Origin of the sequence: Marinobacter alexandrii, assembly GCF_005871205.1 — a bacterium.
Taxonomy (GTDB): Bacteria; Pseudomonadota; Gammaproteobacteria; order Pseudomonadales; family Oleiphilaceae; genus Marinobacter; species Marinobacter alexandrii.
In genome coordinates this window covers 56,175-113,845 of record NZ_SWKM01000016.1, presented here as the reverse complement: position 1 = coordinate 113,845, position 57,671 = coordinate 56,175, and the positions used below count along the sequence as shown (strand labels likewise).

General features: G+C 56.5%; 47 protein-coding genes and 1 riboswitch (2 of these 48 cut by a window edge). Of the genes, 19 read left to right on the top strand and 28 right to left on the bottom strand.

Annotated elements, in window-relative coordinates:
- The 10 genes from FCS96_RS18980 to FCS96_RS18935 all read right to left on the bottom strand — a co-directional run.
- A protein-coding gene (locus FCS96_RS18980) for an FAD-dependent oxidoreductase (protein WP_138441975.1) crosses the window boundary here: on the bottom strand, window positions 1-367 show its beginning. 1,052 nt of this gene lie to the left of the window's left edge; the window shows 367 of its 1,419 coding nt (coding positions 1-367); its start codon is at window positions 365-367; the stop codon falls past the left edge of the window.
- Between the two features lie 77 nt (window positions 368-444).
- Window positions 445-4,893 (bottom strand): glutamate synthase large subunit, encoded by a 4,449-nt coding sequence (gene gltB, locus FCS96_RS18975; protein WP_138441922.1) that lies wholly within the window; start codon window positions 4,891-4,893, stop codon window positions 445-447.
- Between the two features lie 212 nt (window positions 4,894-5,105).
- The gene (locus FCS96_RS18970; protein ID WP_171040864.1) at window positions 5,106-6,536 is read right to left on the bottom strand and encodes an SPOR domain-containing protein; all 1,431 of its coding nucleotides are present in this window, start codon (window positions 6,534-6,536) and stop codon (window positions 5,106-5,108) included.
- A 43-nt stretch (window positions 6,537-6,579) separates the two neighbouring features.
- A complete protein-coding gene (gene aroB, locus FCS96_RS18965) occupies window positions 6,580-7,674 on the bottom strand; it encodes a 3-dehydroquinate synthase (RefSeq protein ID WP_138441921.1) in 1,095 nt (364 codons plus the stop codon).
- Window positions 7,667-8,233, bottom strand: coding sequence for a shikimate kinase AroK (gene aroK / locus FCS96_RS18960; protein WP_138441920.1), 567 nt, complete (start codon window positions 8,231-8,233; stop codon window positions 7,667-7,669). Before aroK ends, aroB begins: the two co-directional genes overlap by 8 nt.
- Window positions 8,234-8,371: 138 nt before the next feature.
- Entirely contained in the window at window positions 8,372-10,435 is a 2,064-nt protein-coding gene (pilQ, locus tag FCS96_RS18955; RefSeq protein WP_138441919.1) for a type IV pilus secretin PilQ, read from the bottom strand.
- A 64-nt stretch (window positions 10,436-10,499) separates the two neighbouring features.
- Entirely contained in the window at window positions 10,500-11,048 is a 549-nt protein-coding gene (locus FCS96_RS18950) for a pilus assembly protein PilP (RefSeq protein ID WP_138441918.1), read from the bottom strand.
- Between the two features lie 2 nt (window positions 11,049-11,050).
- Entirely contained in the window at window positions 11,051-11,662 is a 612-nt protein-coding gene (locus FCS96_RS18945; protein ID WP_138441917.1) for a type IV pilus inner membrane component PilO, read from the bottom strand.
- Window positions 11,659-12,225: a PilN domain-containing protein gene (locus FCS96_RS18940; RefSeq protein ID WP_138441916.1), complete on the bottom strand. Its 567-nt coding sequence runs from the start codon at window positions 12,223-12,225 to the stop codon at window positions 11,659-11,661. The genes FCS96_RS18945 and FCS96_RS18940 overlap by 4 nt, the downstream gene beginning before the upstream one ends.
- Window positions 12,225-13,289 (bottom strand): pilus assembly protein PilM, encoded by a 1,065-nt coding sequence (locus FCS96_RS18935; RefSeq protein WP_138441915.1) that lies wholly within the window; start codon window positions 13,287-13,289, stop codon window positions 12,225-12,227. Before FCS96_RS18935 ends, FCS96_RS18940 begins: the two co-directional genes overlap by 1 nt.
- A gap of 194 nt (window positions 13,290-13,483) precedes the next feature.
- Here FCS96_RS18935 and FCS96_RS18930 point away from each other — a divergent pair, with 194 nt between their 5' ends.
- A complete protein-coding gene (locus FCS96_RS18930; protein WP_138441914.1) occupies window positions 13,484-15,952 on the top strand; it encodes a penicillin-binding protein 1A in 2,469 nt (822 codons plus the stop codon).
- Between the two features lie 85 nt (window positions 15,953-16,037).
- On the opposite strand, the gene FCS96_RS18925 is transcribed toward FCS96_RS18930, so the two are convergent.
- Both FCS96_RS18925 and rpmE read right to left on the bottom strand, forming a co-directional pair.
- Entirely contained in the window at window positions 16,038-17,303 is a 1,266-nt protein-coding gene (locus FCS96_RS18925) for a malic enzyme-like NAD(P)-binding protein (RefSeq protein WP_138441913.1), read from the bottom strand.
- A gap of 219 nt (window positions 17,304-17,522) precedes the next feature.
- Window positions 17,523-17,747, bottom strand: coding sequence for a 50S ribosomal protein L31 (gene rpmE, locus FCS96_RS18920; RefSeq protein ID WP_138441912.1), 225 nt, complete (start codon window positions 17,745-17,747; stop codon window positions 17,523-17,525).
- A gap of 261 nt (window positions 17,748-18,008) precedes the next feature.
- Here rpmE and FCS96_RS18915 point away from each other — a divergent pair, with 261 nt between their 5' ends.
- The 5 genes from FCS96_RS18915 (at window position 18,009) to hslU (ending at window position 24,703) form a co-directional block, all read left to right on the top strand.
- Window positions 18,009-20,183 (top strand): primosomal protein N', encoded by a 2,175-nt coding sequence (locus FCS96_RS18915; protein WP_138441911.1) that lies wholly within the window; start codon window positions 18,009-18,011, stop codon window positions 20,181-20,183.
- A gap of 108 nt (window positions 20,184-20,291) precedes the next feature.
- Window positions 20,292-21,977, top strand: coding sequence for an arginine--tRNA ligase (gene argS, locus FCS96_RS18910; protein WP_138441910.1), 1,686 nt, complete (start codon window positions 20,292-20,294; stop codon window positions 21,975-21,977).
- A 9-nt stretch (window positions 21,978-21,986) separates the two neighbouring features.
- Window positions 21,987-22,631, top strand: coding sequence for an SPOR domain-containing protein (locus FCS96_RS18905; protein ID WP_138441909.1), 645 nt, complete (start codon window positions 21,987-21,989; stop codon window positions 22,629-22,631).
- Window positions 22,632-22,831: 200 nt separating this feature from the next.
- A complete protein-coding gene (gene hslV, locus FCS96_RS18900) occupies window positions 22,832-23,362 on the top strand; it encodes an ATP-dependent protease subunit HslV (protein ID WP_041341590.1) in 531 nt (176 codons plus the stop codon).
- Between the two features lie 12 nt (window positions 23,363-23,374).
- On the top strand, window positions 23,375-24,703 hold the full coding sequence (gene hslU / locus FCS96_RS18895; RefSeq protein WP_138441908.1) for an ATP-dependent protease ATPase subunit HslU: 1,329 nt from the start codon (window positions 23,375-23,377) through the stop codon (window positions 24,701-24,703).
- 55 nt (window positions 24,704-24,758) lie between these two features.
- On the opposite strand, the gene FCS96_RS18890 is transcribed toward hslU, so the two are convergent.
- The 3 genes from FCS96_RS18890 to FCS96_RS18880 form a co-directional block, all read right to left on the bottom strand.
- Window positions 24,759-26,000 carry a patatin-like phospholipase family protein gene (locus FCS96_RS18890; RefSeq protein ID WP_138441907.1) on the bottom strand — a complete coding sequence of 414 codons (1,242 nt, stop codon included), beginning with the start codon at window positions 25,998-26,000 and terminating at the stop codon, window positions 24,759-24,761.
- 118 nt (window positions 26,001-26,118) lie between these two features.
- Window positions 26,119-28,425: a phosphoenolpyruvate--protein phosphotransferase gene (gene ptsP, locus FCS96_RS18885; RefSeq protein WP_138441906.1), complete on the bottom strand. Its 2,307-nt coding sequence runs from the start codon at window positions 28,423-28,425 to the stop codon at window positions 26,119-26,121.
- Between the two features lie 15 nt (window positions 28,426-28,440).
- Window positions 28,441-28,971 (bottom strand): RNA pyrophosphohydrolase, encoded by a 531-nt coding sequence (locus FCS96_RS18880; RefSeq protein WP_138441905.1) that lies wholly within the window; start codon window positions 28,969-28,971, stop codon window positions 28,441-28,443.
- Window positions 28,972-29,144: 173 nt separating this feature from the next.
- On the opposite strand from FCS96_RS18880, the gene FCS96_RS18875 reads away from it, so the two are divergent.
- On the top strand, window positions 29,145-29,801 hold the full coding sequence (locus FCS96_RS18875; protein ID WP_138441904.1) for a histidinol-phosphatase: 657 nt from the start codon (window positions 29,145-29,147) through the stop codon (window positions 29,799-29,801).
- Window positions 29,802-29,847: 46 nt separating this feature from the next.
- Here the strand turns inward: FCS96_RS18875 and FCS96_RS18870 are convergent, their stop codons facing one another.
- The 3 genes from FCS96_RS18870 to FCS96_RS18860 form a co-directional block, all read right to left on the bottom strand.
- On the bottom strand, window positions 29,848-31,044 hold the full coding sequence (locus FCS96_RS18870; protein WP_138441903.1) for a class I SAM-dependent rRNA methyltransferase: 1,197 nt from the start codon (window positions 31,042-31,044) through the stop codon (window positions 29,848-29,850).
- A 109-nt stretch (window positions 31,045-31,153) separates the two neighbouring features.
- Window positions 31,154-31,546 (bottom strand): glycine cleavage system protein GcvH, encoded by a 393-nt coding sequence (gene gcvH / locus FCS96_RS18865; RefSeq protein ID WP_138441902.1) that lies wholly within the window; start codon window positions 31,544-31,546, stop codon window positions 31,154-31,156.
- A gap of 46 nt (window positions 31,547-31,592) precedes the next feature.
- Window positions 31,593-32,483: a LysR family transcriptional regulator gene (locus FCS96_RS18860; protein ID WP_138441901.1), complete on the bottom strand. Its 891-nt coding sequence runs from the start codon at window positions 32,481-32,483 to the stop codon at window positions 31,593-31,595.
- Between the two features lie 127 nt (window positions 32,484-32,610).
- Between FCS96_RS18860 and metE the strand changes: the two genes are divergently transcribed.
- Window positions 32,611-34,893, top strand: coding sequence for a 5-methyltetrahydropteroyltriglutamate--homocysteine S-methyltransferase (gene metE / locus FCS96_RS18855; RefSeq protein ID WP_138441900.1), 2,283 nt, complete (start codon window positions 32,611-32,613; stop codon window positions 34,891-34,893).
- Here metE and cpdA read toward each other — a convergent pair.
- The 4 genes from cpdA to thiC all read right to left on the bottom strand — a co-directional run bounded on the left by cpdA (window position 34,890) and on the right by thiC (window position 38,972).
- Window positions 34,890-35,696: a 3',5'-cyclic-AMP phosphodiesterase gene (gene cpdA / locus FCS96_RS18850; RefSeq protein WP_138441899.1), complete on the bottom strand. Its 807-nt coding sequence runs from the start codon at window positions 35,694-35,696 to the stop codon at window positions 34,890-34,892. The two genes, metE and cpdA, sit on opposite strands and share 4 nt — an antisense overlap.
- Before the next feature lie 200 nt (window positions 35,697-35,896).
- Window positions 35,897-36,382 carry a DUF1249 domain-containing protein gene (locus tag FCS96_RS18845; RefSeq protein ID WP_138441898.1) on the bottom strand — a complete coding sequence of 162 codons (486 nt, stop codon included), beginning with the start codon at window positions 36,380-36,382 and terminating at the stop codon, window positions 35,897-35,899.
- Entirely contained in the window at window positions 36,382-36,999 is a 618-nt protein-coding gene (locus tag FCS96_RS18840; protein WP_138441897.1) for an NUDIX domain-containing protein, read from the bottom strand. The genes FCS96_RS18845 and FCS96_RS18840 overlap by 1 nt, the downstream gene beginning before the upstream one ends.
- Window positions 37,000-37,094: 95 nt before the next feature.
- A complete protein-coding gene (gene thiC, locus FCS96_RS18835; RefSeq protein WP_212747112.1) occupies window positions 37,095-38,972 on the bottom strand; it encodes a phosphomethylpyrimidine synthase ThiC in 1,878 nt (625 codons plus the stop codon).
- A gap of 94 nt (window positions 38,973-39,066) precedes the next feature.
- A riboswitch (TPP riboswitch) is annotated at window positions 39,067-39,186 on the bottom strand.
- Window positions 39,187-39,370: 184 nt separating this feature from the next.
- On the opposite strand from thiC, the gene FCS96_RS18830 reads away from it, so the two are divergent.
- Window positions 39,371-40,750, top strand: a complete 1,380-nt coding sequence (locus FCS96_RS18830; RefSeq protein ID WP_138441896.1) for a TolC family outer membrane protein — start codon at window positions 39,371-39,373, stop codon at window positions 40,748-40,750.
- A gap of 31 nt (window positions 40,751-40,781) precedes the next feature.
- Here the strand turns inward: FCS96_RS18830 and waaA are convergent, their stop codons facing one another.
- Complete coding sequence (gene waaA / locus FCS96_RS18825; RefSeq protein WP_138441972.1) at window positions 40,782-42,035, bottom strand: lipid IV(A) 3-deoxy-D-manno-octulosonic acid transferase; 1,254 nt, start codon at window positions 42,033-42,035, stop codon at window positions 40,782-40,784.
- 122 nt (window positions 42,036-42,157) lie between these two features.
- Between waaA and lpxL the strand changes: the two genes are divergently transcribed.
- The 9 genes from lpxL (at window position 42,158) to FCS96_RS18780 (ending at window position 52,874) form a co-directional block, all read left to right on the top strand.
- Window positions 42,158-43,105: an LpxL/LpxP family Kdo(2)-lipid IV(A) lauroyl/palmitoleoyl acyltransferase gene (gene lpxL, locus FCS96_RS18820; protein ID WP_138441895.1), complete on the top strand. Its 948-nt coding sequence runs from the start codon at window positions 42,158-42,160 to the stop codon at window positions 43,103-43,105.
- A 40-nt stretch (window positions 43,106-43,145) separates the two neighbouring features.
- The gene (locus tag FCS96_RS18815) at window positions 43,146-44,126 is read left to right on the top strand and encodes a mitochondrial fission ELM1 family protein (protein ID WP_138441894.1); all 981 of its coding nucleotides are present in this window, start codon (window positions 43,146-43,148) and stop codon (window positions 44,124-44,126) included.
- The gene (locus FCS96_RS18810) at window positions 44,123-45,238 is read left to right on the top strand and encodes a glycosyltransferase family 4 protein (protein ID WP_138441893.1); all 1,116 of its coding nucleotides are present in this window, start codon (window positions 44,123-44,125) and stop codon (window positions 45,236-45,238) included. The genes FCS96_RS18815 and FCS96_RS18810 overlap by 4 nt, the downstream gene beginning before the upstream one ends.
- Window positions 45,235-46,272 (top strand): glycosyltransferase, encoded by a 1,038-nt coding sequence (locus FCS96_RS18805; RefSeq protein WP_138441892.1) that lies wholly within the window; start codon window positions 45,235-45,237, stop codon window positions 46,270-46,272. Before FCS96_RS18810 ends, FCS96_RS18805 begins: the two co-directional genes overlap by 4 nt.
- On the top strand, window positions 46,269-46,937 hold the full coding sequence (locus FCS96_RS18800) for a YrbL family protein (RefSeq protein WP_138441891.1): 669 nt from the start codon (window positions 46,269-46,271) through the stop codon (window positions 46,935-46,937). Before FCS96_RS18805 ends, FCS96_RS18800 begins: the two co-directional genes overlap by 4 nt.
- A gap of 126 nt (window positions 46,938-47,063) precedes the next feature.
- Entirely contained in the window at window positions 47,064-48,479 is a 1,416-nt protein-coding gene (locus FCS96_RS18795; protein WP_138441890.1) for a mannose-1-phosphate guanylyltransferase/mannose-6-phosphate isomerase, read from the top strand.
- Window positions 48,476-49,381 (top strand): lysophospholipid acyltransferase family protein, encoded by a 906-nt coding sequence (locus FCS96_RS18790; protein WP_138441889.1) that lies wholly within the window; start codon window positions 48,476-48,478, stop codon window positions 49,379-49,381. The genes FCS96_RS18795 and FCS96_RS18790 overlap by 4 nt, the downstream gene beginning before the upstream one ends.
- A 63-nt stretch (window positions 49,382-49,444) precedes the next feature.
- Window positions 49,445-51,460: a glycosyltransferase gene (locus FCS96_RS18785; RefSeq protein WP_138441888.1), complete on the top strand. Its 2,016-nt coding sequence runs from the start codon at window positions 49,445-49,447 to the stop codon at window positions 51,458-51,460.
- Window positions 51,461-51,536: 76 nt separating this feature from the next.
- Window positions 51,537-52,874 (top strand): O-antigen ligase family protein, encoded by a 1,338-nt coding sequence (locus FCS96_RS18780; RefSeq protein ID WP_138441887.1) that lies wholly within the window; start codon window positions 51,537-51,539, stop codon window positions 52,872-52,874.
- Here the strand turns inward: FCS96_RS18780 and FCS96_RS18775 are convergent.
- The 5 genes from FCS96_RS18775 to FCS96_RS18755 all read right to left on the bottom strand — a co-directional run bounded on the left by FCS96_RS18775 (window position 52,835) and on the right by FCS96_RS18755 (window position 57,262).
- Window positions 52,835-53,521, bottom strand: coding sequence for a glycosyltransferase family 32 protein (locus FCS96_RS18775; RefSeq protein WP_138441886.1), 687 nt, complete (start codon window positions 53,519-53,521; stop codon window positions 52,835-52,837). The genes FCS96_RS18780 and FCS96_RS18775 overlap by 40 nt on opposite strands.
- Window positions 53,514-54,305 carry a glycosyltransferase family 25 protein gene (locus FCS96_RS18770; protein WP_138441885.1) on the bottom strand — a complete coding sequence of 264 codons (792 nt, stop codon included), beginning with the start codon at window positions 54,303-54,305 and terminating at the stop codon, window positions 53,514-53,516. Before FCS96_RS18770 ends, FCS96_RS18775 begins: the two co-directional genes overlap by 8 nt.
- 51 nt (window positions 54,306-54,356) lie before the next feature.
- Window positions 54,357-55,262, bottom strand: coding sequence for a CDP-glycerol glycerophosphotransferase family protein (locus tag FCS96_RS18765; protein ID WP_228264171.1), 906 nt, complete (start codon window positions 55,260-55,262; stop codon window positions 54,357-54,359).
- Between the two features lie 168 nt (window positions 55,263-55,430).
- Window positions 55,431-56,549 carry a glycosyltransferase family 4 protein gene (locus FCS96_RS18760; RefSeq protein ID WP_138441883.1) on the bottom strand — a complete coding sequence of 373 codons (1,119 nt, stop codon included), beginning with the start codon at window positions 56,547-56,549 and terminating at the stop codon, window positions 55,431-55,433.
- Entirely contained in the window at window positions 56,546-57,262 is a 717-nt protein-coding gene (locus tag FCS96_RS18755) for a 3-deoxy-D-manno-octulosonic acid kinase (RefSeq protein ID WP_138441882.1), read from the bottom strand. The genes FCS96_RS18760 and FCS96_RS18755 overlap by 4 nt, the downstream gene beginning before the upstream one ends.
- Before the next feature lie 154 nt (window positions 57,263-57,416).
- Here FCS96_RS18755 and FCS96_RS18750 point away from each other — a divergent pair, with 154 nt between their 5' ends.
- Window positions 57,417-57,671, top strand: partial view of a glycosyltransferase family 9 protein gene (locus FCS96_RS18750; protein WP_138441881.1) — the 5' end (the start) only. 810 nt of this gene lie beyond the right edge of the window; only the first 255 of its 1,065 coding nucleotides appear in the window; its start codon is at window positions 57,417-57,419; its stop codon lies off the right edge, out of view.

The window sequence follows — 57,671 nt, the reverse complement described above, 5'->3', positions numbered from 1 at the left end:
CGATGGTTACTGCGCCGTAGCCATCGTTAAGGGTGCAGGCACCCTCACACAGGCGATCTTGCGGGCATACCCGGCCACACACTTCGGGCAGAGAGTTGGTGTGGTGACACAACTCCACCGCGCGCATGATGTTGCCTTCAGACACCAGCTTCAGCCAGTTCGGAATGTAGTTGTGAACCGGGCACTTCCACTCGCAGTACGGGTTGCCGCACTCCAGACAGCGATGCGCCTGGTTGGAGGCATTATCCGCAGTGAACGGGTGGTAAATTTCGCCAAATTCTTTCTTTCGTTTTTTGGCCGGTACCTTCTTCGGGTCAATCCGCCCTACTTCGACAAACTGGAAGTCGTTACTCAGTCTTTCTTTCATCATGGTGCTCTCATCAGCTCAATTTCGACTGGGACCCCGGCGAAGGCGGCCCCATAACCCTGTTCGACCCGGTCGGTTTATTCCGGACGTGCCCGGGTGCTGGCCAACAGGCTGCGTAGGTTTGCAGCCTTGGGTTTAACCAGCCAGAAACGGCCGATGTAATCGTCGAAATTCTCAAGAATGTGCTCAGCCCACGCACTGCCGGTTTCCGAAATGTGCTCCCGGATTACACCGCGCAGGTGGTTGCGGTAGGACTCCATGTCTTCGCTCGAAATCCGCTGAATTTCAACAAGCTCATGGTTGTACTTATCCACAAAGGTATTGTTCTGGTCCAGTACGTAGGCAAAACCACCCGTCATTCCGGCGCCAAAGTTATGACCGGTTGAACCCAGCACGGTGACCAGACCACCCGTCATATATTCACAACAGTGATCACCTGCACCCTCTACCACGGCATGGGCGCCGGAGTTCCGGACCGCGAAACGCTCACCGGCGGTGCCAGCGGCAAACAGCTTGCCTCCGGTCGCGCCGTACAGGCAGGTGTTACCGACGATGGACGTCTCATGGGTCTTGAACGTGCTGCCCCGGGGAGGTTTCACAACCAGCTTGCCGCCGGTCATGCCCTTGCCCACGTAATCGTTGGCATCGCCTTCCAGGATCAGGTTCAGGCCACCGACATTCCAGACGCCAAAGCTCTGGCCGGCAGTACCGGTCAGGTCCAGCGTAATGGGCGCATCGACCATGCCCTGATTGCCGTGCTGACCGGCAATCTCACCGGACAGGCGAGCACCAATGGAACGGTCGCAGTTGGTCACCCGATACGACCAGGCACCACCGGACTTGTTGGCGATGGACGAGGCAATGTCCTCAACCATCCGCTCGGCCAGGGTCCCCTGGTCGAACGGGTGGTTACGCTCGACCTGGCAGGTCTGTGGTTTGTCGGCAGGAATGTGGTCGTTGGACAGCAGACGCGTCAGGTCCAGCTTCTTCTGGCGCTCGGTGTTACCCGGCAGACGCTCCAGCAGATCGACCCGGCCAACCAGCTCTTCCAGACTGCGAACACCCAGCTTGGCCAGCCATTCACGGGTTTCTTCGGCGACAAAGCGGAAGAAGTTCATGGCCATTTCCACGGTGCCCTTGAAGTGCTCCTCGCGCAGATGCTCGTTCTGAGTGGCAACACCGGTCGCGCAGTTATTCAGGTGGCAGATCCGCAGATACTTACAGCCCAGGGCAACCATCGGTGTGGTGCCGAAGCCGAAGCTTTCCGCACCCAGAATGGCGCCTTTCACCACGTCCAGACCGGTCTTGATGCCCCCGTCAGTCTGCAGACGAATTTTGCCGCGCAGGTCGTTGGCACGCAGGGCCTGCTGAGTCTCGGTCAGACCAAGCTCCCATGGCGATCCGGCATAGCGGATAGAAGTCAACGGACTGGCCGCGGTGCCACCGTCGTATCCAGACACGGTGATCAGGTCGGCATAAGCCTTGGCCACACCGGCTGCGATGGTGCCGACACCCGGCTCAGAAACCAGCTTGACCGACACCAGCGCCTGCGGATTGACCTGTTTGAGGTCGAAAATTAGCTGGGCCAGATCCTCGATAGAGTAGATATCGTGGTGCGGGGGCGGTGAAATCAGGGTCACGCCCGGCACCGAGTAACGTAGACGGGCGATCAGGTCATTGACCTTGCCACCGGGCAGCTGTCCGCCCTCGCCGGGCTTGGCACCCTGAGCTACCTTGATCTGCATGACATCGGCACTGCGCAGGTATTCCGCGGTGACGCCAAAGCGACCGGACGCAACCTGCTTGATTTTCGAGCGCTTGTTGGTGCCGTATCGCGCGGGATCCTCACCACCCTCACCAGAGTTGGAGCGACCACCCAGGGTGTTCATGGCAACGGCCAGCGCTTCGTGCGCCTCTGGCGACAAGGCACCCAGTGACATGGCTGCTGAATCGAAGCGCGGGAAGATATTATCAACCGGCTCGACTTCTGACAGATCAATGGGCTGGATATCCTTACGGAAGCCCAGCAGGTCTCGAAGCGTCGACACCGGGCGCTCGTTGACCAGGCCGGCGTATTCTTTGTAGTGACCGTAATCGCCACTGATGACCGCTTCCTGGAGCTTACCTACCACATCCGGATTGAAGGCATGGTATTCCTGGCCGTGCACGTACTTCAGCAAACCGCCCTGGGAAATGGGCTTACGCGGTTTCCAGGCGATTCCCGCCAGCTGTTCCTGATCCTGCTGGAAATCGAAGAAACTTGCGCCCTGAATACGACTGGGCACGCCCTTGAAGCACAGATCAACCACATCATCCGCCAGACCGATGGCCTCGAACAGCTGGGCTCCCCGGTAGGAGGTCATGGTTGAAATCCCCATCTTCGAGAGGATTTTCAGCAGGCCCTTGTTAATGCCCTTCCGGTAGTTGTTCTTGGCCTCGATGGGATCCATCAATAGCTCACCGGTACGAATCAGGTCGTTCAGCACCTGGTAGGCCAGGTACGGGTAGACCGCGGTCGCCCCGAAGCCAAACAGTACGGCAAAGTGGTGCGGATCACGGGCCCAGCCGGTTTCCACCAGGATGTTGGAATCACAGCGCAGACCTTTGGCCACCAAATGATGGTGCACGGCGCCGGTAGCCATCAGGGCGCTGACTGGCAGCTCCCCTTCCTTGAGATCTTTGTCGGTCAGTACCAGAATTACCTTGCCATTGCGCACCGCCTGCTCGGCTTCATCGCACACGTGACGGATCGCCTGCTCCAGACCCTGCTCGGGGCGGTAGCTCATGGAGATCCGGGCAACTTCGAATCCGGGACGATCGTTATTGGTGATCTTGAGGAACTTGGCCGGCGACAGCACCGGCGTGGTCAGGATAATCCGGTCGGCGTGTTCAGCGGATTCCTCGAACACGTTCCGTTCCGCGCCAATACAGGTTTCCAGGGACATTACGATGGACTCGCGCAGCGGGTCGATCGCGGGGTTGGTGACCTGAGCGAACTTCTGGCGGAAGTAATCGGCAACATGCCGAACCTTGCTGGACAGCACCGCCATGGGAGTGTCGTCCCCCATGGAGCCTACGGCTTCTTGACCGTTTTCGGCCAACGGCCGGAGAACCTGGTCACGCTCCTCGAACGACACCATGAACATCTTCTGGTGCACCAGAAGTTCATCCGCGTCCATCAGTTTAAATTCTGGCGTGTCCTGGTTCAGGGTGGTTTCCACCCGCAGGGCCTTCTCACGCAACCAACGCTTGTAAGGCTGGGCGGACTTCAGACGCTGATCAATGTCCTTGGTGTGCAGAACTTCGCCAGACTCGGTATCGATTGCCAGCATCTGCCCCGGACCAACCCGGCCCTTGGCCACAACATCGTCGGGCTGGTAGTCGTAGGTGCCGATCTCAGACGCCAGGGTGATGAAATCATCTTTGGTGATAACCCAACGTGCCGGGCGCAGACCATTCCGGTCCAACATGCAGACCGCGTAACGGCCATCGGACATGACCAGGCCGGCCGGGCCGTCCCAAGGTTCCATGTGCATGGAGTTGTATTCGTAGAAGGCACGGAGCTCTGAATCCATGCTGTCAACGTTCTGCCAGGCGGGCGGAATCATCATCCGTACGGCCCTGAACAGGTCGACACCACCCGCCAGCAACACCTCTAGCATGTTATCCATGCTGGACGAGTCAGAACCGGTCAGGTTGACTAGCGGCTGCAGCGTTTGGAGGTCCGGGAGGTCCGGCGAGCTGAACTTGGCGGCACGGGCGATGGCCCAGTTACGGTTGCCGTCAATGGTGTTGATCTCACCATTGTGAGCGAGGTAACGGAACGGCTGTGCCAGTGGCCAGCGCGGCATCGTGTTTGTGGAAAAACGCTGGTGGAAAACACAGATGGCGGTTTCCAGATCCGGATCGCCCAGATCCTTGTAAAAATTCGCCAGGTCCGCTGGCATCATCAGGCCTTTGTAGGCCAATGTCCGGTGCGAGAGGCTGCAGATGTAAAATTCGGAATCATCGGCCATGTCGCGCTCGGCGTGACGACGACCCACGAACAGGCTGATCGCAAATTCTTTCTCTGCCTTACCACCCGGAACCACAAACACCTGTTCAATGCGCGGCAGGCAATCTAGCGCCATAGGGCCAAGACAGCTGTCATCAACCGGTACCTCACGCCAACCCATGATTTCCAGACCCTGCTCGGTCAGGCGCTTTTCAATGGCGGCCCGGCCGGCAGCGGCCTTGGCCTCGTCCGGGTTCAGGAATACCTGGCCAACGGCAAACAAATCGTCGGGCTCTTTGCCGAAGGCAGCCTTGGCGGCCTTTTTCAGGAAGGTATCCGGGCTCTGGATCAGTAGGCCACAACCATCGCCGGTTTTTCCGTCTGCAGCGATACCACCTCGGTGGGTCATGCAGGTCAGCGACTCGATGGCAGTTTGCAACAACTTGTGGCTGGTCTCGCCTTTCATATGGGCGATCAGACCGAAGCCGCAGTTGTCCCTGAATTCATCGGGATGATACAAACCTGTCATCATAAGCGTTCTCTCGCGTAGAAATGCTTTTCAATCAAAGGGTTAATCAGCGCACAGCCGAACAACCACCCTTCGACACTGAAAATGGGGGCTGATCATTTTACACACGTAGAAATACGTACTCAAATGAGAGCGGAATTATTTTGGGGAACAGGTGCCCGCTTTCCCAGCCGACAACTCAATCAACCACCCAATAGCGCAACGCAAAAACGCTGCTATAACGTGCGGATGGCCCTAATCCAAGGCGACCGGTTCCGCAGTGATTCTGGAAGGTTCTCTACCGCCTCTTTCGCTGCATCTATGGTCGCGTATTCGCCATAGAATACCATAAACCACGACTCACCCTGCCGTTCGCCCCTGGTATAGACAGCATCACCCAACTGCGGGTACTCCCGCAGGACGCTCAGGGCGGTTTGCTCAAGGTTTCCGGCCACCAGCTGTACGGTCCATCCGGATTTTGCCTTCAACTCGCGCAGGGGCACGAACCGCTCGGCATTTTTTGGTGTAAATGCTGGCTCTGGCTCTGGCTCTGGCTCTGGCTCTGGCTCTGGCTCTGGCTCTGGCTCTGGCTCTGGCTCTGGCTCTGGCTCTGGCTCTGGCTCTGGCTCTGGCTCTGGCTCTGGCTCTGGGCGAGTATCAGTAATAACGTCCGGCGATGGAACGTTTTCTTCGGGATCTGGCGATTCCGGCCCGATCGTAATGCTTTTACGCACTGACTCTGGCTTGGCTGCCTGCAATTCGTTGCCGGCCACGGAATCCTCGTACTGGTCAGAAACAAACCACCAGGACACGCCCAACAGCGCGAGCGCGACCGCAGGCCAGGCCAACTTATTAAGCGATGGCAACGACCACTCACCAGCGGTCCGGGGCGCCGCCGATACCATATCCAGCCATACTCCGGGTGTAACCCGCTTCAGCCGACCAAAACTTCCCTGGCTTAGGGCATGAATACGAGACACCTTTGAGGCACTGAGCAGGTCACTGACCTTGCCACCTGCGATCTGAACTCGCGGCTCAAGGTACGCGAAAACCTCGTCCCTGGTCAGTGGACGCAGGTGAATCTGATGAACATTGGCGGACACCGGGTCAAGTCCCAAATGACCGATCAGGTCATCGCTGCCTGTAAAAACCGGTACCGCGGCCGCCCCGCGCTCGGCTGCCAGAAAGCCGGCGAGCAACAACCTCAGCAATTCGGTAGGCGCCCGGTCAGCATCGTCAATGAGTAGAACCATGCGCTGCCCTTTCCTGGCCTTGGCCTCAGACCAGCGGAAGAAGCTGTAGACGGCGTCCCGGGGGCCTTGATTTGAGTGGAAAGACGAAGGCGCCAGCGTCTTGAGAGCACCGGCAAGCGCCTTGACGCCGGTTAAGGCAGCGGCAGGTATCCTATGGAACTCGAGGCGCGCCGACTCGCTGCGCACCAGCTCGGTCAGCAAGCGAGTCTTGCCAGCCCCAGGAGCTCCTGTGAGCAGCAGTGCCATGTCGCCAAAACCACAAAGATGGCGCAACGTTTCCAGGGCGTGGTGACGCATTGCATCAGGGAAAAAAGGCGTTTCCAGCTCCAAGGGGTTGGTCCGGAATCCGTAACGCTCCTGTAGGCGAGGGAAAAGTCCTCCGCCTTCCACAGTATTCAGTCGATCTTCGGTCACACCCGTCCCTGCAGCCTTTATTCAGTTCTGCGTACGCCAACTGTCAGTCACACCGACAGAAGCCGGCAAGTGTCGCGGCCAGGTTCTCCGCCGCAGCGTCTTCCGTAACAATGGCCTTACCTAGATCCGCCAGAAGCACCAGCCGTAATCGACCATCAACGTTCTTTTTATCCACCGCCATCAGATTTCTGAAATCATCCGGCGTCATGCCTTGCGGCGGCAGCTCTGGCAATCCCGCGCGCTTGATCAAAGTTGCGGCACGGTCAAATTGTTCGCGGCTGATCATGCCTTCACGCGCCGACAGGTCGGCTGCCATAATCATACCGGTACCCACGGCCTCGCCGTGCAGCCAATTACCATAGCCTGCGAAAGTCTCAATGGCATGACCAAAGGTGTGGCCAAGATTCAAGATTGCCCGGAGACCACCCTCTCGCTCATCTTTGGCGACAACTTCCGCCTTACAGGCGCAAGATCGCAGAATGGCTTCAGCAATCGCAGGTGAATCAAGCGCTACCAGGCGGTCCACATTCGCCTCAAGCCAGTCAAGAAACTCAATCTCTCTAATCAATCCATACTTGATCACCTCAGCAAGCCCGGCCGCCACTTCCCTCGGCGGCAGCGAGCTGAGGGTGTCGGTGTCGATCAGAACCATCTCGGGCTGATGAAAGGCCCCCACCATGTTTTTGCCGAGAGGGTGATTAATCCCGGTCTTACCACCCACTGAAGAATCAACCTGAGACAGCAGGGTCGTTGGAATCTGGATGAACGGCACGCCACGCTGATAGCAGGCTGCGGCGAAGCCGGTCATATCTCCCACCACGCCACCACCCAGCGCAACCAAGGTGGTCTTCCGGGAATGACGATTTTGCAGCAAGTGGTCGAAAATCAGATTGAGAGTCTGCCAGTCCTTGTATTTTTCGCCGTCGGGCAGAATCACCGTATCGACCGACTTCCCGGGAAAGCAGCTCTTCGCCCGATCCAGGTATAGAGGCGCCACCGCCTCATTAGTCACGATCAAGACCTGAGAGCCTTGCACATATTCAGATAGATCACGACTTCCCAACAGGCCCTGACCAATCAGGATCGGGTAGCTTCGTTCTCCCAGATCCACGGCCAATTCACGGACTGTGTCAGACATGGTTTCGACCCTCCTTGCGTACCTGCCGTTTGTGCCTAGGCGTTCTTGGATTCATTCGGTTCACCAACTGACGGACTACAAGCCTGGGACTTTTGCGGTCCGTGTACATGGTTATATCTGCCAACTGGGTATACAGCGGATCCCTGATCGAAAACAGTTTGCGAAGCACCGCTTCCGGATCGTCGTTCTGGAGCAAAGGCCGGTTTCGATCTTTCCGTGTCCGCTCAACCTGCTGCTCGATTGATGTTTTCAGGTAAACAACCACGGCGTCCTGCTTCAGGAACTGTCGGTTCTCCGGACGCATGATGGCTCCGCCCCCGGTCGCCAATACCGTTTCGGGCAACAGGGACAGCTCTTCCAGCATGGCCGTCTCACGTAGACGGAAACCGTCCTCGCCTTCAACGTCAAAGATCCAGGGAATATTTGCGCCGCAGCGTTCCTCGATGATGCGATCAGAGTCCAGGAAACGATAGCCCAGCTCCTTGGCGAGCATTCGGCCAATCGTACTCTTTCCGGCCCCCATTGGGCCCACCAGGACAACGCGTTTGGGCAAAGACATAACTTCCGCTCGATTGTGTTCAGGCGGGTGAGAATATCACAGCGGTTCTGATTCCATAAATTTCCCGCGCAATTGCCGGATATTCAGGCACAAAAAAGCCGCCGGTGTAACCCGGCGGCTTTTTATCTGAGCCCGACGTTAGCGGATCAGATCGTTCTTCAGGATCTTGGGCGTGATGAAGATCAGCAGCTCACTGCGCTCATCAACGTGTTCTGTCCGCTTGAACAGACGGCCAAGGTACGGAATATCACCGAGGAACGGCGTCTTGGTCGTTTGCGTAGCAACCTCCGACTGGAAAATACCGCCCAACACCACGGTTTCGCCATTGCCAACCAGCACCTGAGTGGTGACCTCGTTGGTGTTGATTGACGGAATACCCGCAGTTACCTCACCACGCGAGTCCTGATTAACCACCAGATCCATGATGATCTTGTCGTCGGGAGTAATTTGCGGAGTTACCTCCAGCGACAACACGGCTTCCTTGAAGGACACGGAGGTGGCACCGCTTGAGGAGGCTTCCTGGTACGGAATTTCTTCACCGGACTTGATCGAAGCTGTCTGGCGGTCCGCAGTCACCACTCGCGGCTGCGATACGACTTCCGCCTGACCGTCGCTTTCGAGCGCAGACAGTTCCAGGTCGACCAGGAAGTCGTCACTGCCCCAACCGATGGCGAATGAAGACGCACCTTCACCCGTTACGCCCAGATCCACTGCCAACGCACCCGGGAAGGTGATGGTGTTGTTAGTACCTCCGGCAGCCTGCCGGGCTTCTTCAACTGCGCTCTGGGATCCACCGACCGCGAATACGTTGTCACCACTCACATCATAGGCTGCCCCACCCCAGCGAATACCGAGGTCTTCGGCCACGTTGGTTTGGGCACGAACGATGCGGGCCTCAATAGACACCTGACGAACGGGTACGTCCCAGGTAGATACCAAGCGCCTGATTTCCTCCAGCTTCTCAGTTGTCTCACGCACACTGATCGTGTTGGTACGCACGTCTGAGGAGACAAACCCACGGTCTGTAATCAACTCCTTGTCCGCTTCGATCAGAGCCACTACATCAGCAGCCTTGGCGTAATTTACCTGAATGATATCCAGGCGAACCGGGGCGAGTTCCGCAATCTGCTTAGTGGTTTCGAGTTCAAGCTTCTCACGCGCGGCTATCTCGTCTGCGGGTGCTACCAATAGTACGTTACCAATCTGCCGCTTATCCAGGCCTTTGGTTTTGAGAATCAGGTCCAAAGCTTGATCCCAGGGAACATTTTGGAGCCTCAGAGTAATACTTCCACCAACGGTGTCACTGGCTACCAGGTTCAATCCGGTGAAATCAGCGATCAACTGTAGCACTGAGCGGACTTCAATGTCCTGGAAGTTGAGGGATAGCTTCTCGCCCGTATAAGGGAACTTCTCTTCACGACGAGACTCGGCTTCCTGCTCAGTCAGCCTTTCAACACTGACTGTGAACTGACTGCCAGATTGATACGCGATGTAGTCGTAGTTCCCTTCCGGACGGATTTCTACGATGGCATTCCCATCCTGAACAAAGGTGTCAATTCGATTGACCGGCGTTGCAAAGTCGGTCACGTCGAGCCGCCGGCGAAGGTTTTCCGGCACCGAAATTCCAGCCATGGTCAGACGAATTTTTCCACCCAACTCAGACAGGTCTACAGGGGTGCTCTCGCTGCCCAAATCGACTACAACTCGACCCTCTCCGTCCTTGCCACGGCGGAAATCAACGCCAGCGAGCGCATCCGGCCGAGTCGACACCGAGGTTCCTATAGGCGCTGAGTCCGTCGATGCCGCAGACGATGATTCGGATGCCTCACCTCCAAGAGTCATGACCAGGGAATTACCACTTCGCACCGTGTCATAGGGGACCAATTCGACAAGGTTAAAGATCAGGCGAGTCCTGTCCTTGGTTTCAACCACTGTCATGCTCTGAGCATTGCCGGAGCCCAGCGGTATGCTGCGACTGCCAAGCCCGTTCGTGGTGTCGCTCAGATCCACGGCAATACGAGCCGGGCGTTCGATCGTATATCCCGTCGGCTCTGGCGGCTGCCCATCAAAGGCAAGCTTCACCTCCAGGCGATCTCCCGGTAGCGACGAAAATGACACGTCTTCCAGCGTGACCGCGTTGGCCAGGCCGGATAACAACCCAAAAGCAATTACGCCGACGTATACATTGAGTTTTTTTAACATCGCTAGCCTCGACCCTAAACTTTTTTGTTCGTGCATGGTTCTTTCAATTCTCATTTGCCGCTCCTTAGCCCTCTTCCTCTTCCAGCGTCAGGGAGCGTGGCCGCTCTACCCAACCACCCCGGCCATTCGGAACGATCTCAATTAGCTCGATTCGGGTTTCATTCACGCCAATAACGCGACCATAGTTCTGTCCCATGTAGTTACCGGCGCGGACACGGTGGATGCCGCCAACTTCGTCCTGAATCAAAGCAAAAAGGCTGCCTGAGGCCCCCTGCAAGGTGCCCACCATATTGAGCTCCTTGATGTCAAAATTTTCGAGAACCTCTCTGGGCCGATCCAGATCCGGCTCTACATCACTAACCGGCTGCTCATCAACCATTGTGAGCTGAACGTCCACCGGTGGCTCAAATGGAGCTCGTCGGTCCGCGGCAGAATAGCTAAACGCCTCATATGCTTTGAACTCAGGAAGGGGCTCTACATGCCCTCTGGGCTTTGCTCGAGTATCTGCCATGAATTTGTCGAGATCCGAAAATCCGCTGCCCTGAGAGCAGGCCGTCAGCAAAGACACCAGACATACTCCCAGCCAGGCTCGTCCCGCATGTTTCTTTACCATGCCTATTCTCCAGCCCGGTAACGGTAGGTTCGAGCAAGCACTTGCATATTCAGTCGCTCTCCATCGCCGTCAGTTGGTTCGATTCTCAAATCATGGAGGGTCACAATCCGCGGAAGACTTGCCACACTACTAACAAACGACGCAAGCTCATGGTAGGAGCCGGACACTCGAATATTGATTGGTAGCTCGGCGTAGAAATCTCGCCTTTGCTCAGACTGCAACTTCACCTCCTGCAATGACAGACCACTTCCGAGTGCCGTATTGGTAATATCCTCTAACAGACCCGGAACTTCCGTTTCGCTTGGCAACTGACGCACCAGTGCACCAAATGTTTCTTCCATTTCGGCCATCTGGGCTTTGAACACTTCTAGGTTGGCGACCTGATAGGCCTTCTGCTCGTATTTTTGGCGGAGATCCTGTTCAGCCTTATCCACCTGCTCCAGCTTCATATACTGGTCTTTGATAAAAAACCAATAGCCGCCGCCAACAATGAGACCAACAATAATCAGGACAACAATCGCTTTGATAGGTGCAGGCCAGATGCCGGCATTGTTAACATCCAGATCATTGATATCGAATTCGTTCAGGCTTTTTAGTGAGTCCGCGAGGCTCATTTATTATCCTCCACTTCGGGCTCTGGCGTTTTCTGTTGCACCGACAAATTGAACTGGCTATACCCTGCCCGGCGATTATCTGCTGCCGACACATTAGAAAGGTTTGGATTAGCAAACCAATCAGAATCTTCGAACTGACGCATCAATGACGAAATTCGGCTATTCGATTCAGCCATACCGACGATATCTACCTTTTCGCCAGTCTTTGTAAGTTCAGTATAGAAAAGCCCGTCCGGCAAGGTCCGCACCAGCTCGTCAAAGACCCGAACAATCACCGGCCGCTTGCCCTGCAAATCTTGAATGACCTGCATGCGCGCCAAGAGCTCATCCCGCTTACGCTTGAGGCTCTCGATTTCGCGAATCTGCAGGTCGAGCTTTTTGGTTGCGGTTTCGATATAGGCATTGCGGGATTGCTGGTAGGCAATACGGCTATCCATGTCGGACTTCCAAAGGAACACCAAGCCACCTGCAACAATTGCAGCGCCCAGAATCATGACCACAAATTGTTTCTGCTTTTCTGCCCGGAGCTCTTCGCGCCAGGGCCTGAGGTTAATCTTTGCCATCAGTCGAAGCTCCTCATCGCCAGGCCACAGGCGATCATCAGCGAGGGGGCATCGTTACTCAGTGCAGACGCATTCACCCGAGATCCTACTGCCATGTCGGCAAACGGATTGGCGACCAGAGTGGGCGTTCCTGTTTTTTCCTCGACCATTTCTGTCAGTCCCTGTATCGAGGCAGTGCCACCTGCCAGAACCACATAGTCGACTGCGTTGTATTGGCTGGCGCCAAAGAAGAACTGCAAGGCCCGCGCTACTTGCTGCACCACGGCCTCGCGGAATGGCATCAGCACTTCGGATTCATAATCATCGGGCAAGCCGCCCTGCTTCTTGGCGAGGCCGGCCTCTTCGAGCGAAAGCCCATACCGACGCTGAATTTCTTCGGTGAGCTGTTTACCGCCAAAGATCTGTTCGCGGGTATACGCTGTCTTGCCATTGGCGAGAACGCTAAGTGTTGTCATGGTGGCACCGACATCAACAATGGCCACCACCAGTTCTTCGCCCTGGGAATCGAGCTGCGGTTCAATCAGGGAGTAGGCACGCTCAAGGGAGTAGGCTTCGACATCGACAATCTTTGCTGACAGCGAGGCAATCTCAAGCGCGTCCTCACGTATGTCGACGTTTTCCTTTCTGCATGCAGCCAGAAGCACATCAACCTGATCCGGATTGTTCTCCGAAGGGCCCTGAACCTCAAAGTCGATGGCAACTTCATCCAGCGGGTATGGGATGTATTGATCCGCCTCAAGGGCTATCTGATCTTCCATTTCAAATTCGTTGAGGCCGCCATCCATCTGGATGAGTTTGGTGATCACGGCAGAGCCAGAGACAGCCACTGCAACCTGTTTCACACCCGTGCGCGATTTCGAGGCGACGCGCTTGAGCACCTCACCCACTGCCTCGACGTCCGTGATATTTTTCTCGACAACGGCGTTGGCCGGCAATGGCTCCACCGCGTAGCTTTCGACCTTTATGCGGCCGCCCTGCTTTGACAGCTCCAGAAGTTTGACCGAACTGGAGCTGACGTCCACGCCCAGCACTGCACTGGATTTCTTTCCGAACAATCCGAACACGCGCTCACCCTATACCTGGTTAGATGCACCCGGTTAAGTTACTTATGTGTTTTTTATTTAAGAGAATTTCTTCAGTTTTCCGTCTACAATGCCATTTCTTCTTAGTTGAGAAGCATTGCGGCGGTGAAGCGACTCATCCTTCCTAAAGCAATTTCTCAAATGATAGACCTATATCCAACAGTTGTCAGAAAAAAATGTCTCATTTGTTGCGCACATCTCGCCTTTTCGCATGGTTATTTCTCACCGGACTGAGTGTCGCCATAATCGTTACCTCAGGCTTTTATCTGTACCTTCGCCCTGGCCTTCCCCCGGTTGAACAACTGCTCGACATCAAGTTGCAGACGCCGCTGCGAATTTACAGCCAAGACAGCAGATTAATAGCAGAATTCGGTGAAAAGAGAAGGGCACCGATCACAATCGAACAGATCCCAACAATTCAGTTACAAGCGTTTTTAGCGGCTGAGGACTCAAGGTTTTACGAGCATGCTGGGGTCGACATCAAAGGCCTGGCGCGGGCTGCAATCGAACTGGTCTCCACTGGCTCGATCCAGTCTGGCGGCAGCACCATCACAATGCAGGTTGCAAAAAATTACTTTTTGTCACGGGACCGGACCTTTATCCGGAAGTTCAACGAGATACTTCTGGCTCTTCAGATTGAGCGCGAACTGGACAAAAACCGCATCCTCGAGCTCTATCTGAATAAGATTTACCTCGGCAATCGAGCTTACGGGATCGCTGCAGCGGCACAGGTTTACTACAACAAACCGATCAAAGAACTCTCTCTGGCCCAAATGGCCATGCTTGCCGGCTTGCCGAAAGCACCCTCGTCGTTTAATCCGTTGGCCAATCCGGATCGTGCCAAGATCCGGCGAAACTGGATCATTGGACGCATGCGGGACCTGGGCTACATCACTCCAGATGCGCATAACCTTGCCATCTCCGCCCCACTAACAGCTGACTACAATGCAACAGACGCGGAAGTCGACGCCGACTACGTGGCGGAAATGGCGCGCTCGGAAATCGTTCGTCGGTTTGGAGATAACGCCTACACGGATGGTTATACAGTCACCTTGACGGTCGACAGCAGTAAGCAGCAAACGGCCACAGACGCCCTTCGCAAAGGCCTGGAAGCTTACGACCGCCGGCACGGATTCCGAGGCCCCATTGGCCAAATCGACGAAGATACTCTGGAGGAGAGCACCCCGGCGGAGCTGATCCTCAACTATCCAAAAGTGGCCGAACTCCTCCCTGCGTTAGTTACGGATATCAGCGACGAACAAGCAAACGCCCAAGTCCATGTCCGGGGTATCGGTGGCGCAGTCATGCCTTTTGAGACCATGACCTGGGCACGACGCTACAAAACCGAAGACCTGCGCGGCCCCGAACCCGAAAAACCGACAGACGTATTGTCGGTCGGTGACGTCGTTTATGTAAGGGCCAATTCGCAAGCCCAGGATGTCGGCGACACGACGACACAACCGAGCGTTGCCCTGGCGCAAGTGCCGCGCGCAGAAGGCGCCCTCATCTCTCTGGATGCCGATACCGGAGCCGTTCAGGCCCTGGCCGGCGGCTACAGCTTCCGGCAGAGCAAATACAACCGCGCGATTCAGGCGAAGCGGCAGCCAGGTTCCACTTTCAAGCCATTCCTTTATCTAACGGCGCTTGAAAATGGCCTGACACCGGCAACCATCTACAACGACGCCCCCATCGTGTTTGACGACTCGGAACTTGAGACGGCCTGGCGCCCGCAGAACTCTTCAGGCCAGTTCTACGGACCGACGCGCCTACGCGAAGCTCTCTATCGGTCCCGCAACATCGTCTCGATCCGACTACTCCGGGACGTTGGCATCCAGACCACCCTGGACTATCTAAAACAACTGAAAATCCCGGTTGATAACATGCCGGACAACCTTTCGCTGTCACTCGGTAGCGGACAACTTACCCCCATGGAGCTGGCCCGCGGACTTGCCGTGATCGCCAACGGCGGCTACGACGTTCAACCCTATCTGATCGAACAGATTCAGGACGTCAATGGCGAGACGATTTACGAAGCGCCGAAAACCGTTCTTTGCGATCAGGACTGCGAATCGCAAATGACTGACATCGAGAGCAAGAACGGGACTGACGAACCGACCTCACTTGCCGACACCAGCAAGGAGCCAGAGGTCAGAGTCATGCCCAGACTGGCCGATGAGCGCTCAGTGTACATCCTGCACTCCATGATGCAGGACGTAATTCGGCGGGGAACGGGCCGTCGAGCCCAGGCGCTTGGGCGCAACGACATTGCGGGCAAGACCGGCACCACCAACGAACAGAAAGACACCTGGTTTGCCGGCTTTAACCACGACATTGCCACCACCACCTGGGTCGGCTTTGACCAGCCCGCCCCATTAGGGCGGCGGGAATTCGGCGCCAGCACCGCACTACCGATTTGGGTCGACTATATGCAAGTAGCCCTGGAGAATGCACCGTCAGCAACAATGCCCCGCCCCAACGGCATCGTAAACGTGCGTATCAACCCCGAGACTGGCAAGCGAGCCAGACCGGGCGAAGATGCTGTCTTTGAGGTGTTCAAGGAAGAGGACGCGCCCGCACCACTTTCACCCCAAGATGAGAACGAGCGCAACGGCAGCGCGGACGATTACTCTCGGCAGATCTTCTGACCCTGGCGTAGCGCCAGCACCAGCAATCTCCGGACACAAAAAAAACCGGCGGGATCACCGCCGGTTTTTTCTTTCTGAACGAACGTTAGATAATGTCGTCCATGGACTTCAGCGGGTAGTGCGCAGGGTACGGGTTGCGCGCAACACCGGAATCAACCGCCGCACGAGCTACCGCCGCAGGTACTACCTCAAGCAGACGCACATCCATCGGCTTAGGAATGATGTACTCCCTACCAAATTCGAAGCTGTCCACGCCGTAGGCTTCGCAGATTTCCTGCGGCACTGGCTCCTTGGCCAGCTCACGAATGGCGTTGACGGCAGCCACCTTCATCTCTTCATTGATGGCAGTGGCTCGAACGTCCAGCGCGCCACGGAAGATGAACGGGAAGCCCAGTACGTTATTTACCTGGTTCGGGTAGTCGGAGCGACCGGTCGCCATGATCAGGTCATCACGGGTGGCCAATGCCACTTCCGGGCTGATTTCCGGATCCGGGTTTGAACAGGCAAACACGATAGGGTTAGGCGCCATCTTCTTGAGCTGGTCGGCAGTCAGCAGATCCGGACCTGAAAGACCCAGGAACACATCCGCGCCGTCGATCGCGTCATCCAGCGAACGCCGATCGGTATCGTTGGCAAACATTGCCTTGTACTGGTTCAGATCATCACGACCAGAGTGGATCACACCCTTACGGTCGAGCATGAAGATGTTCTCAGAGCGAATACCGCAGCTGATCAGCAGCTTCATGCATGCGATTGCGGCAGCACCTGCACCGAGGCACACCACTTTCGCTTCGTCAATTTTCTTACCCTGCAACTCAAGGGCATTGATCATGCCTGCTGCAGTTACAATGGCTGTGCCGTGCTGATCATCATGGAAGATGGGCACGTTGCACTTTTCAATCAGTGCACGCTCAACCTCAAAGCACTCGGGCGCCTTGATGTCTTCCAGGTTGATGCCACCAAAAGTATCCGCAATACGCTCAACGGTTTCGATGAATGCCTGCGGGCTCTCGGAATTGACCTCAATATCGAAAACATCAATACCGGCAAAGCGCTTGAACAGCACGCCTTTGCCTTCCATTACCGGCTTACTTGCCAGCGGTCCCAGGTTACCCAGGCCAAGAATCGCGGAACCGTCGGAGATGACCGCCACCAGGTTTCCCTTGGCGGTGTACTTGTACGCGTTCTCCGGGTCCTTTGCGATCTCGCGGACCGGTTCGGCAACCCCGGGGCTGTACGCCAGAGATAGATCGCGGGAGGTTTTGGTTGGCTTGGTGATTTCAACACTCAGCTTACCAGGCCGCGGCTTGGCGTGATATTCAAGGGCTGCTTCTTTCAGATCTTGAGACATTGCCACTGTTCCGTTTGTCACGTTTAAAGGTAATGAACCGCAAAGCACTGCTCAGCGGAGCGCGCCATTATGGCTCGACCGCCCCTAAACGACAAGTGCTCTCCGACCATCTTTCGATCAGTCAATAGTGCTAATTGCGTATGTACACAGAATCTACATTATTTTTCGCAGACACAAAAAAAGCGCCCGCAGGCGCTTTTCTTAGCGATACAAGCAAGATCAGTCTTTCTTGCCACCGGCGATGCGGCCGCCGAAACGCTTCTGGAACCGATCGATACGGCCACCGGTGTCCATAACCTTCTGCTTCCCGGTGTAGAACGGGTGGCACTGGGAGCAAACATCCAGCTGCAGGTCGTGTCCGATGGTGGAACGGGTCTTGATAACATTACCGCAGGAACAGGTTGCGGTGATATCTTCGTACTTGGGGTGGATACCTTCTCTCATGGCGAACCTCGTTAGGTTATGCCGCTACCCAATCGCGGGGCTCTTTAAGCCCGGGCGCCAGGCACCGCATATTTGAATCAATTAAGAAGACGGGGCACAATCAGGCCCTGTCTAAAACAGACCGCGAATCTTACTTGTAATTCCGCCATCAGGCAAGCATGCAGGGGCGCCCTCCCCTCCTGAATCCGCAGTTTTGGACGATGAGCCGAACAATAAAGGATACGCACATACCGTGACCCCCGACCTGCTCTGGAGCAATCTGTGTCGTCTATCGCCCGAATCGCCCTGAACCGACCACTGAGACGGCTCTTTGATTACCGTATTCCTGAGGGGCTGTCACTTGCCCCGGGGCAAAGAGTGCAGATTCCATTCGGTCGGCAGCAGGCCACCGGCTTGGTGGTCGACACCAACGTTCAGCCCCCCGAGGGCATCACGATCAAACCGGTCAGTGCGGCAGCCGAGGATTGGCCGGCGCTGCCTCCAGAAACATTCCGGCTGCTCAGCTGGGCTAGCGACTACTACCAACACCCTCTCGGCGAATGCCTGTTCACGGCGCTCCCGACAGCACTGCGCCGAGGACGACCCGCCAAGGAAAAACCCGTTTTGTTGTGGAGCGCAACGGGCTCACCCGACACATTGCCCACCAATGCCCGCAAACAGAAAGCGCTGCTGGGGTGGCTTATAGAGAGTCCAGACGGAGTATCGGAAAAAGAGATCCGTCGGGCAGGTTACACACGCGCTCAAATAAAGGCGCTGCAAGACAAGCAACTGATTGAGGCGGATACCCGAAACGCCGGACATCAAACAACATCTTCCCCGGAAACCCATCTGCGAACGCCACAGCTTTCGCCCGCTCAGCAAGAGGCTGCCAGCCAGCTAGCTCACCCCAGCGAAGGATTTGGCGCGTCTCTTTTATATGGCATTACCGGGAGCGGAAAAACCGAACTCTACCTTCATTATCTAAAAACCAACCTGGAGGCAGAGCAACAGGCCCTGGTGCTGGTACCGGAAATCAATCTGACGCCGCAGACCGTGGCCCGCTTCAGACACTACTTTGGCGACCGCATTGTGGTTTGGCATTCCGCACTGAATGACGGGGAACGGCTGTCCACCTGGCTAAAAATTCGCAATGGTGAGCCTGTTATCCTGATTGGCACCCGGTCGGCAGTGCTGCTGCCCTTCACCAAATTGAACGCCATTATTGTCGACGAAGAACACGACAGCTCCTACAAACAGGGAGAAGGATTCCGTTACTCCGCCAGAGACATGGCGGTGTACCGGGCCCACCTGAACGCCTGCCCGGTCATACTTGGCTCCGCAACTCCCTCCCTGGAGTCTTATCACAACGCCCAGCAGCAAAAATACCAGCTGATTCGTCTGGAAGAGCGCGCTGGCAACGCCCTGCCCCCAACCATCAGCCTTCTGGACATTCGGAGCCGGCCTCTCGAAGGAGGGATGTCCCAGCCGGCGCTGGACGCCATCAGGAAAACCATTGATAGCGGACAACAGGCGTTGGTTTTTGTGAATCGTCGCGGATTTGCGCCAATCATGATGTGCTTTGACTGCGGCCATATGGTCGAGTGCCCCCGATGCGACACCCGCTTGACCTATCACCGCCGCGATCGCGCCATGCGTTGCCACCACTGCGATTATCAGGCAGCCGCCACGGAGCACTGCCCAAAATGCGAGAGCGATGCTTTCAAGCCGGTCGGCCAGGGCACCGAGAGAACCGAGGACATTCTTGCCGCTACTTTACCCGACACCCCCATCGTGCGGGTCGATCGGGACAGCACGCAGCGCAAAGGCAGCATCCAGAAGATCCTCGACACCGTGAATACCGGCAAACCCTGCGTGTTGGTTGGCACACAAATGCTGGCGAAGGGCCATGACTTTCCCGGCGTCACCCTGGTTGTAGTGGTTAATGCCGACGGCGGCCTGTTCAGCGTCGACTTCCGGGCACCCGAACAGCTGCTCCAGACCCTGCTTCAAGTGAGCGGCCGGGCGGGACGAGGCCAGATGCCCGGCAAGGTAATGGTTCAAACCTGCCACAGCGATCACCCGCTGCTGCAAACCCTCTGCAAGGGCCGGTACCTGGACATGGCGGACCAACTGCTCGCCGAGCGCGAAACGGGACAATTTCCACCGTTCCGCGCGATGGCCATCTTCCGTGCAGAAGCCGACACCATGGAGCAGGGTCTGCAACTACTGGACTCGATTAAACCACTGACTCAGGCACCGGGTATCGACGTCTGGGGCCCGCTTCCGGCACTGATCGCCCGCCGCGCCGACCGGCACCGCTCTCAGCTCATCCTGAACGCCGATAACCGAAAGCGACTGAACATCCTGCTCAGAGACATATGCAACCATCTGGACCAGCGCAAGCTTCCGGGTAATGTAAAGTGGATGATTGATGTTGATCCGCAGGAAACTGGCTAGAGCGCTCTTTGCTTGAGGCGTCGGTTTCCGCGATAATACCCGGCTCCTATTTTCAGTGGGCCCTCTGCCCTAACGCCAATTCTCCAGTAAACCGAGTCATCCGACAGCATGAAAGAGACCGTTTCCGATCTGCTCCAGTCCGCGCTGGCCGCTCTGCAATCCGAAGGCACTCTGCCTGCAGACCAGGCCTTCACGCCGCAAGTAGGCAACACCAAGGACAAGTCGCACGGGGATTACGCCTGCAATATTGCCCTGGTCGCAGCAAAAGCGGCCGGCTGCCCGCCCCGGAAGCTGGCTGAAGCACTGATTGAAAAGCTGCCGGAAAGTGATGCGGTCCATAAGGTGGAGATTGCCGGCCCAGGTTTTATCAACTTCTTCATGAGCACCGCCAGCGCGTTTGAGGTCGTGAACACAATCCTCGAGCAATCCACTCAGTTTGGCCGCAACCAGACGGGCAAGGGTGAGAAAGTTCAAGTGGAGTTTGTTTCTGCCAACCCCACCGGGCCACTGCACGTTGGCCACGGTCGCGGCGCGGCGATCGGCGACTGCCTGTGCCGACTGCTCGAGGCCAACGGATACCAGGTAACCCGCGAGTTCTATTACAACGATGCCGGCGCCCAGATCAACAATCTGGCGTTGTCGGTGCAGTCCCGAGTGAAAGGCCTGACGCCTGACGATGACAGCTGGCCCGCCGATGGCTACCGCGGCGCCTACATCGTCGACGTCGCCAACGCCTACCTGGCCGGCGAAACGGTCACCGCGGACGACCGTGAAGTCACCGCCAAAGGTGACCCTGAGGACCAGGATGCGATTCGTGAATTCGCCGTCGCCTATCTGCGCCGGGAGCAGGATCTTGACCTGAAAGCCTTTGGCGTACACTTCGACGTGTATTTCCTGGAATCCTCGCTGTACGAGGAAGGCAAGGTAGAGTCCGCGGTAAACCGCCTGCGGGAAAACGGCTATACCTACGAACAGGACGGCGCCATGTGGCTGAAGACCACAGAATTTGGCGATGACAAGGATCGGGTCATGCGCAAGAAGGACGGTGGCTACACCTACTTCTTGCCGGATGTGGCTTACCACCTGGACAAGTGGCAGCGTGGTTTCTCCACAGTCATCAATGAACAGGGCGCAGACCATCACTCCACCGTGACCCGGGTGCGCGCCGGATTGCAGGCGCTGGACGCCGGTATTCCGAAAGGCTGGCCGGACTATGTACTGCACCAGATGGTGATGGTGACCCGCTCAGGCCAGGAAGTGAAAATCTCCAAGCGCGCAGGGAGCTATGTCACGGTTCGAGACCTGATCGATGAAGTGGGTCGGGATGCCACCCGGTTTTTCCTTGCGGCACGACGCGTTGATTCCCAGTTGACCTTCGATATCGATCTTGCGCGCTCGCAGACCAATGAAAACCCGGTGTATTACATTCAGTATGCTCATGCCCGGATCTGCAGTGTTCTGCGCAAGCTGTCGGAAGAAGGCATCCAGAGGGGACTCAACGAGTGTGTTGGCGACCTGTCCTTGCTGACCCTCGACGAGGAAAAGGACCTGGCCAACCAACTGGCCAAGTATCCGGAACTGATTGCGAATTCGGCAGCCCAACGGGAACCACACCACCTGACGCATTACTTGCGAGAGCTAGCCGGCCAGTTCCATACCTATTACAACGCCCATAAGGTGCTGATTGAGGATACCGCCGTTCGCGATGCCCGCGTCAGCCTCTACCTCGCCGTCCGCCAGGTGATTGCCAACGGGCTCGACCTGCTGGGTGTCAGCGCACCGGAAGAGATGTAAGCAACCATCATGTCCCGAGATTACGCGCGCAAGAACCGGTCTGCCGCTGCTTCAGCTACGTCACGTAAGAAGCCGTCCAAGCCGTCACCGAAAAGCAGCAGCCGGCCAAAGCCGGCCGCACCTGCACGCTCACAGCACGGCGGACTCTCGGTTAAGTGGATTTTCTCCCTGGCTGCGGTAGGCGGGTTCATCGGCTTTATCGTGTATCTCAATTCCCTGCCTACAAGCGGGCCGCAACCATCGGCAGAGACGCCGGCAACGGAAACCACTGAGACTAAGCGCCCAGCCGATACCGCAACGGCAAAAGAGAAGGAAAAGAAACCCGGCTTTCGCTTCTATGAAATGCTGCCAGAATCGGAGGTAGTACCACCCAAGGTGGAGGAATACACTCCCGGCCCGACAAAGCAGGACTTCAACTACCTGGTGCAGTCCGGATCTTTCCGCCAGAAAGGCGATGCCGAACGTCAGCGCGCCCAGATTGCCTTCCAGGGCCTGCGCGCCAACGTGCAGCGTATTGATCTCGATAATGGCTCAGTCTGGTATCGAGTCAACGTGGGCCCATTCACCTCGCGCAGCCAGATGAACTCGGCCGTCGACAAGCTGGTCTCCATCAATATCCAGCCCCTGATCCGGAAAATCCCCAAAGAGGGTTAATCCGAAGCGCTCGTCAGGCAGTGCGCGGAGCCTTGCGAAACCGTTGCGGAGCCAGGGATGGCGGAGCCGAGCGTACAAGGACGTATTTACAGCGTGTTTCGCAAGGCTCTGCGCACTGCCCGCACGCTCCCCACTTGAATTCTCCCCCCAAGCCTCCATAACTGCTCAATACCGATTTCAATCAGGCAATTGGAGCCCAAATGACTACGATACTCTCGGTTCGGCGCGATGATGAAGTTGCCATGGGTGGCGACGGCCAGGTTTCGCTGGGCAACACCGTAATGAAAGGCAACGCCCGCAAAGTTCGCCGGCTTTATAACGGTAAAGTAGTTGCCGGATTTGCCGGTGGCACCGCCGATGCCTTTACCCTGTTTGAGCGCTTTGAAGCCCAACTGGAAAAGCACCAGGGCAACCTGACCCGGGCAGCCGTGGAACTGGCGAAGGATTGGCGAACGGACCGCGCACTGCGCAAGCTGGAAGCCCTGCTTGCGGTGGCGGACAAGACTGCATCGTTGATCATTACCGGTAACGGCGATGTGATTGAGCCTGAGCAAGGCTTGATTGCCATAGGTTCCGGCGGCCCATTTGCCCAAGCATCAGCTCGGGCACTGCTCGAGAACACCGATCTGTCGGCTCACGAAGTAGTCGAAAAGGGCCTGGATATTGCCGCTGATATCTGCATTTACACAAATCACAATCGCACCCTCGAAGTGCTGTCCACCAACGACTGATCCGGAGCGACCATGTCTGCAATGACACCCCGTGAGATCGTTCACGAGCTGAATAAACACATCGTGGGCCAGGACGAAGCCAAGCGGTCAGTGGCGATCGCCCTGAGAAACCGCTGGCGTCGGATGCAGCTTGATAGCAGCCTGCGTGACGAAATCACCCCAAAAAATATCCTGATGATCGGTCCGACCGGTGTCGGTAAAACGGAAATCGCCCGCAGGCTGGCAAAACTGGCCGATGCGCCGTTCCTGAAGGTGGAAGCCACCAAGTTTACCGAGGTTGGCTACGTTGGCCGGGATGTAGAGTCCATAATTAGGGACTTGGCCGACATGGCCATCAAGATGCTGCGCGAACAGGAAATGAAGCGCCATGACAACCGCGCCTTGGATGCCGCTGAAGATCGCATTCTCGACGCCCTGCTTCCGCCAGCTCGAGATTTCAAGGAGGACAGCAAGCGTCCAGATGACTCGTCCACGCGTCAACTGTTCCGCAAGAAGCTGCGTGAAGGCGAGCTGGATGAGAAAGAAATTGAAATCGAGCTGAGCAGCAGCGGTGGCGGCGTTGAAATCATGGCTCCTCCGGGTATGGAGGAGATGACCAGCCAGCTGCAAAGCATGTTCTCCAACCTGTCATCCGACAAGCGCAAGACCCGGAAAATGAAGGTCGCCGATGCGCTTAAACGGGTAAAGGATGAGGAAGCCGCCAAACTGGTCAACGAGGAAGAGATCAAGCAGAAGGCCATTCAGGCTGTTGAGCAAAACGGCATCGTCTTTGTCGACGAGATCGACAAGGTGGCCAAGCGCTCGGAGAACACGTCATCCGACGTCTCCCGCGAGGGCGTCCAGCGAGACCTTCTGCCCCTGATCGAAGGCAGTACGGTCAGCACCAAGTATGGATCGATTCGCACCGACCACATCCTGTTCATTGCCTCTGGCGCCTTCCATCTGTCGAAACCGTCTGACCTGATTCCGGAGCTTCAGGGCCGGTTGCCGATCCGGGTCGAACTCCAGGCGCTCACGCCGGAGGATTTCAAGCGCATCCTCACAGAGCCGGATGCATCGCTGGTGCAGCAGTACGAGGCCTTGATGGCAACCGAGGGCGTGCAACTGAGCTTTGCCGAGGACGCCATTGCCCGCATTGCGGAAGTGGCCTATAAGGTGAATGAAACCACGGAGAATATTGGTGCGCGCCGACTGCACACTGTGCTTGAGCGGTTACTGGAAAGCCTGTCATTCGATGCTGGCGACAAGGTCACCGACGGCTTCGAAGTGACCGCGCAGTATGTGGATGAAAAACTTGGAGAATTGGCGGAGGACGAGGACCTGAGCCGGTACATTCTGTAATTGCCCAGTTGAGTGGGGCACGGCGATCCGTGTCCCACTTTCACTTTGACCTACCCTACTGAGCTCGACTGAACAGCTGAGTGACGTTTTCCAGGCCAGAGGCCAGCTTGCCCTTCTCTGCCTGTTTTTTCCTGCCTTTCGCCACATACAGTGGCAACATCTCACCATAAAGACTGGTACTGATCGTACGCTGCTCGTCTTCCAGGCGATCCCGGCGTAACTTGATGCCGTACTTGGCCAGCTTGGGCTCCAACTCATCGGCGCGGTTAAGCAGATCCTGTCGGGTCATCTGGTAAGCGTGCTCGCACACCATACGACGAGACTGGAAGCTGAATACGTTGGAGAAAAACAGCTTGGCGTCGTCCCGGGTCGGCTCGAACAACAGAATGTCCTTGTCCGGGTAATCGCGTGTGTACTGGGCGATGCCTGACTGCATGCGGGAGTAGACCATGGTCCGGAACATCTGCGACAACAAATGAGGCATACCAGAGCGTGTCAACTCACCCGGCTTCATGGTGCCCGCGCGAACCGCTGCGCTGGCATCGATCGGCACCTGGGGGTTCACGGCAAACACCAGATCGGCACCGTCCTCGAACGCCACCGACGCGTGCAGGCCTTTGCGAAGCGTACCGTCCACGTAGTAACGACCATCAATATCCACCGGCACATAAAGTCCCGGTGATGCCGTGCTCGCCTGGATGGCCTTGGAAATGGGTACATGGTCAAAGCCCGGGGCACCAAAACAGACCGCGTCGGTACTCTCGACATCGGCAGCAACTATGTAGAGGCTGCGCTTGAGTTGGCGGAAATCGTTGGAGCGGCCCAGCATGGTAAAAGCTCGCTTCAAGTATTCGTGCAGGCCTTCATTATCAAAAAGACCAGCCGGCGCGGCCTGGGCCAAAATGGTCAATGCCTCCAGCAGACTCTGATCGTAAGGGTTGTTGACGAAGCGCTGGAGCGCGGTGGACATAAGACCAGGTACGGAAAGCAACCGACGGCCAATTTCCCGGAAAGCCGGCCGATAAAACACCTCGGGATGGAATGGGTGCACCTCGGCTTCATTGCGAACGAAAATCCTGCACAATTGCGCCGTGGTCATCTGATTGGCCAGATTGGCGGCCACAAACGAGCCGCTGTTCACCCCGACATAGACGTCGATATCGTTAAAATCCAGACCATCCAGCGCTTCGTCCAGGGCTCGCAGCGCACCGATTTCGTAAATACCCCCGAGCGGTCCGCCACCACCAAGCGCCAGGCCTATGCGGGGAGCAGATTGAAGATCGGTTGTATCAGTCATGGTGTTCCCTTTTCCGTTTGACGTAACGGGAGTTGGTTTCCGCACGCTCGAATACCCTCCAACCTAACAGTAGGTTTTAGAGTACACACCCTATAATCGCTCAAAATACGATAACAGGTCAGGAAAGGGCCTTTTCAGCAAAGGCCACGGTATTCGATTTACCCGGGCGGAGATACCGCCCGAAGCCTGCATTGCGCAACGCCAGGTCCACGCAACTCTTGATAACGTGGGGAGAATCCAGCAACAGGACATCTTCGAGCAGTTGCATCGCCCATTCCCGGCTCACACTACGAATCACCGATTTCACCTTCGGCAGGCTGGCCGCGTTCATGGACAGTGAATCGTAGCCCATGGCCATCAACAGCAGGGCCCCACCTGGATCCCCCGCCAGCTCGCCACAGATACCCACCGGCTTGCCCACGACATGGGCATCCTGGGCAATCCGCACCAGCGCCTGCAGCACCGCGGGGTGATAGGAATGGTAAAGCTGGGCCACCCGTGGATTGTTCCGGTCAACCGCCAGCAAATACTGGGTCAGGTCGTTCGAGCCCACCGACAGGAAGTCCACCCGGTCCGCCAGCTCACGGATCTGATAGACCGCAGCCGGTATTTCCACCATCACCCCCACCTTGGGCATGTGGATGTCGTAGCCCTCTTCACGAACCTCGTGGTACACCCGGTAGATAAGATGCAGGGATTCCTCAACCTCAGAAATGTTACTGATCATGGGCAGCATGATCTGCAGGTTGTTCAGCCCTTCACTGGCCTTGAGCATAGCCCGAACCTGCACCAGGAAGATTTCCGGGTGATCAAGAGTCACCCGGATGCCGCGCCAGCCCAGGAACGGGTTTTCCTCCTGGATCGGAAAATAGGTCAGCGACTTGTCACCCCCGATGTCCAGGGTTCGCATGGTAACCGGGTTCGGAGCAAACGCCTCCAACTGCTCGCGATAGTACTCCCGCTGCTCCTGCTCAGAAGGAAAGCGGTCCTTGATCATGAACGGTACTTCGGTGCGGTACAGTCCAATGCCTTCTGCGCCATGGGACAAGGACCGAACGACATCGGTCATCAGCCCGGTATTCACCAGCAGTGACACCCGATGGTTGTCGGTGGTCTCGCACGGTTTGTCCCGAAGAACCTCTAAACCGCGAATCAGCTCATTTTCTTCATCGTAGATGGCCTGATAGAAGGCCCGCAAGTCATCCGACGGCGAGGCGAAGATCTGGCCCTCGAAGCCGTCAACAATCAGTTCTTTTCCGTCCAGCTGATTGACCGGGATGTCTACCAAGCCCATGACGGTGGGCACACCCATGGCGCGGGCCAGGATCGCGACGTGGGAGTTACTGGAGCCCTTAACGGACACCAGTCCCACCAGCTGACCCTTGGGCACTTCCCCAAGCATGGCCGGCGTCAGTTCCTCGCTGACCAGCACGGTCCGCTCCGGATACTCAAGATGCCGCTGTTCACCCTCCTGCAGGTGCGAGAGCAACCGACGACCCAGATCCCGGACGTCAACGGCGCGCTCCTGTAGATAGTGATCATCCATCATTTCGAAGTGACGAATGTACTGCTGGACCACCTGTTTCAGGGCACCCTGGGCCCAAACACCGGCGCGGATATTGTTGGCAACCTCGCCCGGCAAGGCCTCATCACCGAGCATTCGGAGATAGACATCGAACAGCGCCTGCTCCTCTGGCCGCAATTGCGATGCAAGCCGATTTGCGACCCGCTCGATGTCCTCCCGAACCGCCTTAACGGCAGCACGGAACAGCTCAAGCTCCTGATCGATGTCGTCGGTTGGTTTCTCTGGCACCACATCCAGATCGGCCGCCGGATAAACCACCACACCTGAGCCGATGGCAACGCCGGGGGCGCCCGGCACACCGTTGAAACTGACATCCCGAGCCTCTTCGCCGGTCAGCGACAAGCCACTGATGGCTCCGGTGGCCTCGCTGTGAGCGATAACCCCGGCCAGCTGCGCTGACACGGTGACCAGGAAAGCTTCTTCGCCTTCGTCAAAGCAACGGGAACTCTCCCGCTGCTGGACAACCAATACGCCCAGAACCCGGCGATGGTGGATGATGGGAACGCCCAGAAACGACCGGAATCGCTCTTCACCGGTCTCCGGGAAATAGCGGTAGCGGGGATGGGACGGCGCGTCTTCCAGGTTGATCGGCTCCTCACGGGAGCCCACAAGCCCGACCAGGCCTTCAGAATAACCAAGACTGACCTTACCGACAGCCTTGCGATAGAGGCCTTCGGTGGCCATCAGAATGTAGCGATTGGTCGCCGGATCCAGCAGGTAAACGGAACAGACCTCTGTCCCCATGGCCTTTTGCACCCGCGAGACAATGACGTCCAACGCCTCCTGCAGATCGCGGGCGCTGTTTACCTCTTGTACAAGACTTCGCAGTATGCTCAGCATGGCGGTGTCAATCCGTCATTTCTGGTGTTCCTTTGCGTTCCGGTTCTGCTCGTACCTGCGCCACTGCTCCATGTTATAGAACAGCCGAGGCGCGAGCTCCCGCAACGCACGTCGATACACTTCCCGTTTAAATGAAACTACCTGACCCAACGGATACCAATAGCTAACCCACTGCCAGCCGTCGAACTCCGGTGAATCGGTACCGTCCACGCACACCTGCGCATCCGGCGATAACATCCTCAGCAGGAACCATTTCTGTTTTTGGCCCACACAAACGGGGTGCGAGTTGTGGCGTACCATCCTCCTCGGAAGCCGGTACCTAAGCCAGCCACGGGTACAACTGATGATTTCAACATCGCTGGCTCCGAGACCGATTTCCTCTCCCAGCTCCCGGTACAGCGCCGCCTCCGGTGACTCATCATGATTGATGCCACCTTGGGGGAACTGCCAGGAGTCCTGCCCTATTCGCCGTGCCCAGAGAACTTCTCCCCGGTGGTTGGCCAGAATGATTCCGACGTTGGGTCTGAAACCGTCTGAATCGATCACGGCACAGTCCTCTCAAAAGTCGGCGGACCGGTTCAAAAATTGACCGGTCAGAATTGTCCAAGTTGCTCTCATTCTTGCAGAAACCCAAGGGTTCGGCAAACGGAGCCGCATTCCGTCGGTCGTGCTAGACTACCTGGCCTGAAGCAGGCCATGTAATCACCGGAGGTAACAGCTTGACGCTCGCAATTTTTGATCTGGACAACACGCTTCTTGCTGGCGACAGCGACCACGCTTGGGGAGAATTCCTAGTTGAAGAAGGCATTGTGGATGCGGAAGAGTATCGCAAGGCAAACGACCGGTTTTACGAGGAGTACCTAAACGGCGAGCTGGATATCCTTCATTACCTGGGTTTTGCCCTGCAACCGCTGGCCAATCACAACCTGGATCAGTTACTGGCCTGGCGTGAGTCCTTTATGGACAAGAAGGTACGGCCGATGATGCAGCGAAAAGCCGCTGAACTGTTGGACCGCCATCGGGCGCAGGGTCACACCCTGATGATCATCACCGCCACCAACCGGTTCGTGACCGAACCGATTGCCGAGGCGCTGGGCATTGAGCACTTGATCGCAACCGAACCGGAGCTGGTGAACGGTCGCTACACCGGCGAAGTTGCGGGCGTGCCCAGTTTTCAGGATGGCAAGGTTACTCGCCTGCAGGACTGGCTTAGCGCCTACGGGCATGACCTTGACGGAGCCTGGTTCTACAGCGACTCCCACAACGACGCCCCCCTGCTCCGGGAAGTCGAACACCCCGTCGCCGTCGATCCGGACCCAACGCTTGAGGCGCTGGCCCGGGAAAACGGCTGGCAGATCCTCTCTCTAAGGGACTGACGCGGACGGGGCCCTACCCCTCAAGGGCTGGGACAGCCCGGTGCAATCAGAAGAATCCGGTTAGAGATCGGACAAAGCTGGACTTGATGTAGTCAGTCTCCGGAATACCCGGAATCACCGGGTGGTCCGGTGCCTGATGCCCCTGCTCCAGCAGCTGCACAAATCGGTCAATTTTCCGGCCGCTGCTGCGAATGATATCGGTTAGCCGATCCTGGGACAGGTGCATGGAGCAGGATGCCGATACCAGAATGCCATCCCGCTCGAGCAGCCGCAGGCCCAGTTGGTTCAGCCGGGCATACGCCTGCTCACCCGCCTTCTGGTCACGACGCCTGGGGATCAGCGCGGGTGGATCCAGCACCACGATGTCGAACTTTTCCTTCTCGTCGCACAACGCTTTCAGCGCCTCAAAGGCATCGCCTTCAAGGGTTTCCACGTTGGCGAGACCGTTCAGGCGAGCGTTGTGATGCACCGACTCAATGGCCGAGGACGAGCTGTCGACACAGGTAACCTGGGTGGCACCGGCACAGGCCGCCTGAATGCCCCAACCGCCCACGTAGCTGAACACATCGAGCACCCGTTTCCCGGGAGCGTAGGACTGCAACCGCTGACGATTCATCCGGTGATCGTAAAACCAACCGGTTTTCTGGCCGCCCTCAAGCGGCACTTCGAAGCGTACGCCGTTTTCCTCCACCTTCAGCAGAGCCACCTCAGGTCCATGAGCCTGTTCAACGTAGGTCTCAAGCCCCTCGACCTTCCGCATCTTGCCATCGTTCTTCAGGATGATCGCGGTGGGATGGGCCAGGCGCTGCACTGCACGCACAATGGCGTCTTTCAGCAATTCCATGCCAGCGGTGGAGATCTGCACCACGACGGTATCGTCGAAGCGATCAATCACCAGCCCGGACAGGCCATCGCTGTCACCGAACACCCAACGGTAAAACGGCCGGTCAAACAGCTTTTCTCGCAGCGACAGCGCCGTTTCCAGGCGATCCGTCAGGCGCTTGGGCGTCATGCCGTGACTGGCATCCCGGCTAATCAAACGACCGCAGATCAGCGCATGGGGATTAACGAAAATCGTTCCCAGCGGCTTATCGTTGGCGGCCCGCAGCTCGGCCTGGGAGCCTGCTTCAAACTCCGTCAGCGGCGAACGCCGGGTATCCACTTCGTTGCTGTACACCCATAAGTGGCCCGCCCTCAGCCTGCGCTCGGCGCCTTTTCGTAAATACAACACTGGAAAATTCATAACGGGCACCTGGTCGAGGAAAAAATGGGGCGGAAATTATACATGGCGGGGTGGATCAAACACCCCGCCATCTGAACGCATGTTTACGCGGCCTGACATCAAGAGCAGCTTAGCTCTCGGCAGCCACGTGCTCAGTGTAGGCGGTTGCGTCCATCAGTCCTTCGAGCTCGCCCTGGTCCTCCAGCTTAACCTTGAACAGCCAGCCATCGCCGTAAGGGTCTTCGTTGACCTTTTCCGGCTCGTCCTCAAGGGCCTCGTTCACAGCAATGACTTCACCTGTGACCGGACTGAATACATCCGATGCTGACTTCACTGATTCCGCAACACCGGCCTCTTCGCCGCCGTTCACTGTCACGCCCAGATCGGGCACGCCGATGTAAACCACGTCACCCAGCTGCTCTTGGGCAAAGTCGGTAATGCCCACGGTTGCAGTGCCATCGTCAGACACACGCACCCACTGGTGGGTTTCGATGTATTTCAGATCTGCAGGTATATCACTCATGATCGGATTCCTGATTGCGTTTTTTCGCGCAGTTTACCGCAAGTCCCTAGCGCCAGCGAACATCCCGGGCCATCGTCATGAAGGAATTCAGGTAGTCCACCCCCATATCCCGCTCACGAAGGCCTAAAAAGATCTGTTTGGCGATGCCGTGTTCACCAAGGCGCACCGGCGTGACCGGGATTTTATCGCGGTACTCCAGCACCAGCCAGCGTGGCAGCGCGGCAACGCCGCGCCACGTGGCCACCATCTGCAACATGATGTCGGTGGTTTCGATGGTTTTGTGGCGGGCAGGACGCACATGGGCTGGCAACAAAAACTGGCTGAAGATGTCGAGCCGTTCGATCTCAACCGGATAGGTAATCAGCGTTTCCCTGGCGAGATCCTCTGGCCTTGCCCACTGTGCGCCCGCCAGCGGATGATCATCGGCCACCACCAGCACCTGCTCATAATCGAAAACCGGCTGGAACACCAAGCCCGGACGATGCAGTGGATCCGGAGTCACCAACATATCGATGTCATGCCCGTAGAGGGCGCCAATCCCGCCGAACTGGAATTTCTGCTTCACGTCCACATCAACATCTGGCCAACGCTCAAGGTAGGGACCAACCACCTTCAGTAACCACTGATAACAAGGGTGACATTCCATTCCGACTCTCAGGCTGCCCCTCTGGCCCTTGGCAAACTGGCCGACCAGCCTCTCCGCGTGCTCAAACTGTGGCAATAGCCGGTTCGCCAGCGCAAGTAAATACTCACCTGATTGCGTTAACCGCAGTTGTCGCCCTTCGCGAACCCACACTGCCGTACCCAGCTGTTGCTCCAGCTTGCGAATGGCGTGACTGAGCGCCGACTGAGTCAGGTTCAGCGTCTCGGCGGCGGCGGTCAGCGATCCGTGCTGGTCGACGGCACTGAGAATTTCCAAATGGTTCCGGTCCAGCACTCAACACCTCTAATGCGTGAATTATTTTCATGGATAGCTGAAATAATACCATTATTCTTCATTGCCAAGGCGATTTAGGCTAGCTCCTTTCTATCCCAACCAAACAGACACAAGGAGATCATCGGCCATGGTGACCACGCACAATCTCGGCTTTCCCCGCATCGGCAAGCAACGCGAATTGAAGTTTGCGCTGGAGGCGTTCTGGCAGGGCCGGATAACGGAGAGCGAACTGACCGAAACCGGCACCCGACTGCGCCAGGAAAACTGGCACGCGCAGAGCCAGTTCGATCTGGTGCCGGTTGGAGACTTTTCGCTTTACGATCAGGTTCTGGACATGAGCTTTACCTTGGGCCACCTGCCCGAACGGGCCCGAAAAGGAGGCGGAGCCACCCTCGATCAGTACTTCCGGGTCGCCCGGGGGCGCTCGGCCAACGATGACGCGTGTCAGTCCATCCATGCCGGGGCCATGACCAAATGGTTCGACACAAACTATCACTACATCGTGCCCGAATTCGACGCGACTACCACATTCTCACTGAATCCCGAGCGCCTGCGGGCGCAGATTACCGAAGCAAAAAACCAGGGCCTTACGCCGAAGCCGGTGATCATCGGGCCAATTACCTATCTCTGGCTCGGCAGAGCAAAGGACGACATCAATCCACTGGATCTGCTCGATCGCCTGCTACCGGTCTACGCCGAACTATTGGAGCACCTTGCTGAGCAGGGCATTGACTGGGTTCAGGTGGATGAACCGATACTGGTTACTGAACTGGATCTGACCTGGCGCCATGCCTTCAATCTGGCCTACCATCACCTGAAAACCACAGCACCAAAACTGCTGCTAACCACCTACTTCGGCGACCTGCGGGAAAACCTCCAGCTTGCCTGTGATCTGCCTGTGGCGGGCCTGCATCTGGATGCTATCAGCGCGCCTCAGGAGGTCAGCCGGGTTGCAGATTGGCTGGCACCGCACAAGATACTGTCTGTAGGCGTGGTCAATGGCCGCAACATCTGGCGCACCGACCTGAACAGAACATTGGACTGGCTTGAGCCCCTGCACGAAAAACTGGGCAACCGGTTATGGCTGGCACCATCCTGCTCACTGCTACATGTTCCCGTCGACCTGGAGAGCGAACAGCAACTGGACGCTGAGGTCAAAGCCTGGCTCGCGTTCGCTGTGCAAAAACTCGAGGAACTGACCACACTGGCCCGCGCCCTGAATCTGGGCCGTGACGCGGTGAAGGACGTCTTGGCGAAAAACGCATCGGCGGTCCGGAGCCGACAGCACTCTGTCCGCGCCAACCCTGCAGCAGCCACCCAGGCCCTTCAGAATCTGGACAGCTCAGCAGGCTGCCGAAAGTCGGCCTATCACGCTCGACGCGAGATCCAGCGCCGACCGCTGCCGCTGCCGCCCTACCCAACCACCACCATTGGCTCGTTCCCCCAAACCCAGGAAATCCGCAAGGCCCGCCAGCAATTCCGCAAAGGCGCACTGACAGAAGCCGACTACACAGCGCGGATTCGCAACGAAATTGCTGATTGCATTCGCAGGCAGGAAGAGCTCGGGCTTGATGTCCTGGTCCACGGCGAAGCTGAACGCAACGACATGGTGGAGTATTTCGGCGAGCATCTGGAAGGCTATGCGTTCAGCCAGTTTGGCTGGGTCCAGTCCTACGGCTCCCGCTGTGTAAAACCACCTATCCTGTTCGGCAACATCTCCCGCCCCCGAGCCATCACGGTAGACTGGAGCCGCTACGCTCAATCCCTCACGGACAAACCGGTTAAAGGCATGCTCACCGGCCCGGTCACCATTCTGAACTGGTCTTTTGTTCGCGACGACCAGCCCCGCAAGGACACTGCCCTGCAACTGGCGCTAGCTATAAGGGAGGAGGTTCTTGATCTGGAAGCGGCGGGCCTGAAGATCATCCAAATTGACGAAGCTGCGCTCCGAGAGGGACTGCCACTGCGCCAGTCAGACTGGGCCGGCTACCTGGACTGGGCCATCGATGCCTTCAGGCTGGCGGCGAATGGCGTTAAGGATGAGACCCAAGTGCACACTCACATGTGCTACTCCGAGTTTAACGACATCCTGGACGCCATCACCCGGATGGACGCCGATGTCATCACCATTGAAACATCCCGGTCGGACATGACTCTTCTGGAAGCCTTCAAGGAAAAGTCCTACCCGAACGACATAGGCCCGGGCGTTTACGATATCCACTCTCCCAACATTCCCGAGCCACAGGACATTGTGGCCCTGATCGGAAGGGCTGCAGAGCGGATTCCCGCCGAGCGACTGTGGGTTAACCCGGACTGTGGGCTGAAAACGCGAGGTTGGGAGGAAGTCATCCCGGCACTGGAAAATATGGTTCGAGCCGCAAAAGCGCTCCGCCTGGAGCACCCCGCTTAATAGCCCGAACTGTTCTGGTCCAGCTCGAACTCAAAATCATTCGCCCGGCCCACTTCGGTGCTGAACTCGCCAGAGTTCATCAACTCGAACCAGCGATAGCCGGGCGGCAGAGGCTCCACGGAAAAATCACTGGAGCCGGAAGTGAACTGGATACAGGTCGATGGCGTGGCCATCAGGTGCACGCCATTTCGATGCAGCCCCTGCTCCTGATGGATGTGCCCCCACAGTACAATTTTCACCTGCGGGAACCGATCAACGATTTGCCAGAAATGCTCTCGGTTGCGCAAACCGATGGACTGCATCCAGTCGCAGCCAACGTCCACTGGATGATGATGCAGAGTGACCAGTGCTGGCAATTCCGGGTACTCGGCCAGAGCTGCTTCAAGAAAGTCCAGCTCAGATTGAGGCAACTCACCGTAAACCTGCCCAGGCACTGAGGAATCCAGCAGCAGACACTGCCAGCCACCTTGAACGATTTGCCGACGGTCAGCCCCGTATTCTGCCGCGACAGTCTGCAGTGCTCCAGATTCGTCATGATTGCCAGCCAGCCAGGCCGAACCACAGACGAACGCCTGCAGCCGATCCCCGAACGCCCGGTAAGCTTCTTCGGAGCCATCCTGAGCAAGGTCTCCGGTTGCCAGGATGAGGTCAGGTTGGCCATGGGTTTTAATAGCCTGGGCAATGACGGCATCGAGACTGTCCCGGGTATTCACCCCGAGAAGCTCGCCATTGGCGTCGGCCATCAGGTGAGGATCCGTCAACTGCAGTACCCGGAATGGCCGGTTCCTATCGTTAGTAGTCATACGCTCTTGGTCAAGTCAGTGCCCAATTCAAACTCTCGGACAAGTGTACGACGGCTGCTTACGGTTTGGCCTCTCTCGAATGCCACGGGGGTCACATTCTGATTAGCCCCTGCCGACAAACTGCCTTTTTTGACAACTGTGACACAACCACTTGCGAGCGCTTCGCCCAATTGCGACCTGTGCCGGGCCGAGTTTCCGGATCAATCGACGCCCTCGCCCGCGGACCAGGCAGCGTGCTCCATCGGCAGGTGACCGAAACGCAGGCAATAATCCAGCCAGTCCGCGAGAAATCCGTTGACCTGTGCCTTTTCGTCAGGGTGGTGCATAAAGCGGTTGGGATAATCGTTGACGGGCGCAATTTGACGATCGCGATAACAACTGATCACTTCAGTCATGGCGGCGTCGTGGTAGACACGCACCGTCATTTGCGGGTTATTCAGCCAGCGGCCGGAATTATGAATCTGTTCCAGCAAGAGGGTTTCAGTGTACTTGGCAGCCTGCAGAAGCTTGATCTGCACCCGACCCAGGTAGATGTTTTCGCGATGGAGTTCGAACTCGCACACCGGCTTGCCGTCCACCTCGAGCTGGCGCAACCGGCGCAGGCGCTGGTAATTGCCATCACACAGGGCACCAAGCTGCCTCAGGTCCGGCACATAGCGCTTTGGATGCATGCTCCACTCAGTCATTAGCTGGCCTCTTTCCAAAGTCTTGAACGGTTCAGTTCAAGCCACTGCAAGGCAATGATAGCTGCTGCGTTGTTGATCCGGCCATCGTGGATCATGGCAATGGCATTCTCGGCACTGACCACATGGGCCCGGATATCTTCGTGCTCATGCTCAACACCATACAGCCCTCCGGCTGCCTCGGTGCTGATCAGACCGCAGAACAGGTGGATCATCTCGGTGCTGCCACCGGGCGATACCATATAATCACAGATCTTTGTCAGCTCACCGAAGGTCAGACCGGCCTCTTCCTGACCTTCCCGCTGGGCCACGTCTTCAGGTGTTTCACCATCTTCGTTCATCCCGGCCACCAGTTCCAGCAACCAGGGTGACTGGTTGCGGCCAAGGGCACCAAGACGGAACTGCTCTAACAGCACCACTTCATCCCGAACCGGATCGTAGGGCAGAACGCAGGTGGCATCGCCACGAATGAACAGCTCGCGGGTAAAGACGGGCATGTCCCGGCCATCGAATCGCGCGTGCGTCAGCCACAACTTGTCCATGCGGAAAAAGCCCTGGAAAACGGTTTCACGTTTTTCGATGGTGACATCGCTGGAGTTGAACTGAAATGGTTCGGTCATTGTTCACCCTGTTTCGGCAATGACTTCGAACGATAGCCTTTGGCTGTTCTTGATTGCAAGGGGATTGGCGCTCGGCGCACCAATCCCCAATCAATTCAGACCTTGTCGTACAGCTTGCTACCGGACTCGACAAACTCCCGGGACTTCTCCTGCATGCCAACGTCCACGGCGGCCACCTCATCCAGGCCATGCTCCTTAGCATAATCCCTGACCTCCTGGGATATCTGCATGGAACAGAACTTGGGGCCACACATGGAGCAGAAGTGGGCAACCTTGGCGGAATCCTTCGGCAGGGTTTCATCGTGGTAGGCGCGGGCAGTGTCCGGGTCGAGCCCCAGGTTGAACTGGTCTTCCCAGCGGAACTCGAACCTCGCCTTGGACAACGCATTGTCCCGCACCTGGGCACCCGGGTGGCCCTTGGCCAGATCGGCCGCGTGCGCCGCTATCTTGTAGGTGATGATGCCGGTTTTGACGTCGTCCTTGTTGGGCAGTCCCAGATGCTCCTTGGGCGTGACGTAACAGAGCATGGCGCAGCCGTACCAGCCGATCATCGCCGCGCCAATACCGGAGGTGATGTGATCGTAACCCGGTGCGATGTCCGTGATCAGCGGCCCTAGTGTGTAGAAGGGGGCCTCATCGCAGCATTCCAACTGCTTGTCCATGTTCTCTTTGACCAGATGCATGGGCACATGGCCGGGCCCTTCGATCATGACCTGGATATCGTGCTTCCAGGCGATCTTGGTGAGCTCGCCCAGCGTCTCCAGTTCGCCGAACTGGGCGGCGTCATTAGCGTCGGCGATTGATCCCGGGCGCAGGCCATCGCCCAGGCTGAAGGACACATCGTAGACTTTCATGATCTCGCAGATGTCTTCGAAGTGCTCGTACAGAAAACTCTCACGGTGATGCGCCAGGCACCACTTCGCCATGATGGAACCACCCCGGGACACAATGCCAGTGGTCCGGGCCGCGGTCAGCGGCACGTGATGCAAACGGACGCCCGCGTGGATAGTGAAGTAGTCCACGCCCTGCTCCGCCTGTTCGATCAGGGTATCCCGGAAAATTTCCCAGGTCAGGTCCTCGGCCACGCCGCCAACTTTTTCCAGGGCCTGGTATATCGGGACGGTGCCAATGGGAACCGGCGAGTTACGCACAATCCACTCGCGGGTTTCGTGGATGTTCTTGCCAGTGGACAGGTCCATGATGGTGTCGGCGCCCCAGCGGATGCCCCAAGTCAACTTCTCCACCTCTTCCTCGATCGAGGAGCTGACCGCAGAGTTGCCGATATTGCCATTGATCTTCACCAGGAAATTGCGGCCAATGATCATTGGCTCCGATTCCGGGTGATTGATGTTGGCGGGGATAATGGCACGGCCACGGGCCACTTCGTCGCGGACGAATTCCGGTGTGATTTCTGCTGGCAGATTGGCACCGAACGACTGCCCCGGATGCTGGTCCTTCAGCAAGCCCCGCTCCCGGGCTTCCTGCAATTTCTGATTCTCCCGGATCGCGATGTACTCCATTTCCGGAGTGATGATGCCTTTGCGAGCGTAGTGCATCTGACTGACATTGCAGCCTGGCTTGGCGCGGAGTGGTTTGCGCTCATCCATGAACCGCAGCGGATCCAATCGGGGATCGCTCATGCGGCGCCGCGTGAACTCCGAGGTATAGCCGGGCAGAGGCTCGACATCGTTACGTTCTGTGATCCAGGCTGCGCGGATCGGCGCCAGCCCCTTGCGCAAGTCAATCGTGGCCTCGGGATCGGTGTACGGCCCTGAGGTGTCGTAGACCATCACGGCTTCGTTCTTTTCCCCACCCATTTCAGTCGGGGTATCGGCCAATGAAATCTCGCGCATGGGCACACGTAGATCGGGGCGGCTACCGGATACGTAAACCTTGCGGGAATTGGGTAGCGGTGTGACCGCTGCGGAATCCACCTGGGCGGAATCACTGAGGTAGGAAGGTAGCTCTGTCATCGTTTGCTCCCGGAACTTTAATGGAGGTCGGGTCGCGTATGACGGAGCTGAGGACGGTCTACCGCTGTAATTAGCGAAGAGACATTTGGCCGATCAGCACTGTGGTCTTAATTCCTACGCCGGTATTATCCGGATCAGGTCGCGGGTTCTGCGTTGCAATCTCAGCCGTCTGCCCTTATCTAGTTAAGGCAGACCAGCACCCCGTCAAGACGCGAATCTGTTTTGTGTAGCACCCAAAATGAGTGCCGTTTGCAAGTGTAGAGCTGTGACCGATTATTGTCCATAATGTCGCACCAAAGCCCTATCAACGGTCTGATTCTGCACAACTTGCACAGTGCGGCGGCCAAGTCAGCGTTTGCGAGTAGGACGCTCACGTCCACAGGTATTCAGGAGAAACAATGAAGAAACGTCTGCTTTCCGGACTTGTTGGTCTCATGGTGGCTCAACCTGCCCTCTCCATCGATCTGATGGAAACCTATGAGAAAGCCCTGTCCTACGACTCCGGCATCGCTGCCGCCCAGGCCAGTTTCGAAGCCCAGCAGGCCGCCAGCGATGTGACTCGCAGTGTGTTGCTGCCCCAGCTCGGCGCATTTGGCGAAGCCAATTACATCGATGTGGAAGGCCCCAACCAGGACAACAGCTACCGCGAACTGGCTTACGGAGTTCAACTCACCCAGCCCCTGTTTCGAGCGGATGCCTGGTTCGATTACGACGCCAGCCAGTTTCAGACAGAGTCTGCTCGCGCCGACTACAACCTCGCTCAACAGCAGCTGATACTGGATGTGGCCACGGCCTACTTTAACGTGCTCCGTGCCAGAGACACCGTCATCACGACCCGCGCAGCCGAAGCCGCTATCCAACGTCAATATGAACAGGCCCAGGAACGCTTTGACGTTGGCTTGATTGCCATCACCGAAGTCTACGAGGCGCGTGCCACCTACGATGATACCCGCAGCCAGCGAATCGTGGCGGAAAACCAGCTCAACATTTCCCAGGAACAGGTGGCGCGGCTGACAGGAGAATTTCCGGAGGAAATAGAGAATCTTCGACAGAATTTTCCATTAGGCCGGCCCGACCCCATGGATCCATCTGCTTGGGAGGCAACCGCGCTTGACCAGAATTGGTCTGTTCAATCTGCCCTGTACGATTTGAACGTCAGTGAAGCCAACCTGAAATCCGCCAAGGCGGGCCATTACCCCACCCTGGATCTGAACGCCTCGTATGGAAAGACCAAGACCGATGGCTTGGAGGATCCCAGTACTTTTCAGATGCAACGGGATGGCACCACAACTCAGGGCGTCATTGGCGTGACCCTGAACGTGCCACTGTATACCGGTGGCGGCACTCAGGCCGGCGTTCGCCAGCGTCGGTCATTGGTCACAGTGGCTGAGCAGTCACTGAAAACTGTTCGTCGTGACGTGCGGGTGAGTACACGCAGCCTGTTCTTGACCGTAAACAACAACATCGAGACTGCCTCGGCCCTTGAACAGACCATTGTCTCGCGCCGCAGCGCACTGGACGCCACGCGGGCCGGGTACGAAGTTGGCACCCGAAATATTGTTGAAGTTTTGGATGCAGAACGGGCCTATTACGTGGCGCTCCGGGACTACGCCAACTCTCGCTACGACTACGTGATCAACACCCTGCAGCTCAAGCAGGCTGCCGGCACGCTAAGCCCGCAGGATCTGGTTGCCCTGAACAACTGGCTGAGTGAATCGGCACCGGGCATCGAGGCGCTGGCTAATGAAGACAAGGTTCTCGACAACCCAGCACAGTAAGACCCGAGGCGGGCCCGACTCCGGGCTCGCCTTAAATCCGCTCTACGATCCCGTCAACAACCTTGTCCAACGCACCCCGATTCTTGTTAACGACGGCCAGTGCCCTGTCACCAATGGTATGGCGCTCATCGTCGTCAGTGATCAGCTGAACAAGGTGAATCGCCAGTTCATCCGCATCGGCAACCAGCTTGACACCAGAATCGTCCAGCAGACGCTGGTAGATGGTCTCGAAGTTAAATACGTGCGGTCCGGAGAACACGGGGATGCCCCAGGCCGCCGGCTCCAGTGGATTATGCCCGCCGCGCTCGATCAACGATCCTCCCACAAACGCCATGTCACTGGCGCCATAGAGCATCATCAACTCGCCCATGGTATCGGCAAGGTAAACATCGGCCGACGCCACCCCGTTACCGGTTGAGCGGCGTGCCAGCGTCAGCCCGGCTTTTTCAACCTTATCGGCCACCGACTCAAACCGCTCCGGATGGCGCGGCACGATAATGAGCAGAGTGCGGGGATGGACGGCAAGCACCTTCCGGTGCGCTTCCAGCAGCTGCGCGTCCTCTCCCTCATGTGTGCTTCCTGCGATCCATACTGCCGGCCTGGAGAGGGATTGCCGAAGTTCCGCCGATGCACTGCGGACATCTTCGGTGATATCGACGTCGAACTTAACACTTCCGGTAACGGCGACTTTCGAGCTGGCAACACCAATCCGACAGAACCGCTCGGCGTCTTTTTCAGCTTGGGCGGCCACCCAGCTGATACTGCGCATGATCGGTGCGGCCAGGCTCTTGATGCGCTCGTAGCCCTGGGCTGAACGCTCGGAGAGCCGGGCATTGATCAGGAACACGGGTACCTCAAGCGTCCGGCACTGGCGTATCATGTTGGGCCAGATTTCGGTCTCCATGATGACCAGAATCCGGGGCTGCGCCCGCTTCAGAAACCGTCGAATGGAACCAGGCGTATCGTAGGGCGCGTAGGCGTACTGCACCTGGTCGCCGAACATCTTGCGAGCCTGGGCCATGCCAGTGTCGGTCATTGCAGTCATCAGGATGATGATACCGGGGTCGCGGGCCAACAGACGGCGGACCATGGGACCGGCGGCAATGGTTTCACCCACGGATACCGCATGCACCCAGACCACAGCACCCTCATGGCGGGGCACGATGCCAAGTCGTTGATACCAGTTGCGGCGAAGCTCCGGAGCCCGACGACCGTTCCACCAGAGGCGCAACAAAATGAAGGGCAAAAGTAACCGTATCAACTGGGAATAGATAAATTGCAGCACACAGGACTCCGGATAAAACAGTAAGGTATCATAGCGGAAAACCCATTGATTTACTTCTGATTGATGCTGGTAATCGCCCGCGATGGCGGCCGGTTTCACGGACAAGCAGGGTCATTATTCCCGTGAAGAAGAAACACCGAAAACTCCCGAGAAATACCGACTACTCCGCCTACCGCCACCCCCGGTGGTGGCCAACCTGGATTGGCATTGGCCTGATGTGGTTGCTGGCGCAGCTACCGATTCGGGTTCAATGGTGGCTCGGGAAAATCGCCGGGCTACTGGCGTGGCGTCTGGCCGGCAGCCGCCGCCACATCACCGAGGTGAACATCGGTTTGTGTTTTCCCGAACTTAGCTCCGAGCAGCGAGCAGCTCTCGTTCGTAAGTCGTTCATTGCCAATGGTATTGGCCTGATGGAACTGGGCCTGGCCTGGTTCCGAAATCCGGCCAGACTAACTTCCATTACCACCGTGCACGGGCTCGAACACTACGAACAGGCCCTCGCTCGCGGCAAGGGTGTACTGCTGCTCGGCGGGCACTACAGCACTTTGGATCTCGGCGGCAGCCTGGTCACCGAATACATCAACGCCGATGTCATGCAGCGGGATCACAACAATCCCCTGATGAATGCGGTGATGACCCGGGCCCGGGAGCGTCGGTACGGCAAGGTCCTCGGTGCAAGGGATTTGCGCGGCCTGTTCCGAAGCCTGAAAAACAATCATGCGGTCTGGTATGCCACCGATCAGGATTACGGCCGCAAAGACATCGTGTTTGCCCCGTTCTTCGACATCCCGGCCGGCACCATAACTGCCACGTCTCGCATTGCCGAACGCAGTGGCTGTGCCGTTGTGCCCTTCAGTCACGTCCGTCGAGAAGGTCGCCCCGGCTACGACATCTACTTTCATCCAGCTTTGGAGAACTTTCCCAGCGGCGATGATCTGCAGGATGCCACACTCGTTAACCACACTATCGAACGGGAAATTCGCCGGGCGCCGGAGCAGTACCTGTGGATGCACCGCCGCTTCAAGACACGACCCAACGTTGGCGATCCTGGCTTTTATGGTCGCCACTAACCAGCACGCATACGGAGGCCGGTTTACATGACCGGAACCTATGGCCAAGTCCACTGAAGGTAACAACGGCACGCCTGCGATCTGGCTGCTGACCGACAACAAAGCGGGCCACCGGAATCAGCTGAAGGGACTGGGCAATCGTCTTCGCGTGCTCACCGGTGCCAGCCTTCACTGGATTGATGCCAGCGAAGTTACGGTACCCGTCTGGCGCGCCCTGCTGGGCATTGCCCCTGCCCTCAATTCCGAACTGCCATCACCAAGCCTGATTGTTGCTGCAGGTACGGGCACCCACCGGCTACTGTTATCACTGCGCAGAGTCAGGCGCGCCAAGACGCTGACCCTGATGAAACCCGGGTTTCCCCTCGGCTGGATCGACGGCGTGATCACCCCAGCCCACGATGCCGTCCACAGCAATCACGTTCTGCTCACGGAAGGCGCACTTAACTCGATTACGCCTCTGGCCCGCATCACCGACAAACCGGAGGCACTGGTGCTCATTGGTGGCCCATCGCCGCATTTCGAGTGGGACAACGACGTGCTGCTGGGGCAAATCAATCACCTGATCGGCCAATACCCGGCATGGCGCTGGACCATCAGTGGCTCCCGCCGAACCCCGGAAGAACTAATGGCTCGGCTGGATGAGCTGCAGGGGCCAAAGATTACCGTTGTTCATCCAAAGGACACTTATCAGGACTGGCTTTCGCACCAACTGGCCGGATCCAGAGCCGCCTGGGTCACTCCGGACAGCATGTCCATGGTGTGTGAAGCGGCAACTGCGGGGGTGCCGACCGGTATTTTCGAACTCCCTGCTCGCCCTGCCAGCCGCGTTGCCCAAGGTATTGGCGGCCTGGTTGAAAACGGACGAATCGCCCGCTGGACTGATCATGCTGCAGTCATGGCCGAGGAGACCGTCCCAACGGCTACACTCTGGGAGTCCGATCGCGCAGCACGCTGGATCATTGACCGGTATTTGCCCGCCTTTCGCACAAACCCACCGGCGAACAAGAGGACAACCGGATGAGAATTCTCCAGGCCCTGCCCGCGCTATACAGCGGAGGGGTTGAACGAGGCACCGTGGAATTCGCGTCTGATCTGGTAAAGCGTGGCCATGAGTCCTACGTGGTCTCCAAGGGTGGCCCGATGGCGGAGCAGCTGCGTGGCCAGGGTTCGAACCACATATTCATGCCGATCCATCGAAAATCACCCGCGTCTTTCGGACAGATCCTGCCCATGCGTAAGCTACTCCGTGAGTTGAAACCGGACATTGTTCATGTCCGTTCGCGCATGCCGGCCTGGATCATCCGCCTGGCACTCAAAGGTATCCCCGTCAGCGAGCGGCCGGCCGTGGTTGCCACCTTTCACGGCATGTACTCAGTCACTCCCTACAGCGCCATCATGACCCGAGCTGATCACCTGATTGCGGTCTCCGGCTGTGTTCGAGATTACGTACTAGATAATTATCCGGTTCCGGAAAACAAACTCACGGTCATCCAGCGCGGGGTCGACCTGAACGCCTTTCGCCAGCGGGAGCTCAGCACACAATGGCGACAGCGATGGTATCGGCAGTACCCGCAACTGGCTGGCAAGAAAATCATCATGATGCCGGGCCGGATTTCGCGCTGGAAAGGTCAGTTGGACTTCCTGGCGATGATGGCGAAACTGGTCCGCCAGCGGCCGGACTGCCACGGCATAGTGGTTGGCGGCGCAGAACCGGGCAAGGAACCTTTCCTTGAAGAGCTTGAAAAAGAGCGGGCCCGCCTGAACCTGACCGATCATGTCAGCTTCCTGGGCCAGCGCAACGACATGACCACGCTATACCTGCTGGCCGATGTGGTCTGCCACATGAGCACCAAGCCAGAACCTTTCGGCCGCACGGTTACCGAAGCCCTGGCCTCAGGCACACCGGTGGCCGCCTACAATCGGGGCGGGGCCGCCGAGACACTGCAGGCGTGCTTCCGGGACGGTCTGGTGACACCAGACGACACCGACGAATTCGCCGGGACCGTCCTTCGGCTTCTGGATTCCGGGCCAGCCGATATTGAGATTCCCTACCGCTTTCAGCTCCAGGCGCAAACCGAGGCCACGCTTCACGTCTACGAGTCGGTGCTGGCAGAGCGCGCATCCCAGCTATGAACCGCTCGCGGCCACTGACGATTGCGCTACTGTTTGCAACGCCTGGCACCGGCTGGGGCGGCATGGAAAAGCATGTGTCTGACCTGGGCCTTGAGTTGGCCCGGCGCGGCCACAGCGTGCATGTTATGGCGCATGGGAGTTATCAAGCCCGGTTTCCAGCCAAAGTGCACTTTCATCCGCTACCGGTTCAATGCAGCCGCCTGAACCCGAGGCTTCGCTTTGCCCTGCGGCAATGCATTCGCCGCATCAAGCCTGACGTCCTGCACTCCCATGGCAATAAAGCGGCACAGCTCGCCGGTCGAATGGCACCAGACCTAGCGCCCCTGCGCGTAAGCACCGTTCATGGCATCAAGAAAAACCACAAGGCCTTCTTGCGCCAGGACACCGTGATCGCGGTCAGCCCCTGGGTTTTCGAGAATCTGGAACATGGCAATAAGCACCTGATCTACAACGGCATCGCGATTGACCGCGCCCCCCGCGCCGATGATCATCGTGCCATGGACGTCCACAAGACCCGGGCCCAATGCATCGCTGTTGGTCGGCTGGAGCCGGTGAAGGGATTTCACACGCTGATCGAAGCCTGGTCACAGCTGGTACAGCCGGCACAATTGACGATCTATGGCGAAGGTTCTGAGCGGCCTCGCCTGGAACGGCTGATCGACACCTTGAACCTGCAAAACGACGTCACGCTTTTCGGCTATTGCGAGGACCTGCAGCCAATCTATCGGGACGCCGACCTGACGATCATCAGTTCCGAGCGGGAGGGCTTTTCTTATGTCCTGATCGAGGCGCTCGCAGCGGATTGCCCGGTGGCCTCAACACCGGTGGCTGGACCGCTGGAGCTGTTACCGGAATCTGCATTGAGCGCTGACGGCAGCGAACAGAGTCTTCGGGCGATCATCGACCAAACCCTGTCCGACCTGCCCGGCACCCGGCAGGCGCAAATGCCGGCTATGCAGCGGATCAAAACGACGTTCACCATTGAGGCCATGGTGGACAACATTGAAAGGCTGTATCGGGAGGCCATGACGTGATCGACCTGACCAACCAGACCCCGTTTGCCTCCGGCTCCAACCGCCATTGTTATCAGCACCCGAGTTATCCCGACCGGTGCCTGAAAATCATTCGCCCCGACAATATCGAGGCTCGCTACCAACGGCAGACGGCGCTGAAGAAGCTGCTGGGGAAACGGCGGCTGAATGACAATCTTCAGGAGCTTGAGGCCCACGGACAAACCGTCATCCAGCGCCTGCTAAAACAAGGCCAGGAAGACGTGGTGTGGGCCCACCTGCCCCGTTTTTTGGGCCAAACGGACACGACGCAGGGCCCTGCCAATGAAAGCGAACTTCTAAAGAATGCTGAAGGCGGCCCTGCGGAAACATTCGAGCACTACCTGGCACGCTCAGGCTTTGACGAAACCGCTCAGGCCTTGATCCAGGAGTTCACCGACTGGCTGCAACGCACAGGAATCCTGACCCGCAACCTGCTGCCCCACAACCTGGTGCTTGGCATGCGTAACGAAAAGACCAGACTGTTTCTGGTTGATGGTCTCGGCGCCCCTCTGATACCCAGCCTCCTTTCGACCAGCCAGAACTGGCGGCTACACTACATTGATCGGCGTATTCGTCGGTTTTACAAACGCATTGAGTGGGAAACCAGCGGGCGACAGGATCCATGGGAGCTTTCACAAAAACTCTAGGTCTTCACCGCGCCTTCGCCCGGCTGCAGGGGCGCCGACACTGGCTCTGTCAGACCCATATGATAATATGCCCGACCCTTACACAGATTTTTTCGGATATCTCAACCTCAAGCTTGGAGTGAACCTATGATTCATCCGGTCATCATGGCTGGCGGCACCGGCTCGCGACTCTGGCCCCTGTCACGACAGCTGAATCCCAAGCAGTTCCTGAAACTGACCGACAGCCCCCTGTCCATGCTGCAATCAACGGTGGCTCGGCTTGAGGGCCTGAAGGCAGAAAAACCGCTGCTCATCTGCAATGAAGAACACCGGTTTCTTGCCGCCGAGCAAATGCGTCAGTCCGGCCACGACGATGTCCAGATTATTCTTGAGCCCTGCGGGCGTAACACTGCGCCAGCCATCGCTCTGGCGGCGATCCAGCTGTGCGAGAATGCCGGCAGCGACAACCCGCTGATGCTGGTACTGGCCGCGGATCATCTGATCCAGAACACCGATGCTTTCCAGCAGGGCGTAACCAAAGCCATCCCACTGGCAGAGCAGGGCAAGCTGGTCACCTTCGGCATCGTACCCAGCCATCCGGAAACAGGTTATGGCTACATCCATCGGGGCACTGAGCTCGCCTCCGACTGCTACTCGGTCGACAAATTTGTCGAAAAACCGGACCTGGATACGGCGAATGCCTACCTCGCCTCCGGCAACTACCTCTGGAACAGCGGCATGTTCCTGTTTTCAGCCCGGGACTACCTGAAAGAACTGGAGGCGCACCGGCCGGATATCCTCTCTGCCTGCAAGGCGGCCATTGCCGATGCCAGTGAGGACCTGCACTTTACCCGTGTTAATCCCAACCTGTTTGCCCAGTGCCCGGCTGAATCGGTTGACTACGCTGTCATGGAGAAGACCGACAAAGCAGCCGTGGTCGCCCTCGACGCGGGCTGGAGTGACATTGGCTCCTGGTCGGCACTGTGGGATGTCAGCTCCAAGGACGATGCTGGCAACAGCCTGACCGGCGACGTAATTGCCCGGGATACCGAGAACACCCTGGTGCGTGCCGACAGTCGCTTGGTCGCAACGGTCGGCGTCGAAAACCTGGTGATCATCGAAACCAAGGATGCGCTTCTGGTAGCTCACAAGGACAAAGTCCAGGATGTGAAAAGCGTGGTCGAACAAATCCGTAGCGATGGTCGCCACGAGCACATGAACCACCGCGAGGTCTACCGGCCCTGGGGCGTCTACGACTCGATCGATAACGGCACCCGCTATCAGGTTAAACGAATTACGGTAAAGCCCGGCGCCAAGCTGTCGGTGCAGATGCACCACCACCGGGCGGAACACTGGATTGTGGTCAGCGGCACCGCCCGGGTGACCAACGGCGAAAAGACCTATCTTGTTACCGAAAACCAATCCACCTTCATCCCCGTTGGCCAGGTTCATTCCCTTGAGAACCCCGGGGTGATTGATCTGGAGCTGATTGAGGTGCAGTCGGGCTCCTACTTGGGCGAAGACGACATCGTGAGGTACGAGGATCGGTACGGACGCAAATGAGTAAGCTCAAGTATTTCATCATCGCCGGTCTGCTCAGAGTGGTTGGCTGGCTGTCCCTCGGCAATGCCCAGAAAATTGGAAAGTGGATTGGCCTGCTTACCTGGAAGCTGCCAACCAAGTCGCGGCAAGTGACCGACACCAACCTGTCGATTTGCCTGCCCGATCTTTCCGACACCGATCGCTCGGCGATGTCCAAAGCATCAATGATTCAAACCGGGCAGACCATGATGGAAGTCCCCCTGATGTGGGAGTGGCCGGTACAGAAATGCCTGAACCTGATCAAGGAAACAAAGGGGCTGGAACTGATTGACGAAGCGATGTCGAGTGGCAAGGGGTTGATCCTGCTTGCACCACATCTCGGAAACTGGGAGCTGGTTGGTCTGTTCTTTTCTTCGCGCTACAAGATGGCGGCCCTGTATAGTCCGCCTAACATGCCTGAATTTGAAGACTACATGATCAAAGTACGCGGGCGCCTTGGTTCCGAGCTGGTCCGAGGAGACCGGCGCGGGCTGATCCGTCTGACATCAATTCTTAGAGAAGGTGGAGTGGCCGGCATACTTCCAGACCAATCACCCAGAGGAAAGGGTAACGCCTATGCTCCTTTTTTTGGCATGGAAGTGAGGACTATGACCCTGGTTTCCAAACTCATTCAAAAAACGGGCGCCAATGCCCTGATCACCTACGCGGAGCGACTGCCGGATGCTAGCGGCTTTCGAATCGTCGTAAAAAGAACGGAGCCGGGCTTAGGTGAAAAAGACCCTGTCGTCGCGACCACTGCCCTAAACCGATCTATTGAGCACTGCGTTCTGGACATCCCCGAACAATACCAGTGGGAATACAAACGTATGCGTCATCGCCCTCCTGGGGAGGCCAACCCCTACAAACCAGATCAGGTTTGTTGAGGCGATGACGAACGCGTTGCTTCAATCCTATCTTTTTACCCATCGCCCACGGATTCTTCATACATGACAGTCTCCACTCGCATTCTATTACCTGCGCTGCTCATGGCAGGGCTTGGCGGAGCCCTTCTGTCCTCCAGCATTCTTGCAGGTGCAACCCTGCTTCTGGCAATTGCAGGCTGCGTATTCATTGCCCGAAAATCCCACTACAAGGCGGGGTGGGAAACGCCAAAAGAGCTGCGATTGCTCCACTTCGCATTCTGGTTCTTTGTTTTGGTTAGTACTTATTCTTGGGTGCTTGAAGGTTTCGACTACGAGGGAGGAAAAACCCTGGGCACCCATGCTCGTTTCATTCTTTTCTGGCCTCTTGTCATTGCACTGAGCTATATCGGGCTACGGGGACGCACTGTGTTCTATGCCTTTGGACTTGTATCCCTATCGGCCATCACCGTACTCGTAACGTCAGTCATAAGTCAGTCGGGGACCATCGAATCGTTTCTGAATGGACGCTTTGGTGGCGGCATTAATCCCATCAGTTTTGGCAACCTTGCGCTTTTAGGGGGCGTGTTAACGCTCATCAGTGCCTCATTCTTTTTTCGCTCAGGCAATAAAGGACTGGCCATCCTGTTTACCGTTATGGGTGTTGCTGCGGCATCTATTGCCTTGCTTTCAGAGACACGGAGCAACCTTGTAGCTCTGCCATTTCTGCTGCTTGCCTGCATCCCGCTGCTTGGCACGAGGATGCGATGGGCGGGTTTGATTTTTATCCCCATCATCATGGCACTGGCCATCACATCCGGAGACCGGATGTCTCAGACCGTTCAAACCTTGTTGCACGGTGGAAGTGTGGACGCTGGCATTGAGATTCGCCTGGAGCTTTGGGGACTCGCATGGGAAATGTTTAAACAGCAGCCTTGGACAGGCGTCGGACTCGGCGGCTATACCCATGGCATTGAGGCAGCTGTAGAAATGGGCAAAGCGCCCGCCATCCTAGCGACATGTTGCTCTGGGCACGCCCATAGCGATCTGTTCAACAGTGCTGCCACTAGCGGCATTCCCGGGATTCTAGGTTGGGTGCTGCTCATCGCTATCCCCCTGGCAATTTTCGGACGCCATCTTTTCAGCGCGCATCAGCCAGCAGCTCATTTAGCCGCCGCTGGGACATTGGTCAGTATCAGCTACTTTTTTTTCGGCCTGACAGAGGCCACCTTCAACCGCACGCTGTTCCTGACGTTTTACTTACTTGCCATCGCTGGCATTTCATCTGCCTTGTTTCACGAACTCAGCGCATCCTATGTCCGAAACAGGACCCGCAAAGTGTCCGCAACGATAATCACCATGAACGAAGAAGCCCATATTGCCGACTGCCTGAAATCAGCAAGACTTGTCGCCGATGAGATTATCGTTCTGGATAGCGGAAGTTCTGATCGAACTGCAGAAATCGCGAAAGATTATGCTGACGTCGTCGAAGTGACCGACTGGCCAGGATTCGGAATCCAGAAACAAAGGGCCCTGGAAAAAGCGACAGGGGATTGGGTACTGTCACTAGATGCCGACGAGCGCGTAACACCGGAACTGGCACGAGAGATTAACCACCACCTGGCCGACCCGGATGCTGACGCTTACAAGCTGCCCTGGGCGGTAACCATATACGGCAAGCGCCTTGATTTCGGTCGCAGTGGCCGTGCACCCTTGCGCCTGTTCCGGCGCGAGGGCGTGCGTTTCTCGGATGCGCTCGTGCACGAACGGATCCTGATTCCCGAAGGACGAAAGATAAAAACAATGCGGGGCCGACTGACGCACTACACCCACCGGGACTTCGGTCACTCATTGGAAAAAAGCGCAAAGTACGCGTGGCTGGGATCGCTAGAAAAACACCGGAAAGGCAAGAAGACACGAACGATGATTTACCCCACTCTGCGAGGCTTACTAACGTTTGTGCAGGTTTATTTCATTCGGTTTGGGTTTCTTGATGGGGCAGTTGGCTATCTGACGGCGGTGACCTATGCGCAGGTCACGTTCAACAAGTATGCCGGGCTTTGGACGCTTGATCGACCTGCCTCTGATGCTCGCCACGAATAGTTCTCATAGAGTGGTTTAGCGGCAACCTACCGATGAAGCTTCTAACTATTACTCAAATATAACCTAAGGTGCTTCTTTGACTAACAACATCAAGTCTGTAGTAGGGGGACGAACCTTTTCGCTGGTCATGTTTTCCTGTGTCTTGGGATTCGTTCTCTTCAAACGACTCTACCGAGACCTTGGAGATATTTTCCTCTTTTTCTTTGTGCTCGGAACCATTGTATCGGTGTACTACAATTTTAGATGGGTAAAAAAAGACCCTGTATTCATTGCATTTTTCCTGTCGCTTACCGTACCGGTTTTGAGCTGGCTGAACAGTAAGATTCAAATTCCAGAACTTGCAAAAGATTCCCCTTCCCCCTTCTTTTTCTATGACTTCTTTTTCTTTTGGTTTATCGCCTATTGGACCAACGGACGAAGCGAACGAATTGTAGCAATCCTTTTTTGCTATTGCCTGAGCGTCCTGGGAATCTACCTCAGTCATTCTCCTGACTTGGCTGCTGAAATCAGACGCGGCCTAAGCGGGACGAGGATCGATTTTCACTTAGTCAACGCACAACATACGTCGCTTTTTGCCGGCTTTGGCCTAATAGCGTCATCCTTCCTGCTAGTCGCCAAGAGCACACTGACCAGAAATATCGAGGTCGGCAAAAAGTTACTTTCATTAACTTTCGTCGTGTTCTTCACGCTCGTGATTGTCATAACACAATCACGACAAGTCTGGCTTGCTCTTGCCGCATGCGTTCTGTTTTATCCAATTGCCCTAAAATTACTATTACCCTCACGCACGTCTACGCGCAAAATGTTAGCGACCTACGCCGTGCTAGTACTCCTACTCGCAGGTGCCGCCAATCTAAACATCATAGAAAACCGATTAAATGCCGAAGGGTCAACAATTACAAGAATCACAAACCTGGATCTTGATTCTGTTTCCGATTCCGGCAGTATTGGCGTTCGTCTTCACTTATGGTTCGAAGCATGGGAATGGATTATGGCTCGTCCTCTGTTGGGTAGCGGTGAAGACGCGAGAGAGATAGTTATTAGCGAGTCGAAAGACCTTCCCGATTTCGTGCGCGCAGATTTCACGCATTTGCACAATTCACATATCGAAACTTTTGTGAGCTTCGGAATAATTGGCTCGGTCTTGGTGTATTTTCTGATGATATACCCCACCTATCGTATAGTGGTGGCTCCGCCTAACTCAATTCGAAAGACCTGGAGAATATTTTCACTCGTAGTGCTGGCATTCTGGATGACCGTTAACCTCTTCGAGTCTTATCTTTACTCAGCCAACGGCATCTACATTTTTTCAGTCTTCTTTGGGATTATTTACAGTTTCAAGTTCGGGCAACAATCGGATGAAATAGATAATAATCAGGAGAACCCTCGAAAAAAACACTTTTGCCAAACATAGAGTTTGCCAAAAAAACCAAGGTGCTTGGATTTCAGGAAAGCCATTCCAGACGATCGCTTCCAACTGTGCTGAAACCAATGAACGAGATAGCTTTCATCGGGACACTTGAAATCTATAGCTTCTTGCTGATAAGGAAAAAAGTACCTCACAGGCAACAACTTGCAGCTCTCAATCTCACGAAGGCCCGTCCCGTTTATGAGATGCGTTACGATCTGTGGCCCAATATAAAGCGACGAGTTCCAGATCCCGACTTCATAGAAATGAATTAACGCGGACAGAATCCTTGAGTCAGGTTCGGAATATATTGCGGCAGTACCTAAATAATCATCCGTTTCATAGCCTATGGCGAACTTGACGTCTGAAAAAAGTGGAAACGGATTTTTCCTGATAGTAACGTCCGTATCGAGATATAGCCCCCCCTCTTGCTCAAGCACTTTTAACCGGAGGTAATCTGAAACAAAGGCGTAAAGGCCTCGTTCATAACAGTCCCTAGCAAATGAACAACCATTAATCCACGCCTGAATCTGCTCATTGGAGTCGGTCCACAGCTTAAACGCAAACCCCATTTTCTGCCAATCATCCAGGCAGGCGTGCGATAAAGGGGGCATCTTGTCACCCAACCAAATTGCGTGAATGAGGTCATTCATAGTGCGACACCTTTGTTGACCTGAACTGCCTGCTTAAACCAAGATTGTAAAAAAACCTCCGCAACCTTTCGCTCAGCGTGAAAAGTTCTCTATTTAAGCGGATATACAAGGGCCGACGACCCGATTTCGGTTCGTACCCAATCATGGACTCAAAGTGGTAATCATGGGACACGAAATCTGGACTTAGCCCCAGACACACAACGTCATTCACCCAATACCGGTCCATGTAGATATCGACCGGAAGAAAAACCGGCTTGACCGAAGCCAGAAATTTCCGGGCGGCTTCAGGCGTCAGGTAATAACCCATGGAGCTCATAGGCCCCTTCGTATACCTCAAAATCTTGAAAGGTCCCGCCTCCGCCACTTCGTACTCTTTATGATTTCGAGTCTTATTTTTGAATAGCCTTAGGCATTCGAAATGGGGAGGCAAGGAAGGAACGATCTGGAGAAACGACAATAAGCTTGCCGGGTTAAACACAACATCATCCTCGAGTATTACGTACTTCCTGTCTTCTTTTGCGCAGCTGCGCCAAATATTTGCGTGACCGGCAAAACAACCAAGCTGTCCCTGGCTCAAAGGACTCCCTTTGAGCCGAACCCGTTTTCGCCTATCGTACATATTCAACAAAGGGTCTTGCTCTTTTCGACCATCAACACCCCAGGCAAACTCGAACTCAATGCCAGCATCATCAAGCAATTTCTTAATTCGAGCCTGACGATCTGTGGCCTGGCGCAAAGTCAGCACCACTACTTTTGCTTCAGAAGCATCTGGAAAAGTTGCCATTTATAATCCGTGCCCGACAAGTTGATAGGATTTAGCGCTGTTTGCTGCAGTTCAGTTCTGTCTGTCAGACATTTTGAGTTCCTTACTCAACCGACGTCTAACCTTGAGCTTTCTGAGCAAATTGAGAGGCTTGTTTCGCAGCCCCGCGGACCTATGTGTAATGAATTCCTCCACCGCATCCAACACTCGTGCACTGGAACGGCCATCCCGGAAGCTATGAAGGTCATCGCAGAGCGACCGGGTCGCATTCATCAATTCCTGGGAGCGCTGGAGCGCTGTATTCAGCGCCGACTCTAGCTCCTGAACATTGTCCACGTCGATCAGATACGGACCCGGCATTTTCGTTTTGAAGGTGACCACCGGGCGATCCAGAAACATGAACTCGAACATAATCGACGAGGTATCGCAGAGCATGACATCGGCTTGCGGAAAAATCGGCAACAGGTCCTCATCACTTTCTACAAAGCGCAGGTTAGGGCCAGCCAGGCTCCGGTAGCGTTCGACAACCGATGAATCCATTTTGGGGTGCAGAGTGACAATAAACTTCCATCGGCCGCTTGCCGCCAGTTCCCCAATCTTATCAACGAGAGCCGGCGCCGATGTCACAGATCGGCTGAATGTCGAGGCATAGAAGACAACGGGAAGTTCATCCTCTGCTCGCGGCCGCTCCCCTTGAACCGGCTCAGACAGTAACGGGTCCAATTTGGGCCAGCCTGTGTGGGCAACCGCAAAATGTTGGTGCAGCTCGGCGAGTTCCTGAAACTTGGCGGTGTCCTTTTCCGCATGGGTACAGTAAAGATCGAACCAGCCTCGAATGCGATAGTGGTCGCTCTCATCTTCACTACTATGGCCGCGCTTGTTGCGCGCCATACCGTGAAAAACCTCCACCTTTATCCCAGGGAAAAAGTAGGGCACCCAATCTCCCGGCACGAAGGTCGCATCGGCATTGAATGCCATCACTTCCTTCACGGTTTTGAGGTGGCGCTCGTCTGGGCCAAGGGGCGCTGAGGTGCACCCGGCGACAAACCAGGCCGCCTCCCCTCCCCTGCGGCGGATTTCCTCTTGAAGCGGACGAAGAATCGAGTAGGAATATGGCTGGTTTACAAAAAACAAATATCGACGCATTTAGCTTCTGCCTACGAGGGACTTATACAGCTCGCTAGTCTCGCGGACAGTTTCGGCGGTGTGGAACTGACCGGCAATCCTCTCCCTGGCGGCCTGTCCTAACTGAGCGCGAAACCCTTCGTCGCGATACAGTCGTTCGATGGCACCAGCCAACTCTATGCTGTTGCTAGGCGGCACAACCAGGCCACTCACTTCATTTTCAACAAGCTCCGGCATTCCGCCAACCCGAGTTACAACTGGAGGTACACCATAAACCATGGATTCTATGACAGCCCTAGGCAGGCCTTCTCGCTCTTTCGATGGAAGCACAAAGACATCACTGGCTGCAGCCAGTGATGGTGCGTCAGTGCGAAAGCCGGTGAAATGGATACGTTCAGAAGCGGATGACCGAGCAGCGAGCGCTCTGATCTCTTCATTCTTATCGACGTCACCAACCAACAGCAAATGAACCTTCACATCGGAGGGCAGCTCTCTCATGGCCTGAATCAGATCGTCGAATCCCTTCCTGGGAGTATTGCGGCCGGTACAGCAAACGACAAAGTCCTCGTCCTGCACACCAAATTCGCTCAAGTCTGCGGGCTCGGCCTGGTACCAGCTCAAGTCATGGCCCTTGTAGATGCGCTGAAGTTTCGAATCCGGGATGCGCAGCCACAAAAACTTCAGGTTTGCCAGATAGTCCTTGATGGCATCGGCAACGCATACGATCTTGCTGACCCTGGGGTGTAGAAACGTTATCCAGGATTCCGGGTTTAAAAAACTGATGTTCCCAATAACACCTCGATAGGCAACGATCTTGATATCGGTTCCTTTCGAGGCAGTCAAACCACACGCCAGAGCCCGGGGATTGTAGGCGTGGATAATTTCGTAGTTCTTCTTACCAAGCTGCTCGCGGATGGCAGCGATACCTTCCTTATCGAAGCGATTTTTCAGCGCTATCGGCTGAGCGACCATGCCTTCGTCGACCAAACGTTGATAGTTACGGCCTTTCGGATTGCACATGACATCGACGTCAAAGCCTGCCCTCTTCAACCCGATAAAAAGCTCCGATTCCGGGCGATCGCACGCATCTGTGAGGCATAGAATGGCAGGTAATGAAGTGTTTTTCTGTTGCTTGGTCAAGCGGAATGACTCCCGTCGTATCCATTTATAAAAGAATTCCAAACCTCCTGATGCACGGCGTCACCCGCCACCTTTTTCAAAGATCTGGCAAATCGTTGCAGGTTAGCCTGTTTCCAACTGGAAGAGGTCCCTGGGCGCATAATTCTGCCTTTGTCGAAGTCGATCAGGTAAAACGTTTGATCTCTCACCAGAACGTTGAAGCAGTTCAGGTCGGCGTGGCGAACACCGGAATCGTGGAAGCGCCGAATTGTCTGGCCCAAGCGATACCAGTCTGCATCATTCAGATCGGGAACCAGGTCTGCCAGCGGCGCAGTATCATCAAGTCGCTCAATGATAATTGCGGCCCGATAATGTATGGGGGATACCTTTCGAAACCAGGCCGCCACCGCTCCGGGTACCGGTAACCCCATCGCCTTCAAGCGGTTCAACAACCTGAACTCCGAGAAAGAACGAACGTCACGCTCGCGAGTATAGATGTACAGCTTCTGGGATAGCTTCGCTATGAGGCCTCCCCGTCGATACTCACGCAACACCAAATGGGCGCCGTTCGCATTGAGAAACCAGGCTCCCCCGCGTCCACCACTGCTGACCGGCGTGGCCTTTTCTTTCCAGTGATCAGGATTGAACCAGTCGGTGGTAACCAATTCACGATAATCCGGGCGTATAAGCAAAGCGGAACCATTAACCCGCTCATTGATTTCAGATTCGACCATGATTCCCCGAACACCAGAATTTAACAGCCACCACACTGGCATCGCCTATCTTGGGACGTATGCCGGCGAGTGATATAGAATGGCGCTCAGTTTACCAATGATTGACCGTGAACCTCCACACACCGGTTCTGGAACACACAACGGATTTTCCTCAATGAACTCCATCTGCATACTCCGTCTCTCCGCCATAGGCGACGTCACCCACGTCATCCCGGTTGTCCTGAGCCTTCAGGAACAACTGCCGGGCGTGAAAATCACCTGGGTGATTGGCAAGATTGAGGCCAAACTGATCGGAGACTTGCCGGGCGTGGAGTTTATTGTTTTTGACAAGAAAGCCGGCCGTAAGGGCTATGCTGATCTACGCATACAGATGAGCGGCCGAAGTTTTGATGCCCTGCTGCACATGCAG

Coding starts and splice junctions, on each gene's coding strand:
- gltB (WP_138441922.1), bottom strand. CDS start 4,893: ATGATGACAGGTTTGTATCATCCCGATGAATTCAGGGACAACTGCGGC.
- aroB (WP_138441921.1), bottom strand. CDS start 7,674: ATGTCTGACACAGTCCGTGAATTGGCCGTGGATCTGGGAGAACGAAGC.
- aroK (WP_138441920.1), bottom strand. CDS start 8,233: ATGTCTTTGCCCAAACGCGTTGTCCTGGTGGGCCCAATGGGGGCCGGA.
- pilQ (WP_138441919.1), bottom strand. CDS start 10,435: ATGTTAAAAAAACTCAATGTATACGTCGGCGTAATTGCTTTTGGGTTG.
- FCS96_RS18950 (WP_138441918.1), bottom strand. CDS start 11,048: ATGGTAAAGAAACATGCGGGACGAGCCTGGCTGGGAGTATGTCTGGTG.
- FCS96_RS18945 (WP_138441917.1), bottom strand. CDS start 11,662: ATGAGCCTCGCGGACTCACTAAAAAGCCTGAACGAATTCGATATCAAT.
- FCS96_RS18940 (WP_138441916.1), bottom strand. CDS start 12,225: ATGGCAAAGATTAACCTCAGGCCCTGGCGCGAAGAGCTCCGGGCAGAA.
- FCS96_RS18930 (WP_138441914.1), top strand. CDS start 13,484: ATGTCTCATTTGTTGCGCACATCTCGCCTTTTCGCATGGTTATTTCTC.
- FCS96_RS18925 (WP_138441913.1), bottom strand. CDS start 17,303: ATGTCTCAAGATCTGAAAGAAGCAGCCCTTGAATATCACGCCAAGCCG.
- rpmE (WP_138441912.1), bottom strand. CDS start 17,747: ATGAGAGAAGGTATCCACCCCAAGTACGAAGATATCACCGCAACCTGT.
- argS (WP_138441910.1), top strand. CDS start 20,292: ATGAAAGAGACCGTTTCCGATCTGCTCCAGTCCGCGCTGGCCGCTCTG.
- FCS96_RS18905 (WP_138441909.1), top strand. CDS start 21,987: ATGTCCCGAGATTACGCGCGCAAGAACCGGTCTGCCGCTGCTTCAGCT.
- hslV (WP_041341590.1), top strand. CDS start 22,832: ATGACTACGATACTCTCGGTTCGGCGCGATGATGAAGTTGCCATGGGT.
- hslU (WP_138441908.1), top strand. CDS start 23,375: ATGTCTGCAATGACACCCCGTGAGATCGTTCACGAGCTGAATAAACAC.
- FCS96_RS18890 (WP_138441907.1), bottom strand. CDS start 26,000: ATGACTGATACAACCGATCTTCAATCTGCTCCCCGCATAGGCCTGGCG.
- ptsP (WP_138441906.1), bottom strand. CDS start 28,425: ATGCTGAGCATACTGCGAAGTCTTGTACAAGAGGTAAACAGCGCCCGC.
- FCS96_RS18870 (WP_138441903.1), bottom strand. CDS start 31,044: ATGAATTTTCCAGTGTTGTATTTACGAAAAGGCGCCGAGCGCAGGCTG.
- gcvH (WP_138441902.1), bottom strand. CDS start 31,546: ATGAGTGATATACCTGCAGATCTGAAATACATCGAAACCCACCAGTGG.
- metE (WP_138441900.1), top strand. CDS start 32,611: ATGGTGACCACGCACAATCTCGGCTTTCCCCGCATCGGCAAGCAACGC.
- cpdA (WP_138441899.1), bottom strand. CDS start 35,696: ATGACTACTAACGATAGGAACCGGCCATTCCGGGTACTGCAGTTGACG.
- FCS96_RS18845 (WP_138441898.1), bottom strand. CDS start 36,382: ATGACTGAGTGGAGCATGCATCCAAAGCGCTATGTGCCGGACCTGAGG.
- FCS96_RS18840 (WP_138441897.1), bottom strand. CDS start 36,999: ATGACCGAACCATTTCAGTTCAACTCCAGCGATGTCACCATCGAAAAA.
- thiC (WP_212747112.1), bottom strand. CDS start 38,972: ATGACAGAGCTACCTTCCTACCTCAGTGATTCCGCCCAGGTGGATTCC.
- FCS96_RS18830 (WP_138441896.1), top strand. CDS start 39,371: ATGAAGAAACGTCTGCTTTCCGGACTTGTTGGTCTCATGGTGGCTCAA.
- FCS96_RS18815 (WP_138441894.1), top strand. CDS start 43,146: ATGGCCAAGTCCACTGAAGGTAACAACGGCACGCCTGCGATCTGGCTG.
- FCS96_RS18810 (WP_138441893.1), top strand. CDS start 44,123: ATGAGAATTCTCCAGGCCCTGCCCGCGCTATACAGCGGAGGGGTTGAA.
- FCS96_RS18805 (WP_138441892.1), top strand. CDS start 45,235: ATGAACCGCTCGCGGCCACTGACGATTGCGCTACTGTTTGCAACGCCT.
- FCS96_RS18795 (WP_138441890.1), top strand. CDS start 47,064: ATGATTCATCCGGTCATCATGGCTGGCGGCACCGGCTCGCGACTCTGG.
- FCS96_RS18790 (WP_138441889.1), top strand. CDS start 48,476: ATGAGTAAGCTCAAGTATTTCATCATCGCCGGTCTGCTCAGAGTGGTT.
- FCS96_RS18785 (WP_138441888.1), top strand. CDS start 49,445: ATGACAGTCTCCACTCGCATTCTATTACCTGCGCTGCTCATGGCAGGG.
- FCS96_RS18775 (WP_138441886.1), bottom strand. CDS start 53,521: ATGAATGACCTCATTCACGCAATTTGGTTGGGTGACAAGATGCCCCCT.
- FCS96_RS18770 (WP_138441885.1), bottom strand. CDS start 54,305: ATGGCAACTTTTCCAGATGCTTCTGAAGCAAAAGTAGTGGTGCTGACT.
- FCS96_RS18765 (WP_228264171.1), bottom strand. CDS start 55,262: ATGGCATTCAATGCCGATGCGACCTTCGTGCCGGGAGATTGGGTGCCC.
- FCS96_RS18755 (WP_138441882.1), bottom strand. CDS start 57,262: ATGGTCGAATCTGAAATCAATGAGCGGGTTAATGGTTCCGCTTTGCTT.